At 65.8% G+C, this 54,921-nt stretch carries 58 protein-coding genes and 1 tRNA gene (2 of these 59 running past the window's edge); 23 read left to right on the top strand and 36 right to left on the bottom strand.

Translation table 11 applies throughout. The features are described from left to right. Together trhA and AC0L58_RS02065 are read right to left on the bottom strand one after the other, a co-directional pair. On the bottom strand, window positions 1-246 hold the 5' portion of the coding sequence (trhA, locus tag AC0L58_RS02070) for a PAQR family membrane homeostasis protein TrhA (RefSeq protein WP_473686186.1). 423 nt of this gene lie to the left of the window's left edge; the window shows 246 of its 669 coding nt (coding positions 1-246); it begins with the start codon at window positions 244-246; its stop codon lies off the left edge, out of view. 112 nt (window positions 247-358) lie between these two features. Further along, entirely contained in the window at window positions 359-796 is a 438-nt protein-coding gene (locus AC0L58_RS02065) for a hypothetical protein (RefSeq protein WP_473688528.1), read from the bottom strand. A gap of 411 nt (window positions 797-1,207) precedes the next feature. Here AC0L58_RS02065 and AC0L58_RS02060 point away from each other — a divergent pair, with 411 nt between their 5' ends. The 3 genes from AC0L58_RS02060 (at window position 1,208) to cls (ending at window position 4,011) form a co-directional block, all read left to right on the top strand. After that, window positions 1,208-1,711 (top strand): energy transducer TonB, encoded by a 504-nt coding sequence (locus AC0L58_RS02060; RefSeq protein WP_473686184.1) that lies wholly within the window; start codon window positions 1,208-1,210, stop codon window positions 1,709-1,711. A gap of 158 nt (window positions 1,712-1,869) precedes the next feature. Then, a complete protein-coding gene (locus AC0L58_RS02055) occupies window positions 1,870-2,448 on the top strand; it encodes a cysteine dioxygenase (RefSeq protein WP_473686182.1) in 579 nt (192 codons plus the stop codon). 171 nt (window positions 2,449-2,619) lie between these two features. After that, window positions 2,620-4,011, top strand: coding sequence for a cardiolipin synthase (cls, locus tag AC0L58_RS02050; protein WP_473688526.1), 1,392 nt, complete (start codon window positions 2,620-2,622; stop codon window positions 4,009-4,011). 77 nt (window positions 4,012-4,088) lie between these two features. Here cls and AC0L58_RS02045 read toward each other — a convergent pair whose 3' ends face one another. Then, window positions 4,089-4,478, bottom strand: coding sequence for a hypothetical protein (locus AC0L58_RS02045; RefSeq protein WP_473686180.1), 390 nt, complete (start codon window positions 4,476-4,478; stop codon window positions 4,089-4,091). Between the two features lie 91 nt (window positions 4,479-4,569). Between AC0L58_RS02045 and pncA the strand changes: the two genes are divergently transcribed. Beyond that, window positions 4,570-5,208, top strand: coding sequence for a bifunctional nicotinamidase/pyrazinamidase (gene pncA / locus AC0L58_RS02040; RefSeq protein WP_473686178.1), 639 nt, complete (start codon window positions 4,570-4,572; stop codon window positions 5,206-5,208). 136 nt (window positions 5,209-5,344) lie between these two features. On the opposite strand, the gene AC0L58_RS02035 is transcribed toward pncA, so the two are convergent. Next, window positions 5,345-5,533 (bottom strand): CPXCG motif-containing cysteine-rich protein, encoded by a 189-nt coding sequence (locus AC0L58_RS02035; protein WP_473686176.1) that lies wholly within the window; start codon window positions 5,531-5,533, stop codon window positions 5,345-5,347. Window positions 5,534-5,588: 55 nt separating this feature from the next. After that, window positions 5,589-6,047: a putative toxin-antitoxin system toxin component, PIN family gene (locus AC0L58_RS02030; protein WP_473686174.1), complete on the bottom strand. Its 459-nt coding sequence runs from the start codon at window positions 6,045-6,047 to the stop codon at window positions 5,589-5,591. 64 nt (window positions 6,048-6,111) lie between these two features. Between AC0L58_RS02030 and AC0L58_RS02025 the strand changes: the two genes are divergently transcribed. The 3 genes from AC0L58_RS02025 (at window position 6,112) to AC0L58_RS02015 (ending at window position 8,888) form a co-directional block, all read left to right on the top strand. Beyond that, window positions 6,112-6,390 (top strand): hypothetical protein, encoded by a 279-nt coding sequence (locus tag AC0L58_RS02025; protein ID WP_473686172.1) that lies wholly within the window; start codon window positions 6,112-6,114, stop codon window positions 6,388-6,390. 207 nt (window positions 6,391-6,597) lie between these two features. Next, complete coding sequence (locus AC0L58_RS02020; protein WP_473686170.1) at window positions 6,598-7,884, top strand: O-acetylhomoserine aminocarboxypropyltransferase/cysteine synthase family protein; 1,287 nt, start codon at window positions 6,598-6,600, stop codon at window positions 7,882-7,884. A gap of 170 nt (window positions 7,885-8,054) precedes the next feature. Continuing rightward, entirely contained in the window at window positions 8,055-8,888 is an 834-nt protein-coding gene (locus AC0L58_RS02015) for a DUF4377 domain-containing protein (protein WP_473686168.1), read from the top strand. Window positions 8,889-8,999: 111 nt separating this feature from the next. Here AC0L58_RS02015 and AC0L58_RS02010 read toward each other — a convergent pair whose 3' ends face one another. The 4 genes from AC0L58_RS02010 to AC0L58_RS01995 form a co-directional block, all read right to left on the bottom strand. Then, a complete protein-coding gene (locus AC0L58_RS02010; RefSeq protein ID WP_473686166.1) occupies window positions 9,000-9,245 on the bottom strand; it encodes a hypothetical protein in 246 nt (81 codons plus the stop codon). 125 nt (window positions 9,246-9,370) lie between these two features. Beyond that, window positions 9,371-10,087, bottom strand: coding sequence for an HAD family hydrolase (locus AC0L58_RS02005; protein WP_473686164.1), 717 nt, complete (start codon window positions 10,085-10,087; stop codon window positions 9,371-9,373). Between the two features lie 25 nt (window positions 10,088-10,112). Then, window positions 10,113-10,634: a DUF6630 family protein gene (locus tag AC0L58_RS02000; RefSeq protein ID WP_473686162.1), complete on the bottom strand. Its 522-nt coding sequence runs from the start codon at window positions 10,632-10,634 to the stop codon at window positions 10,113-10,115. A gap of 2 nt (window positions 10,635-10,636) precedes the next feature. Further along, complete coding sequence (locus AC0L58_RS01995) at window positions 10,637-11,011, bottom strand: YciI family protein (protein WP_473686160.1); 375 nt, start codon at window positions 11,009-11,011, stop codon at window positions 10,637-10,639. Window positions 11,012-11,073: 62 nt separating this feature from the next. Here AC0L58_RS01995 and tsaA point away from each other — a divergent pair, with 62 nt between their 5' ends. Further along, window positions 11,074-11,604 carry a tRNA (N6-threonylcarbamoyladenosine(37)-N6)-methyltransferase TrmO gene (gene tsaA / locus AC0L58_RS01990; protein ID WP_473686158.1) on the top strand — a complete coding sequence of 177 codons (531 nt, stop codon included), beginning with the start codon at window positions 11,074-11,076 and terminating at the stop codon, window positions 11,602-11,604. 23 nt (window positions 11,605-11,627) lie between these two features. On the opposite strand, the gene AC0L58_RS01985 is transcribed toward tsaA, so the two are convergent. From AC0L58_RS01985 to AC0L58_RS01955, 7 genes are all read right to left on the bottom strand, one after another. Next, on the bottom strand, window positions 11,628-13,400 hold the full coding sequence (locus AC0L58_RS01985) for a sensor domain-containing diguanylate cyclase (RefSeq protein ID WP_473686156.1): 1,773 nt from the start codon (window positions 13,398-13,400) through the stop codon (window positions 11,628-11,630). A gap of 114 nt (window positions 13,401-13,514) precedes the next feature. Then, window positions 13,515-13,664: a DUF3309 family protein gene (locus AC0L58_RS01980; protein WP_473686154.1), complete on the bottom strand. Its 150-nt coding sequence runs from the start codon at window positions 13,662-13,664 to the stop codon at window positions 13,515-13,517. Window positions 13,665-13,830: 166 nt separating this feature from the next. Continuing rightward, a complete protein-coding gene (locus AC0L58_RS01975; protein WP_473686152.1) occupies window positions 13,831-14,244 on the bottom strand; it encodes a YbaN family protein in 414 nt (137 codons plus the stop codon). A 128-nt stretch (window positions 14,245-14,372) separates the two neighbouring features. After that, window positions 14,373-16,544: a M3 family metallopeptidase gene (locus AC0L58_RS01970; protein ID WP_473688525.1), complete on the bottom strand. Its 2,172-nt coding sequence runs from the start codon at window positions 16,542-16,544 to the stop codon at window positions 14,373-14,375. Between the two features lie 161 nt (window positions 16,545-16,705). After that, window positions 16,706-18,337 carry a carboxylesterase/lipase family protein gene (locus AC0L58_RS01965; RefSeq protein WP_473686150.1) on the bottom strand — a complete coding sequence of 544 codons (1,632 nt, stop codon included), beginning with the start codon at window positions 18,335-18,337 and terminating at the stop codon, window positions 16,706-16,708. 160 nt (window positions 18,338-18,497) lie between these two features. Beyond that, the gene (locus AC0L58_RS01960) at window positions 18,498-19,088 is read right to left on the bottom strand and encodes a gamma-glutamylcyclotransferase (protein ID WP_473686148.1); all 591 of its coding nucleotides are present in this window, start codon (window positions 19,086-19,088) and stop codon (window positions 18,498-18,500) included. Window positions 19,089-19,371: 283 nt separating this feature from the next. Further along, window positions 19,372-19,881, bottom strand: coding sequence for a GFA family protein (locus tag AC0L58_RS01955; RefSeq protein ID WP_473686146.1), 510 nt, complete (start codon window positions 19,879-19,881; stop codon window positions 19,372-19,374). 52 nt (window positions 19,882-19,933) lie between these two features. On the opposite strand from AC0L58_RS01955, the gene AC0L58_RS01950 reads away from it, so the two are divergent. Next, window positions 19,934-21,166, top strand: coding sequence for an MFS transporter (locus AC0L58_RS01950; protein WP_473686144.1), 1,233 nt, complete (start codon window positions 19,934-19,936; stop codon window positions 21,164-21,166). 51 nt (window positions 21,167-21,217) lie between these two features. Here the strand turns inward: AC0L58_RS01950 and AC0L58_RS01945 are convergent, their stop codons facing one another. The 4 genes from AC0L58_RS01945 to AC0L58_RS01930 all read right to left on the bottom strand — a co-directional run bounded on the left by AC0L58_RS01945 (window position 21,218) and on the right by AC0L58_RS01930 (window position 26,406). Further along, a complete protein-coding gene (locus tag AC0L58_RS01945; protein WP_473686142.1) occupies window positions 21,218-22,141 on the bottom strand; it encodes a M14 family metallopeptidase in 924 nt (307 codons plus the stop codon). 10 nt (window positions 22,142-22,151) lie between these two features. Continuing rightward, complete coding sequence (locus AC0L58_RS01940) at window positions 22,152-22,766, bottom strand: OmpH/Skp family outer membrane protein (protein WP_473686140.1); 615 nt, start codon at window positions 22,764-22,766, stop codon at window positions 22,152-22,154. Between the two features lie 87 nt (window positions 22,767-22,853). After that, window positions 22,854-25,016 (bottom strand): beta-agarase, encoded by a 2,163-nt coding sequence (locus tag AC0L58_RS01935; RefSeq protein WP_473686138.1) that lies wholly within the window; start codon window positions 25,014-25,016, stop codon window positions 22,854-22,856. 55 nt (window positions 25,017-25,071) lie between these two features. Continuing rightward, window positions 25,072-26,406 (bottom strand): APC family permease, encoded by a 1,335-nt coding sequence (locus tag AC0L58_RS01930; protein ID WP_473686136.1) that lies wholly within the window; start codon window positions 26,404-26,406, stop codon window positions 25,072-25,074. 234 nt (window positions 26,407-26,640) lie between these two features. On the opposite strand from AC0L58_RS01930, the gene AC0L58_RS01925 reads away from it, so the two are divergent. The 5 genes from AC0L58_RS01925 (at window position 26,641) to dinB (ending at window position 30,321) form a co-directional block, all read left to right on the top strand. Further along, complete coding sequence (locus AC0L58_RS01925) at window positions 26,641-27,306, top strand: hypothetical protein (RefSeq protein ID WP_473686134.1); 666 nt, start codon at window positions 26,641-26,643, stop codon at window positions 27,304-27,306. Between the two features lie 9 nt (window positions 27,307-27,315). After that, window positions 27,316-27,813, top strand: coding sequence for an RNA polymerase sigma factor (locus tag AC0L58_RS01920; RefSeq protein WP_473686132.1), 498 nt, complete (start codon window positions 27,316-27,318; stop codon window positions 27,811-27,813). Next, window positions 27,806-28,183 (top strand): hypothetical protein, encoded by a 378-nt coding sequence (locus AC0L58_RS01915; RefSeq protein WP_473686130.1) that lies wholly within the window; start codon window positions 27,806-27,808, stop codon window positions 28,181-28,183. The genes AC0L58_RS01920 and AC0L58_RS01915 overlap by 8 nt, the downstream gene beginning before the upstream one ends. 50 nt (window positions 28,184-28,233) lie before the next feature. Beyond that, entirely contained in the window at window positions 28,234-29,118 is an 885-nt protein-coding gene (locus AC0L58_RS01910) for an ATP-grasp domain-containing protein (protein ID WP_473686128.1), read from the top strand. Window positions 29,119-29,211: 93 nt separating this feature from the next. Continuing rightward, window positions 29,212-30,321, top strand: a complete 1,110-nt coding sequence (gene dinB / locus AC0L58_RS01905) for a DNA polymerase IV (protein ID WP_473686126.1) — start codon at window positions 29,212-29,214, stop codon at window positions 30,319-30,321. 24 nt (window positions 30,322-30,345) lie between these two features. Here dinB and AC0L58_RS01900 read toward each other — a convergent pair whose 3' ends face one another. The 9 genes from AC0L58_RS01900 to AC0L58_RS01860 form a co-directional block, all read right to left on the bottom strand. Then, the gene (locus AC0L58_RS01900; protein ID WP_473686124.1) at window positions 30,346-31,638 is read right to left on the bottom strand and encodes a sensor histidine kinase; all 1,293 of its coding nucleotides are present in this window, start codon (window positions 31,636-31,638) and stop codon (window positions 30,346-30,348) included. 15 nt (window positions 31,639-31,653) lie between these two features. Further along, window positions 31,654-32,340: a response regulator transcription factor gene (locus tag AC0L58_RS01895; protein WP_473686122.1), complete on the bottom strand. Its 687-nt coding sequence runs from the start codon at window positions 32,338-32,340 to the stop codon at window positions 31,654-31,656. Window positions 32,341-32,678: 338 nt separating this feature from the next. Next, the gene (locus AC0L58_RS01890) at window positions 32,679-34,430 is read right to left on the bottom strand and encodes a TonB family protein (RefSeq protein ID WP_473686120.1); all 1,752 of its coding nucleotides are present in this window, start codon (window positions 34,428-34,430) and stop codon (window positions 32,679-32,681) included. Further along, complete coding sequence (locus tag AC0L58_RS01885) at window positions 34,430-34,825, bottom strand: BlaI/MecI/CopY family transcriptional regulator (protein ID WP_473686118.1); 396 nt, start codon at window positions 34,823-34,825, stop codon at window positions 34,430-34,432. The genes AC0L58_RS01890 and AC0L58_RS01885 overlap by 1 nt, the downstream gene beginning before the upstream one ends. A gap of 170 nt (window positions 34,826-34,995) precedes the next feature. Continuing rightward, entirely contained in the window at window positions 34,996-35,520 is a 525-nt protein-coding gene (locus tag AC0L58_RS01880) for a hypothetical protein (RefSeq protein WP_473686116.1), read from the bottom strand. Window positions 35,521-35,664: 144 nt separating this feature from the next. Continuing rightward, on the bottom strand, window positions 35,665-36,150 hold the full coding sequence (locus AC0L58_RS01875; protein WP_473686114.1) for a hypothetical protein: 486 nt from the start codon (window positions 36,148-36,150) through the stop codon (window positions 35,665-35,667). 127 nt (window positions 36,151-36,277) lie between these two features. Next, window positions 36,278-37,174 (bottom strand): 30S ribosomal protein S6--L-glutamate ligase, encoded by an 897-nt coding sequence (gene rimK, locus AC0L58_RS01870; protein WP_473686112.1) that lies wholly within the window; start codon window positions 37,172-37,174, stop codon window positions 36,278-36,280. Beyond that, on the bottom strand, window positions 37,171-37,653 hold the full coding sequence (locus AC0L58_RS01865; RefSeq protein ID WP_473686110.1) for an ATP-dependent zinc protease family protein: 483 nt from the start codon (window positions 37,651-37,653) through the stop codon (window positions 37,171-37,173). Before AC0L58_RS01865 ends, rimK begins: the two co-directional genes overlap by 4 nt. 37 nt (window positions 37,654-37,690) lie before the next feature. Further along, window positions 37,691-37,764 (bottom strand) — tRNA-Gly (locus tag AC0L58_RS01860). 447 nt (window positions 37,765-38,211) lie between these two features. On the opposite strand from AC0L58_RS01860, the gene AC0L58_RS01855 reads away from it, so the two are divergent. The 3 genes from AC0L58_RS01855 (at window position 38,212) to AC0L58_RS01845 (ending at window position 43,383) form a co-directional block, all read left to right on the top strand. After that, the gene (locus tag AC0L58_RS01855) at window positions 38,212-40,470 is read left to right on the top strand and encodes a DUF6600 domain-containing protein (protein ID WP_473686108.1); all 2,259 of its coding nucleotides are present in this window, start codon (window positions 38,212-38,214) and stop codon (window positions 40,468-40,470) included. Between the two features lie 96 nt (window positions 40,471-40,566). Next, the gene (gene trmB / locus AC0L58_RS01850; RefSeq protein ID WP_473686106.1) at window positions 40,567-41,271 is read left to right on the top strand and encodes a tRNA (guanosine(46)-N7)-methyltransferase TrmB; all 705 of its coding nucleotides are present in this window, start codon (window positions 40,567-40,569) and stop codon (window positions 41,269-41,271) included. Between the two features lie 270 nt (window positions 41,272-41,541). Next, entirely contained in the window at window positions 41,542-43,383 is a 1,842-nt protein-coding gene (locus AC0L58_RS01845) for an SLC13 family permease (RefSeq protein WP_473686104.1), read from the top strand. A gap of 35 nt (window positions 43,384-43,418) precedes the next feature. Here AC0L58_RS01845 and AC0L58_RS01840 read toward each other — a convergent pair whose 3' ends face one another. Further along, on the bottom strand, window positions 43,419-43,790 hold the full coding sequence (locus AC0L58_RS01840) for a Rieske (2Fe-2S) protein (protein ID WP_473686103.1): 372 nt from the start codon (window positions 43,788-43,790) through the stop codon (window positions 43,419-43,421). Window positions 43,791-43,888: 98 nt separating this feature from the next. On the opposite strand from AC0L58_RS01840, the gene AC0L58_RS01835 reads away from it, so the two are divergent. Further along, window positions 43,889-44,137 carry a hypothetical protein gene (locus AC0L58_RS01835; RefSeq protein WP_473686101.1) on the top strand — a complete coding sequence of 83 codons (249 nt, stop codon included), beginning with the start codon at window positions 43,889-43,891 and terminating at the stop codon, window positions 44,135-44,137. A gap of 151 nt (window positions 44,138-44,288) precedes the next feature. Next, window positions 44,289-45,245 (top strand): drug/metabolite exporter YedA, encoded by a 957-nt coding sequence (gene yedA, locus AC0L58_RS01830; RefSeq protein ID WP_473686099.1) that lies wholly within the window; start codon window positions 44,289-44,291, stop codon window positions 45,243-45,245. 218 nt (window positions 45,246-45,463) lie between these two features. Here the strand turns inward: yedA and AC0L58_RS01825 are convergent, their stop codons facing one another. The 4 genes from AC0L58_RS01825 to AC0L58_RS01810 form a co-directional block, all read right to left on the bottom strand. Further along, window positions 45,464-46,771, bottom strand: a complete 1,308-nt coding sequence (locus AC0L58_RS01825; protein WP_473686097.1) for an ABC transporter permease — start codon at window positions 46,769-46,771, stop codon at window positions 45,464-45,466. A gap of 12 nt (window positions 46,772-46,783) precedes the next feature. Continuing rightward, on the bottom strand, window positions 46,784-47,947 hold the full coding sequence (locus AC0L58_RS01820; protein WP_473686095.1) for an ABC transporter permease: 1,164 nt from the start codon (window positions 47,945-47,947) through the stop codon (window positions 46,784-46,786). 10 nt (window positions 47,948-47,957) lie between these two features. Then, complete coding sequence (locus tag AC0L58_RS01815; protein WP_473686093.1) at window positions 47,958-48,644, bottom strand: ABC transporter ATP-binding protein; 687 nt, start codon at window positions 48,642-48,644, stop codon at window positions 47,958-47,960. 158 nt (window positions 48,645-48,802) lie between these two features. Further along, window positions 48,803-50,044: an efflux RND transporter periplasmic adaptor subunit gene (locus AC0L58_RS01810; RefSeq protein WP_473686091.1), complete on the bottom strand. Its 1,242-nt coding sequence runs from the start codon at window positions 50,042-50,044 to the stop codon at window positions 48,803-48,805. A gap of 237 nt (window positions 50,045-50,281) precedes the next feature. Between AC0L58_RS01810 and AC0L58_RS01805 the strand changes: the two genes are divergently transcribed. From AC0L58_RS01805 to AC0L58_RS01790, 4 genes are all read left to right on the top strand, one after another. Then, window positions 50,282-50,968, top strand: a complete 687-nt coding sequence (locus AC0L58_RS01805) for a fumarylacetoacetate hydrolase family protein (RefSeq protein ID WP_473686089.1) — start codon at window positions 50,282-50,284, stop codon at window positions 50,966-50,968. Between the two features lie 79 nt (window positions 50,969-51,047). Further along, a complete protein-coding gene (mscL, locus tag AC0L58_RS01800; RefSeq protein ID WP_473686088.1) occupies window positions 51,048-51,461 on the top strand; it encodes a large-conductance mechanosensitive channel protein MscL in 414 nt (137 codons plus the stop codon). 102 nt (window positions 51,462-51,563) lie between these two features. Continuing rightward, entirely contained in the window at window positions 51,564-52,997 is a 1,434-nt protein-coding gene (locus AC0L58_RS01795; RefSeq protein ID WP_473686086.1) for a M20/M25/M40 family metallo-hydrolase, read from the top strand. A 60-nt stretch (window positions 52,998-53,057) separates the two neighbouring features. After that, entirely contained in the window at window positions 53,058-53,570 is a 513-nt protein-coding gene (locus AC0L58_RS01790; protein WP_473686084.1) for a DUF1697 domain-containing protein, read from the top strand. A 101-nt stretch (window positions 53,571-53,671) separates the two neighbouring features. Here the strand turns inward: AC0L58_RS01790 and AC0L58_RS01785 are convergent, their stop codons facing one another. Together AC0L58_RS01785 and AC0L58_RS01780 are read right to left on the bottom strand one after the other, a co-directional pair. Further along, the gene (locus AC0L58_RS01785; RefSeq protein WP_473686082.1) at window positions 53,672-53,893 is read right to left on the bottom strand and encodes a TonB-dependent receptor; all 222 of its coding nucleotides are present in this window, start codon (window positions 53,891-53,893) and stop codon (window positions 53,672-53,674) included. Between the two features lie 183 nt (window positions 53,894-54,076). Further along, window positions 54,077-54,921: the 3' portion of a universal stress protein gene (locus AC0L58_RS01780; RefSeq protein ID WP_473686080.1), read on the bottom strand. It continues 43 nt past the right edge of the window; 845 of the gene's 888 nt are visible here — the last part of the coding sequence; the start codon falls outside the window, past its right edge — the gene reads right to left on this strand; the stop codon is at window positions 54,077-54,079.

Raw genomic sequence — 54,921 nt, 5'->3', positions numbered from 1 at the left:
CGTCGGCTTGGCCGCCGCCGCGGAGATCGAGTGGTACAGCGTGGAGGCCGTATAGAGCAACACCAGCGACGCACCGAACACGGCGCAGGCAACCACCGCGAGCGCATTGCCGTTCAGCGCCGCGAACGCCACCAGCGTCGCCAGTCCGGCAATGCTGAGCACGATGCCGATGCCGTGGATGACGCTGCTGGCAAGCTCGTCGCCGAAGCTGTAGCGCGGGAGCACCGCGCTGGATGAGACGGACATCAACGTACTCCTGGCAGGGAAACACCGATAACGCTTTCCTCTGCCTTGGTGGCTGGGCAGACGCTTGCCCATGGCGGCGCAGCGTCACGCCGCCATGAAAACAATTGCGGCGTTACTGTTCGATGATGAACGCACCGAAGGCCACGCCAAGATTCCAGCCTTCACCCTTGCCGCTGAGCGCCAGCGAGACATTGCCCTTGGTCAGCACCTGCGCATCCGCCGAGCGCTGGGCTCCGGCATGCGCGACGGCATTGGCGTAGTGGCCGAGCACGTCGCGCACATTGCTGACACCGGTGAATTTGCCGATGCCGTTGGTGATCTTCGTTTTGCCGAAGGTCAGACCGCCACCCTTCGCGCGCAGCTTCACGTGCAGGCTCTGGCCGTTGCTGCATCGAACCGTACCGCTGCCGCTGGCGGTCTTGTAGAAAATCGACCAGCCAGCCAGGTTGAACGTCATCTTGCAGGAAATGTCGCCCGCATGCGCCGCCGACACCGGCATCAAACCCGCCGCAGCCAACACCAGCCATCCGCCCCATTTGCCCATGCGCATCGTCATCGCTCCCAACATGTCGGCTCGCTGCCGCGGCCCGATTGTCGCAGCAGTACCCCGCAGATGCACCATCTGGCGCGAAATCCGCAGCGATTGACGACCACCAGGTGCCGGGGAGCCAGCATATGGCCGTCCAGCCGTCCACTTGCGCAGCGGCGCCGCAAGGGCATAGGCTGCAATCGCGACAGCACGATCCCCCGGCGCAAGCCGCGTGACTGCCGCCACAACCCCACTGCTGTCAGGAGGTCGCCCATGTCGTCCGCTAGCCTGGCCCTTGCTCATCGCGCTCATCCCGAACCCGCCCGAATCGCTGCCCTCAGTGTCGCGATCGCCCTCAACCTTGCCGTGATCATGATTGCCACGCGGCCGGTTTCCCCGCCGCATTTCGGACTGTTCCATCCGCTTCAGCCGGTGGCCCATATTCGCCTGATCACCCCGCCGCCACTGCCAGTGGCGCCGCCACCGGTGGAACTCAAGCCTCTGCCCCAGGCGCCGACCACGCCGCAGGTCGTACCGCACCCCACGCCCATCAGCGCGCCGGTGAGCCTGTCCAATCCGGAAGGGCAGCTCGCCGCACCGTCGGCGAGCGACACCACGGTGCTGCCGTCCGGCCCCACCGCCACGATGACGACGGCACCGATCGAGGCCAGTCTCGCCTACCAGGTAAACCCGCTGAAGTACCCGATCGCGGCACTGCGCCAGCAACTGCAAGGCACGGTCGTATTGCGGGTGTTGGTGGATGAGACCGGCAAGCCGCTGCAGGTCAGCGTGGCGCAAGGCAGCGGCCACACCGTGCTGGACCGCAGCGCGCGTGAACAGGTGCTCGCCCACTGGCGCTTCCAGCCCGCCACCGTGAATGGCCACGCGGTGCGGGCCTGGGCCACGGTGCCGGTGACATTCGACCTGCGCGGCTGATCCGCGCACGCGTGACAGCCCGCCGGTGAATGCTGTCGGCGGGCTGTCTGTCGCCTTGCGCTGCAGCATCAAACACCCTCATGCCGGCGCCAGTGACTTACGCAGCCTTAACCATCGGCATGCTCCACTGGCGCCCTTTTCCCTTGCCGGAAAGTCGCATGGGCAAGCCCCGACACACATTGAAAACGCTGCGTGCGATCGCACTGGAGCAGGCCAATGTGGCGCAGCCCGATCTCGCCTCCATGGCACGCGATCTGGGGCAGGTCGTGCATCAGGACGGTGCCGCGCTGGCCGCACGCCTGACCCGGCTGCGTGGGCAGGGACGCGATCTCCAGCGCTGGCTGCTGGTTCAGCGGAACAAGCCGCCGCTTAGCGTCATGGTGATGGCATGGCCACCCAACCACCGCACCCCGGTGCATGACCATGCCGGCTTGTGGGGACTGGAACTGACCCTGGTCGGCGCCCTGGAAGTGCAGTCCTGGATGCGCGAGCCGGACTCCGGCAAGCTGCGTGAACTTGGCCGCGACTGGCTCGGGCCGGGCGATGGCACCTGGTTCGAAGGTGACCCCAACCACGTGCATCGCTGCCGCAACCTGTCGCAGCACGAAACCGCGCTCACGCTGCACGTCTACGGCGGCGCGCTGGATCGCTACCTCGCCTACGAGCAGGATGCGCCGTCAGGCATCTGGACCGCGCATGCCCGGCAACCTGCCGCGGCTGGCCGCCTCGGCATCTGACGCTTCCGAACCCAGGGCAGCACCGCGCACGGCGGGGCGGCAATGACATCGCCGCCGGCGCCGGCGCTATGCTGACACGCGTTCACGCGACCCGACATCCACTCGCTGTTCGCCGGTCCGCCCGCGGCCATGGAGCGAGATCAAGCCACCTTCGAGCCACCATGTAACGCGATGAATGCCACGGTACTGACCATCTGCATCGCTGCATTGCATCTGCTCGGGGTGCTCGCGGCCATGCATGCGGTGACCCATGCGCGCACGCCGCAGGGGGCGGTGGCCTGGACGCTGGGTCTGCTGTTGCTGCCTTACGTGACCTTGCTGCCTTATCTGTATCTGGGCTCCAGCCGATTTCTGGGCTACCACGTGGGACACCCGATATCGACTCCGCAGCCGGCTCCGGAATCGCTCGCCAACCTGGCCGTCGAGCCGGCATGCGGGCGCTATGCCGCGATCAGTGCGCTGCAGCAACGACCTTTTCGAGGCGGCCACCGGCTGCGCTTGCTGGTGGGCGGCGAAGCGGCGTTCGAATCCATGTTCACGGCCATGGCCGCAGCCGAGCAATGCCTGCTGGTCCAGTTTTTTGTCATTCATGACGATCAGCTGGGTCGGCGCCTGCAGCAGATGCTGCTGCAACGTGCCGCCGCAGGAGTGCGGGTGTGCGTCTTGTTCGACGGCGTGGGAAGCCACGCGTTGCCGCAGGGATACGTCGAGACCTTGCGCGCCGGCGGCGTGGAAATCCATCGCTTTGCCACCCATCGCTGGCGCAACCGCTTCCAGCTGAACTTCCGCAACCACCGCAAGATCGTGGTGGTCGATGGCACGCGCGGTTTCGTCGGCGGTCTCAACGTGGGCGATGAGTACCTGGGCCTGAAGCCGCCGCTGGCGCCATGGCGCGACACCATGCTGGAAGTGTGCGGGCCGGTCGTGGCCGACCTGCAGAAGATGTTTGCCGACGACTGGCGATGGATCACCGGCCAGTTGCTGCCGTTGCTGCCTTCGCCGCCAGGCGAGGGCAAGGCCAATGCTCTGGTGGTAGCTTCCGGCCCGGCCGACCGGATGGAGACCGGCTCGCTCTACTTCACCGCCGCGATCAACGCCGCAAGCAAACGGGTGTGGCTGAGCACGCCCTACTTCGTTCCCGACACCGCGGTGCGGTCGGCGCTGCAGCTGGCCGTGCTGCGGGGTGTCGACGTGCGCATCCTGATCCCCTCGCGGCCGGACCACCACACCGTTTTTCTGGCCTCGTCCCTGCACGCCCACCATGCGCAGCGCGCCGGCATTCAGGTCTATCGCTACCAGCCCGGCTTTCTGCATCAGAAAGCTCTTTTGATCGACCACGACTGTGCGGCCATCGGCAGCATGAATCTGGACAGCCGCTCATTCCGGCTCAACTTCGAGGCCGGCGTCATGGTGGTCGACGACAGTTTCGCACGCCAGATGGAGGCCATGCTTCTGGAAGATTTCTCGCACTCGCGCGCCGTGACTGCCCGCGAATATCACGACGCGCCGTACCTGCGCCGGGTGGCCATGCATGTGGCGCGACTGTTCGATCCGCTGCTTTGATGGTGCCGAGGGGCTTGCGTCCCGACCGTGCGAGGGCCCGATCAAGCAAGCGTGGGAAATCTGGGAGTCACGACGGGCTATGCGTGCGGCGGCCCTTTGCGGTCGACGCGATAGCCACCGCCGAGCACCCAGCCGAGATAGACGCCCAAGGCCACGCCGAGCAGCTCGCACAGCACGCGCATGCCAAGATGTTCCGGGTCGTGGATATCCGCCAGTACGGCGGTGAGCAGGGACGGCGACTGCAGGTTGCTGTAGTTGAGGTAGATCATGTCCCACAGATCGCCGCTGACGGTCAGCACGCTGGCCAACAGGAACGACCAACCGATCTTGTGCGCGTGGGACCAGCCATGCCGGTGTCCCAGCCGGTGCAGCAGCAGAAACAGCAGCAGCGCGACCACCAACGAAATGGCTCCGGCCTCAAGGCCGCCGACGATACCGCTACCCATCCACGACTGATCGTAGTGCACTGTGCTCTCCCCCGAGAGTTCGCGACGAATCGCGCGGCGTGACGAGCTCCCGCTAGACTGCCGCTTCCCGTCACCCTTCGGACCAGTCTGCATGAGTCACCGCGCTTCCGCCACCTCCGCCCTGGTTCTCGTCGATGTCCAGCCCGACTTCATGCCCGGCGGCGCGCTGGCCTGCCACCAGGGCGACGGGATCATCGAAGGCATCAATCAGTTGTTGCGCCAACGTCGGTTCCGCCATGTGGTGGCCACCCAGGACTGGCATCCGGGCGGGCACGTCTCGTTCGCCAGCTCCCATCCGGGACACGCGCCGTTCGAGCAGATCGACCTGTACGGCCACCCGCAGACCTTGTGGCCGGATCATTGCGTGCAGGGCACGCCGGGCGCGCAACTGCATCCGGACATCGACTGGTCGGCGCTCGATGCGGTGATCCGAAAGGGCAGCGACCCGGCAGTCGACTCCTACAGCGGCTTTCGCGAAAACCACGACCCGCATGGCGATCGCCCGGCGACGGGATTGGCCGGCTGGCTGCGCGAGCGTGGCGTGCTGGAGGTATTCGTGTGCGGGCTGGCGCGCGACGTATGCGTGCTGTGGACGGCGCAGGATGCGATGACGCTGGGCTTTCGCGCCCACCTGCTGTGGGATCTGACGCGCCCCGTCACGCCGGCCAGCGATGCGGCGACCCGCGCCACGCTGCAAGCGCAAGGCATCGGCGTCACCGGAGCCCTGTAGGAGCGCACCCTGTGCGCGATGGCTTTTAGTGGATTCGGGATGACCAGACGTTCGTCTGTTGAAAACCGGGATTCGGGATTTGCAAGAGCCAAGAGCATCGCGCACAGGGTGCGCTCCTACAAAAAGCAGGTCGCGCTCAGGCGTCGTTCTCGCCGGAGGCGCGCACCTGTGCCTCGCCATCCGCGTCGATCTCCACGCTCAGCGTGATCGGCCGGCAGCACACCTGGCAATCCTCGATGTATTGCTGGCTGGGAATCGACGCGTCGATCAGGATCTCGATCGATTCGCCGCAATATGGGCAGTTGATGATGCAGGGGCTGAGCATGGTGATGCCTCGGTCGGGAACGGCAGCGCCCAGCATATCGCCCCTGCCACGAACGTCAGCTGCGGCGCCGCGACCACGCCTGCGGCAGGCCGATCCAGAACAGTCCCTCGCGCGCGCAGCGCGGCGCCAGCTTCAGCAGTTCATTGTCCTTGCTGACCAGCCAGCGTGCGCCGGAGGCCTGGGCCAGTTCCAGAAACATCTGGTCGTCCGGATCGGCGCAGCGGGGCAGCCGCATATGGGCGGCCGGCGTCGCCAATTCGTCGGGAAGTTGCTGAACCAGGGCGTCGAACGCCGCCTCGACCGCCGGCCGCGCCTGGTCGCTGACCGGCACCTGCGGGTACCCGAGCACGCGCAGCCACTCGGCGCGGCAATCGGCGCGGGTCACGGCCTGGATGACACCCTCGCGCATCGCCACATGCAGGGCGGCGGACTGGGGGTCGTTGAACAGGAACAGGTCCAGGCACACATTGGTGTCGAGTACGACACGAGGTACGGGCAGGCAATCGGCAGGCATGGCCCATGATGAAGCAATCGACGCGCGCGATACACTGCGCACTTTCCGATCGAAGATGACGACCATGGCCGAACGCGCATTCGACGACTATCTCGCACGCTCGGGCGCCACGCTCGAGGGTTCGCGCTACGCGGCATGGCTGGCCATCACCCCGCGCAGACACGGGTTTCCGACCTACTACGCGATCTGCGAGAACCGCAGTTTCCGCGACAAGTCCGTCGCCGAGGCGGCCGCAGCCAAGGCACTGCAAGACATGCTCGGACTGGAAGAAGACGGCACCCCGATATTCGCCGAGGGCTACACCGGCTTCGACGATGACCAGGCCACCGACACCAGTGCCTGAGCCCGGTTGACGCGACCAAGCGCGGCTTCCGTCACCGCGGCGCCACCGGGTGGAATCGTCAATCCATTCCATTTGGACGTCTTTACGTCTTTACGCCTGAACGATGATGCATTACCGTGCATGTGTCGCGGAGATGCGACGTGTGGCTTGCCGACACCCGTGGATCGAGCCGCAGCCACCTTGTAGCCACCCGTCGCAGGATCATCCATGAAGATCGAGACACTCGCCGTCCACGCGGGCTACACGCCCGACCCCACCACGCGTTCTTCCGCCGTGCCGATCTACCAGACGGTGGCCTATGCCTTCGACAACGCCCAGCACGGCGCCGACCTGTTCGACCTGAAGGTGCCGGGCAACATCTACACGCGCATCATGAACCCGACCCAGGACGTGCTGGAGCAGCGCGTTGCCGCGCTGGAAGGCGGCATCGGTGCGCTGGCGCTGGCCTCGGGCATGGCCGCGGTGACCTACGCGATCCAGACCATCGCCGAGGCCGGCGACAACATCGTCTCGGCAGCCACCGTCTACGGCGGCACCTACAACCTGTTCGCGCACACCTTTCCACAACAGGGCCTGGAGGTGCGTTTTGCCGATGCGCGTCGTCCGGAGACGTTCGCCCCGCTGATCGACGCCCGCACCAAGGCGATTTTCTGCGAATCGATCGGCAACCCGCTGGGCAACGTGACGGACTTCGGCGCACTCGCCGCGATCGCCCACGAACACGGCATTCCGCTGATCGTGGACAACACGGTGCCGAGCCCTTACCTGTGCCGACCGATCGAGCACGGTGCCGACATCGTGGTGCAGGCCCTGACCAAGTACCTGGGTGGCCACGGCAACAGCATCGGCGGTGCCATCATCGACAGCGGCAAGTTTCCGTGGGCGGAGCACAAGCAGCGTTTCCGCCGGTTGAACGAGCCGGACGTGTCCTACCACGGCGTGGTCTACACCGAGGCGCTGGGTCCGGCCGCCTATATCGGCCGCGCACGGGTGGTGCCGCTGCGCAACACCGGCGCGGCGATCTCGCCGATGAACGCGTTCCTGATCCTGCAGGGCATGAGCACGCTGGGTTTGCGCATGGAGCGCATCTGCGACAACGCGCTGGCGATCGCGAAGTTCCTGCAGGGCCACGCCAAGGTGGCCTGGGTGAAATACGCCGGTCTGGCCGATCATCCCGATCATGCGCTGGTACGGAAATACATGGGCGGCCGGGCCTCGGGCATCCTCTCCTTCGGCGTGCGCAGCAACAGCGGCGACGAACCCCGCGCGGCCGGCGCCCGGGTGCTGGACCAGCTGAAACTGTTCACCCGGCTGGTCAACATCGGCGACACCAAGTCGTTGGCCACACATCCCGCCTCGACCACGCACCGGCAACTGGATGCCGCCGAGCTTGCCGCCGCCGGAGTCAGTGAGGACATGTTGCGGCTGTCGATCGGCATCGAGCACATTGACGATCTGCTCGCCGATCTCGATCAGGCGCTGGCTGCCGTGTAGGCCGTGCAAGCCGGGCCGACTCGACCACCCTGACCCTGGCCGGGCACGAACCAGCGCGGATTCGCCTTGTGGCGACATCACGGGTTAGGCTGCTCCCTCCCCGGGGATGGCCTGGTGCCGGCGTTTTCGGTGCCATTCGTTGCCCTGCCGTGAGTCGAAGGAGAATGTCGATGAACCGTCGCCTGTTGTTGTCCTTGCTGCCATTGGCCATCGCCGCGTGCTCACCGACGCCACCAGCCCCGTCGACTGATGCCGCGCCCCCGTCGGCAGCCAGCAGCACGAACCAGACCAGGGCTGCGGCGCCAGAGCAGAACGTCGTGCTCGGCCAGTACCACTGGAAGCTCACCGAGGCCACCGACAAGTCCGGTCATCGTATCGATGCCTTGTTCGCCCGCGCGGACAAGCCGCTGCAACTGGATTTCAGCGAGGGGCGCCTCAGCGTCAGCAACGCCTGCAACCGCCTCGGCGGAAGCTATCAGGTCGAGAACGGAACGCTGAAAGTGGGCCCGATGGTGCATACCATGATGGCCTGTCCCGACCCGGCGGTGATGGCGCTGGATGGCGCCATCGACAAACGCCTGCACGATGGCCCGACGCTGACCTTGCACACCGATGGCGACACGCCACGGCTCACGCTGGTCGCGGGGAATGGCGACAGCTTGCAGTTCAACGGCCAGCCCACGGCGGAGACGAGCTACGGCGGCAAGGGTGAGACGGAGTTTCTCGAGGTCGCCGCGGAAACCGTGCCCTGCAACCATCCGTTGATGCCGAACAAGCAATGCCTGAAGGTGCGCGAACGCCACTACGACGCGCAGGGTCTCAAGGCCGGCACGCCGGGCGAATGGCAGCCGCTGAACGGGGAGATCGAGGGCTATACGCATCAACCGGGCGTACGCAACGTGTTGCGCGTGAAGCGCTACACGATCAAGAACCCGCCCGCGGATGCGTCATCCGTCGCCTATGTGCTGGACATGGTGGTCGAATCGGAGACCGCGAAGCCCTGACGTTTTGGGCGGTTTGCTGACTGAGGTGGCGACCGAGAGGTGCAAGAGCGCCCCCATCCGCCTGCGGCACCTTCCCCCGCGCCGCGGGGGAAGGGAACAGCGGTCAAGGCTTCAGGAGCAGCTGCCGCAGCAGGTGCTGCCACCGCTGACGTGGATCTGGCGCGGCTCCGACACGCGGCTGGCTTCATAGCCTGCATTGCCGAGGACGCCGACGATCTGGTCGGATGTCATCTGTGCCGTCACCTTGATCTGCCCTGCCACCGCATCGAGATCGACCCGGGCGTTGGCATCATGGGCGCGCAACGCGGCGGCGAGGTTGGCGGTGTCGGCAGCTAGATCCTTGACGTGAAACAACATCGGGTAATTCTCCGGAGCAAGAGGGCGGGCAAGGTGTTTGCCTGGCGGCGGATGCTGCCAACGGGCGATCATCGCCGCAGTGCGACCTGTCAGCCCTGATCCTGGTCAAGCCGGAGCCAGACGTCTCAGCGCCGCGACTGCGCATCCAGTTGCGCCACCGCCGCGGGGATCGCCGCGGGCGCCTCCACCGTGAGCATGCGCTGCTCGTCCTGGGCGAGGCCGTTCTCCAGTTCGTGCGCCCAGGTCACGTGGTAAGGCATATGGATGCCCCAGCCACCCAGCCGCAATACCGGCTCCATGTCCGAGCGCAGCGAATTGCCGACCATCGCGAATTGCGCCGGTGGCAGGTCGAACTCGGTCAGCACTCGCTGGTAGGTGGCGGCATTCTTCTCCGACACGATCTCGATCCGGCCGAACAGATCGGCCAGGCCGCTCTCGGCGACTTTCTTCTCCTGGTGGGACAGGTCGCCCTTGGTGATCAGCACGACCTGATGGTTCGCCGCCACCGCCTCGACGGCCGCGCGGATGCCCGGCAGAAGCTCCACGGGATGCTGCAGCACGCTCTTGCCCAGTTCGACCAGGCGATGAATGTCGGCGGCGCTGATCCGGCTGTCGCTGATGGCGATCGCCGTCTCCACCATCGACAGCGCCATGCCCTTGGCGCCATAGCCGAATACCTCGAGGTTGCGCTGCTCGGTGGCCAGCATGGCGTCGGCCACCCGCTGGTCGCCCAGATCGACATAGCCCGCCATGATGGCCGCAAAGGCGTCGTTGGCCTCGCGGTAATAGCCTTCGCTGTGCCACAGCGTGTCGTCGCCATCGAAGCCGATCAATTGCAGCATGCCCGCCCCTTTTTCATCCAGCGCATCAACCCGCGTCGCAAGCCAGGCGCAAGTTGACCTCAAGCGCGCCGGCCAACTCGCGCATCAGTTCGTTGTCGCGCGTCAGGGTGATCCAGCCTGCATGCGCATCGTTGTCGGTTTCGCAGGTCCACAGGGTGTAACCCGCCTCGGCAAGCCGATCGTAGGCGATGCCGAGCAGACTGCCGGCATCGGCATCGTCGAACCAGTCCTCGTCGTCGACATCGCCGCCCCAATCGATCGACAGGTTCCAGCGCGCGCTGAGCTCTTCGAGCGCCTGCACCAGCGTGCGCAGATCGTCCTCGGCCACCATGAAACCGGAGCGCCAGTCGATCACGCGCGAGACCAGCTCGAGCGGTTCGGCCTCATCGCCTTCCGCCACCGCTTCGCGGTAGTCCGTGAACTGCAGCAACGCGGTGTCCTCGTCGCCGGGATTGATCAGCAGCAGCAGTTGCCACACCCGGGCCTCGATCGAATCGTCCTCGTCGTCGAAGTCGGGATCGTCCTCGAAATCATCGTCATCGCGCATGCTCACGCACCCACCCGCTGGCGCACCAGCTTCATGTCGCGCACGGGGCGAATCTCGATGGCACCCGTGCGTGCCCACGGAAATGACGAGGCGATGCGCACCGCCTCGTCCATGTCGGCCGCCTCGATCAGGTTGAAACCGCCAAGATATTCCTTGGTTTCGGCGAACGGACCGTCGACCACGCTGGTGCGGCCCTCGCGCACCCGCACGGTGCGCGCGGCGGCCGGCGCCTCCAGCTGCTGCGAATCGAGCAACTGCCCCTGCGCGCGCAAGCTGTCGGCCTTGGCGAAACAGCCCCGCATGCGGCTGTCGAACTCGCCTTCGGGCAAGGCCTCCAGCAGGCTGTCGTCGCAGTAGATCATCACGAGGTATTTCATGGCGTTCTCGGCGGGAAGGATCCAGGCAGCCGGCGCGCGGCCGGGCAAGCGATAATGCCTCAATGAGCCTCCCGCACGATACCTCCAGCGTCCTGACCTGCCAGCCGATTGCCTTCGTGCGCTCGCCCTATGCACGTCGCATCGACGCGCCACACCAATCCACCGTGGTGGCCGGCACCGAGACGCTGGCAGCCGCCGAGGCAAGGATCGAGTTCGTGCCGGACTTCCCGCCGGCAGCCTATCGCGACCTGGCCGGCGTCGAGCGGATCTGGCTGGTGTTCGCGTTCCATCGCAGCGAAGGCTGGAAGGCCGAGGTGCGACCGCCGCGTGGCGGTGGCAAGCGCAGCGTGCTGGCGACGCGTTCGCCGCACCGTCCGAACGCCATCGGGCTGTCGGCGGTGGAACTGGTCGCGGTGGGCGATGGCGTGCTGCAGGTGCGCGGGGTGGACCTGCTCGACGGCACCCCGATCCTCGACATCAAGCCGTATGTGCCGTACGCCGACGCGTTTCCCGACTCACGGGCCGGCTGGATCGACCAGGTCGACGCCACGCAGGGGCGTCACTCCGCGCCGGGGCCACGCAAACCGCGTTGAACGGTCCTGCACCGTTCCGCCCTTCAACGGGGCCGTGGCGGCCGCCCTTCGCGCGCCTTGTACAAACGCCGATCGGCCTCGGCCAGACCGGATTCCAGTGATGCACCGGGCTCCACCGTGACCGAACCCATGGTGAACCCGATCGGTGCCGTGGACCGATCCGCGTCCAGCCGCGCCACGATGCTGTCGGTCAGGCTGCTCTCGGCGTTGCGCAAAAGCACCAGGAACTCGTCGCCACCCAGCCGTATCACCGCATCCTGCGGCCGCACGTGGTCGCGCAGGAATTGCGCCATCGTCATCAGCACCTCGTCGCCGCGCTGGTGACCATAGGTGTCGTTGACGTGCTTGAAGTGGTCAAGATCGAACACGATGCAGCCCCAGCGCTCGTCGTGCGGCGCCGCCGTCAGGTCGGCCAGGTAGCGGCGGTTGTAGCAGCCGGTGAGCGGGTCATGGATCGACCATTCACGCAGTTTGCGCTCCTGCCGGAAGCGCTCGGTGACGTCCTGCGCGTGGCCCAGCACGTAAGGCTCGTCCGCCTCGTCGTCCAGCACGTTGTGGTACTGCCAGATGTGCTCGCTGCCGTCCTTGGCGATCAGTTCGATGACGCCGGCGTCGCTGTCCTTGCGCATGACGCGCAACAGATATTCGTGGAAGCGCGGTTGCAACTCGGGCCGGATGAAGTCGGTCAACGGTCGGCCGATCATCTCGCCGACCGAATAGCCCAGTGACTTGGCCGCGGCGGGGTTGACCGACAGCAACACGCCCTCATGGTCGTGCGTGCATATCAATCCCAGGCTGTACTGGAACAGTTTGCGGTAGCGTCGGTCGCTGGCTTCCAGTGCGGCGACCACGCGCCTGCGCAAGGTCACGTCCTGGAACGCGCCACTGACGCGCCATGCATGCCCATCTTCGGCATAGTCCACCCGGCCGACGGCGCGAACATGGATCTTGCGGCCCTTGGCAGTGACCAATGGCAGCTGCAGATCCCAACTCTCGCCCGTGGCAATCGCCTTTTCCACGGCCTCCTGAATCACGGGCCTGGCGCCCGGTTCGTAGAAGGCCAGCGCCTCTTCCAGGGTTGGCTGATGGCCGACCTCGACTTCGTGGATCCTGCAGGTCTCGGCGGACCAGCTGAGCCGCTGGGTATCCAGGTCAAGCTCCCAAGCGCCCACGCCGGCCAGCCGGCCGGCGCGCTCCAGCATCGTCTCGCTGGCGTGAAGCTTGCGCCGCAGGTCCTGCGCCGCCTCGACCTGCTGGCGCAACGCCGCCGCCTCGCGTTCCTGCGCCGCATGTTCGCTGATCGCGTAGCGGCGCAACTCCAGCGCCCCTGCGGCAGCACGGGCAAGCTGCTTGAGCACGCGGCGCTGCCGGTCATCCAGCTCTCCCGGCACGCGGTCGATCACGCACAGGGTGCCCATGCGCATGCCGTCCTGAAGCGTGATGGGCGCACCGGCATAGAAGCGGATGTACGGCTCCCCGGTGACCAGTGGATTGTCGGCGAAGCGCGCGTCCGCTTGCGCGTCAGCCACCTCCATCAGGCCGGAACCGAGGATGGCATGCGCGCAGAACGCGCTGTCGCGCGGCGTCTCGTTGACCCCCGGCAAGCCGTGGTTGGACTTGAACCACTGCCGATCCGCGTCGACCAGGCTGATCAGGGCAATCGACCGCCCCGTGGCCGCGGCTGCCGCCTTGGTCAAGGCATCGAACAGCGGCTCCACGTCGCTGTCGAGCACGGCCAGCGCACGCAAGGTCGCCAGGCGCAACTCCTCGTCAGCAGGAAGGGCGGCAGCAGGCATGGTAGGCAGCACCGGGCAGACAGGTCAGCAACAGCATCGCCGATACCCTACCAGCCTGTCCGTGAACCTGATAGCCAGGCCCACGGCTTGCGCCGTGTTTGATGCCCCAGTGGTTTACAACCGACCGAGCAACCACAGAATGATCAGGATGATCACGATCACCCCGAGGATGCCGCTGGGGCCGTAGCCCCATGAACGCGAATAGCCCCACGTGGGCAGGCCGCCGATGAGCGCCAGGATCAGCACGATAATCAGGATGGTCATCAACATGGATCGTCCTCCGGGTGGTCGCCCCGGCCAGGGCGATAGACGCATCGTGCCTGCCCAACCTGTGGTCGGCGCGTGATGAAACCTGCAATGCGCCCTTCACTCCCACCGGCCGATCTTTCGAAGATGCCCGTACCCGCCGAATCGGCCGCCATGACGCCATTCAGCGCGCGTCGTCCCGTGCCACCGGCAGCCGCACGATAACCAGCAACAGCATCGCCGCCACGCCGGTCATCGCCCATGGCAGCCACGCGTGCTCGCGCACCCACCAGACCGTGACACCCATCGACAGCGTGACCAGGCCCAGTGCCGCCCACCGTGCGCGGCGCGACACGGTGCGCTCACGCTCCCAGCGTGCGATGGCCGGCCCCAGCTTCGGTCGCGACAGCAGCCAGCGGTGCCAGCGCGGCGAGGCGCGCGACCAGCACGCCGCGGTCACCAGCAGAAACGGCACCGTCGGCACCAGCGGCAGCACGATGCCGATCAAGCCCACCAGCAGGGACAGCGCGCCGACACTGATCAACAACCAGCGCAGGATGCGGCTGCGACGTTCCGGGTTGATGGCGGGTACGGACATCGAAAGCGTGCCGACAGTAACGAGGGACAGCAACGACTCTAGCGCATGCTGGCCGCTTCGCCGTTCACCAGAAGAAAGACCGCCCGGATTGCTCCGGACGGTCTTGTGGTCTCGCATGGAGGTACCAATCAGTCGACGTTGCCATCCAGCCCGCGCCGCTTCAGCAGCGGCTCGATTTCCGGCTCGTGGCCGGCAAAGTCGCGGAACAGCTGCAGCGCATCCTTGCTGCCGCCGCGCGACAGCAGGGTCGAACGGAAGCGGTCGCCGTTGGCACGGGTCAGGCCGCCGTGGGCCTTGATCCAGTCCACCGTGTTCGCATCCAGCACCTCCGACCAGATGTAGGCGTAGTAGCCCGCCGAGTAACCGCCCATGATGTGGCTGAAATACGGCGTGCGGTAGCGCGGCGGCACCATCGCGTAGTCGGTGCCGTTGGCCTTCAGCGCAGCAGCCTCGAACGCCATCACGCCGGCAGCCTCGGGGATCTTGTCTGCAGTCACCTGGTGCCAGCTCTGGTCGAGCATCGCCGAGCCGAGATACTCGGTGGTGGCAAAGCCCTGGTTGAACTTCGAGCTGGCCAGCACCTTGTCCAGCAGTGCCTGCGGCATCGCTGCGCCGGTCTGGTAGTGCTTCGCGTAATGGGCCAGCACGCTCGGCCAGTCGGCCCACATCTCGTTCACTTGCGACGGGAACTCGACGAAGTCGCGCGGCACGCTGGTACCGCTGAAGTACGGGTATTTCACGTTCGAGAACATGCCGTGCAGCGCATGGCCGAACTCGTGGAACATCGTGGTCACCTCGTCCCAGGTCAGCAGGGTCGGTCCGCTGGTCGGCTTGGTGATGTTCAGATGGTTGGCCACGACCGGCAGGTTGCCGGTGAGATCGGATTGCTGCACGTAGGAATTCATCCATGCGCCGCCGCGCTTGGACGGACGTGCGTACATGTCGGCGAGGAAGATCGCCAGCTGCTTGCCGTCGGCGTCGTACACGTCATAAACCAGCACGTCGGGGTTGTACACCGGCAGGTCGGTACGCTGCTTGAAGCTGAGGCCGTAGAGCTGACCGGCGGCGTAGAACACGCCGTTTTCCAGCACGTTCTTCATCTCGAAGTAGGGCTTCAGCTGACTCTCGTCGAAGTTGTATTTTTCGGCACGCACCTTTTCCGTGTAGTAGGCCCAGTCCCACGGCTGCAGTTGGAACGTCGGCTCGCCCTTCGCCGCCTGCTGCTTGTCGATCATCGCCTGCAGCGCCGCGCCTTCACGCTTCGCGTTGGCCACTGCCGGCGGCGCCAGCTTGCCCAGCATCGCGTTGACCGCCTCGGGAGTCTTCGCAGTCTCGTCGGCCAGCACGTAGGCGGCCCAGGTCGGATAGCCGAGCATCTTCGCCTTCTCCGCGCGCAGCTTCATCACCTGCGACACGATGGCGGTGTTGTCATACGCGTTGCCGCGGCTGCCGCGTGCAATCGAGGCCTTGAACAGACGCTCGCGCAGCGCACGGTTCTCCAGCTGCGCCAGGGGCGGCTGGCCGGTGGTGTTGAGCAGGGCGATGACGTACTTGCCATCCATGCCCTTGGCCTTGGCGGCGGCTGCGGCAGCGCCGATCTGCGCGTCGGTGAGGCCGGCCAGCTCGGCCTTGCTGTCAACCACCAGCGCCGAGTCGTTCACCTCGGCCAGCACGTTCTGGCTGAACTTCGTGCCGAGCTTGGCCAGCTCGCCGTTGATCTCCTTCAGGTGCGCCTTGTCCGCGTCGGACAGCTTGGCGCCCGCACGCACGAAGTCGGTGTGGTAGCGCTCGATCAGGCGTACGCCTTCGGCATCCAGGCCCAGACTGCTGCGCGTGTCGTACAGCTTCTGGACCCGCGCGAACAACGCCGGGTTCAGCATGATCGCGTCGCGATGTGCCGACAGCTTGGGCGCGTATTCGGCCTGGATCGCCTTGCGCGCGTCGCTGTTTTCCACGCCGACGAGGCTGAAGAACACGGTCGAGGTGCGCTTGAGGATCTGGCCGGATTGCTCCAGCGCGATGATGGTGTTGTCGAACGTCGGCGCTGCGGCGCGCTGCGCGATGGCGTCGACTTCCTTGAGCTGCTCGGCCATGCCACGGTCGAAGCCCGGCGCGAAGTCGGCGTCCTTGATCCGGTCGAAGGCAGGGTAATGCAGCGGCAGCGTGCTTTCGGCAAAGAACGGGTTGCCGGTGGCATCGGCCGCTACCGCATGAGCCTGTGCCGCGCTGCGGCCGGACTCGTGCTTGTCCGTACCCGTATCGGCAAACGCCGCGACGGAACTGGATAACGCAATGGTCATCGCCAGAGTGAGAGAGGGTTTCATCGACAAGGACTCGTCATGGGGGAACCCCGATCCTACCCAATGCGCGGCCCGAGCACCCATGACTAAAGCCATGGAACGACATGGATCCTGTCAACTGACCAGGACCGTGCCGCCGCAGCCGCCCGCGTTTCTACCGCCTAGAACGGGTCGGCATGGCTCTTGAAGTACTGCTGCAGGAAAGCCTGTCGCGCCGCGCCGTGGTCGACCTCGGCATGCGTATGCGCCGTGATCACCTGGCGCAGGATGCCACCGTCGGATTCACGCACGGCAGGCCAGTGTGGCAGCCCTGCTCTGTTCGGGTTGCCGGTCTTGATGAACTGCGCGAAATAACCCTCCATCGTGGCCGAAGCTCGCCGGTCGGCGTCAGTCCAGGCGTAAACCTCGTTGCCGGCCAGGTTGCCCAGCGCATATTCGATCTCTGCGCTGTGCACCGCGCCGGCGTCCGGTTGTTCGCCCGGCGCCGGATGTCGTTTGGCCGGACGCGGTTGCGCGAAGTAGTAGAAATAGACCGGCGCATCGCTGTGTCGGCGCTGCAGGTCCATCCAGCGCCAGGTGCTGTGGGCGATGAACATGTCTCCGGCCAGCGCCGTACCCGATTGCTTCACCTGTGACTCGCTGGCCCCCGGGTACAACGCCAGCACGCGGTCGGCCTGCGCGCCGAACAACCGCTGCAACGCGGCGCCATAGTTTGCCGGCGTCGGCGGCCGATCCTTGAGAAGGGCGGTATAGAAGCCCTCCTGTGAATTGGAACCCAGCAGCAACGGCACCTGCGCCTGCTGCCCTTTGGCCATGGTCTTTGCCGGCGGTTCGTGCAGGAACCAGCCGTCCACAGCGACATTGGCATCGCTGTGCTGGTCGCGCGTGGCCTGCAGCAATTTCGCGGCGGGCAGCGCTCGCAGCGCACGCAGCGAATCGGCACCCAACGCGCGCGCGAATGCCTCGCCGTGCTGTTCCATCTCCGGCAGCGGCAGCGGCGCGATCGGCGCGATCAGGGCACCGCTTTCGCCGATCGCCCGCGCGAACAGGCCGCGCGACAACGGCGAGGTCATCAGCGCGCTCACCGCGATCGAGCCGGCCGATTCACCGGCAATCGTGACCTGCGCCGGATCGCCGCCAAACCGGGCGATATTGGCCTGCACCCAGCGTAGCGCCGCCACCTGGTCGAGCAGGCCGTAGTTGCCCGCGGCATGGTGGGGCGACTCGTCGGCGAGTGCCGGCAAGGCGAAAAAGCCGAACACGCCAAGGCGGTAGTTGACGGTGACGGTGACGATCCCCTTGCTGGCCAGGCTGGCGCCGTCGTAGCGCTTCTCCGAGCCGTCGCCGGCGACGAAGCCACCGCCGAAAAAGTACACCAGCACCGGCAACTTGCCGCTGGCATGGGCAGGCTTCCAGACGTTGAGGTAGAGGCAGTCCTCGCTCATGCCGCGCGAGCGGAACACCATGTCGCCGAACAGCGGCAACTGCATGCAGCGCGGCCCGAACTGCGTCGTCGGGCGCACGCCGCTCCAGGCCCTGGTCGGCTGGGGTGGCTGCCAGCGGAGCTCACCCAGCGGCGGCGCGGCGTACGGGATGCCTTTGAACTCATCCAGCATGATGCCGTTCACCGGCGCCTGCCTGCCTTCGACCCAGCCCTCGGCCAACTGCACGCGCGGTGGCGGGGGTGCCTTCAATGCGTGCGCCGCCGGGGCAGTGAACACCAGCAGCACGGCAAACGCCGTGGCCAGGTGGCGCATGTTCCGGAACGGGCGTGAGGCAGGCAGCTCTGACATGGCGGCATCCACGAGAAAACCGTCCTGCAGCGTAGAGCATCCGGGTGCAAACGGTCACGCGACGATGGTCCGGCGCGCGAACCGATATTTCGCCGCAGCGGGCGGCGGGCAGAGCCCGCCCTACGGCGTGGCAGGGTGGGCTCTGCCCGCCGGAATCGGGTCAGTGCCCGCTGCGGCTTTGCTCCTGGTCGAGCAGGGCGACCAGGTGGCGCTCGATATCGAACACGTGCGGATCATCGGCATCAAGCTCGCGCAGCGCGGCGGCGAGCTGCAACAGGTAGTCGCGGTTTGGCCCGCTGGGGCCGGAGGATGCCGCGATATGGCGCGCGATCTCTGCCTCGGACGCCGGCCCGAGGAACGCCTCGTTCTCCGCCGTGGCAATGTACACGAGTCCTTCGCGCTGCTGGTCGTCGTCGAACTGAAGTTCGGTGGCCACTCGCAGGTAGCCATTTTTCTCGCGCACATCCAGCTGCGCGAACACGGCCGGCTCGATCAGGTAGGCCATGCCGACGCAGACTGCATCGGGCTCGGGAACAAGCGTGACGACGCGCCCCGGCGCTTGCGGCGTGCCGCGATGATCATGCGACCCCTGCCAGAAGCGCCGCGCCCAATGCCGGATTCTTGCCGGGCGCCGTTCGATGTACGGGAAGTCCACCTTGTAGATAAGCGAGCCATAGCCGAACAACCACACCTGGGTGTGGTCGGCAAAACGGTCCATGCGGCGGTTGGCGTCGACGGTATTTGCTGACATCTTTCGGGGCAGGAAGGAGAATTTCCGGTGACGTCCGTATCCTACCCGGAGCGTCGACGCGCCGAAGCTTGGCGTGCGCGTTCAGGCTCGCCAACCCCCACGACGGCAGTCACATTCCATTAACAAACCGTCGAGTACATTAATCACATGTCGTGAGACATCTTTCCCACCGTGTGGCGAGGCTCCCCCTCCTCCTCCACACATGCACAGATGGACCCCGAACCCGCAGACTCCCCTCTGCGGGTTTCTTTTTGCGCAGTCGTTCATGCAGGCCGCGGGCGGATCACGTCGGCAGCTGAGCGAACTGCGGCAGCTCGTCGGTGATATCGAACCACGGAGCCTTCGACGCGCAATAAATGTGCACGCCGGGCCGACGCGTCGGCACGTCGTCGAGAATGCCCAGGCGAACGACACACTTGTCCCGCCGGGTCTTGCGCGAGAACAGACTGGAGCCGCAGCGACTGCAGAACGCCAGTTCGGTCTCGTCGGACTTGCGATAACGGCTGACCACGTCGGCGCCAGCGGTGATCGCCAACGCATCGGCGTCGACCATGCCTCCGGTCGCAAAGGCAGAGCCAGTCCATTTGCGGCATTCCGAACAGTGGCAGTAACCGAGAAAGGTGAAATCGTCTGGGACTTCGATGCTGACCTGTCCACACAGGCAGGTGCCCTTGAGCTGCTTCATCTCGACCTCGCCGCGTTGCAGAAAGTTGTCATTGTAGTCCGCGGCCGGGCGAGCCCAAGGCAGGCGGCGCCGGCGTTGCGGGACATGGACGCCTGCCGGACTTTTCATTTAGCCTTGCGCGCCAATGTCTCTGCGCGGCCCCCAATTCGCCCATCGCGCTGTGCCGATCGTCTTGGCGGCGGTGGTCATCGACGTCATCGGATTCGGCATCGTGATGCCGGTGCTGCCCGCGCTGATCACGCGCCTGGGCGACATCGATCTGCCGGCGGCGACACGCATCGCCGGCTGGATGCTGGCGGCGTTCGCCGTGGCGCAGTTCTTCGCCGGCCCTGTGCTCGGCCAGCTCGGCGACCGTTTCGGCCGCCGAGCCGTGCTGATTGCCGCGATGATCGGCTTCTGCCTCGACTACCTGCTGATGGCAGTTGCCCCGACACTGGCGTGGTTGTTCGCGGGCCGCGTCATCGCCGGCATCACCGGCGCCACCTTCGGCCCTGCCGCGGCGGTAATCGCCGACGTCACGCCGCCGGCGCGGCGTGCCTCCGCGTTCGGCATGCTCGGCGCCGCCTTCGGTGTGGGTTTCATCATCGGCCCGGCCCTGGGTGGCATGGTGGCATCGTTCGGTGTACGGGCGCCGTTCGTGCTGGCCGCCGCGCTGGCCGCGATCAATGCCGCGTCGATGGCCTGGTTGCTGCCCGAAACGCTGACGCCCTCCCATCGCCGCCCGTTCCAGTGGCGCGAGGCGCACGTCATCGGTGCGTTCCGACCCTTGTTCCGTGCCGGCCCGGCCGCGCCCTTGCTGCTGGCCTGGTTCCTGTGGCAGCTTGGCGGCATGGTTTATCCGTCCGTATGGGCGTTCTGGGCGGCGATCCGCTTCGGTTGGGATGCAACGGCGATTGGCTGGAGTCTGGCCTGGGTCGGCCTGCTCACCATTATCGTGCAGCTGGGTTTCACCGGTCGCATGGTCGAACGCATCGGCGAGCGGCGCACCGCGATGGTGGGTCTCGCCTGCGCCGCGGCCTGCATGCTCGCGTATGCCTTCGCCACCCGCGGCTGGCAGGTCTACGCATTCTTCCTGGTAGGTGCGCTGGGCGCGTTTGCCTACCCGGCACTGAACGGCATCCTGTCGCGAATGATGGATGCGACGCGACAAGGCGCGCTGCAAGGCGGCATCGGCAGCATGAATGCGGTGGCGGCGATGCTGGGTCCGCTGATCGCCGCGCAATCGCTGGCGCTGGGCACGCGTCACGGCTTCGATGGCGCCGCCTTCGTCGTTGCCGCCGTACTCATGACGTCGGCGCTGGCCATCATCGCCTGGTTCGTACCGCGTACATGGAATGCGGACCGTGCCGACGATCCCGTTGCATCCGCAAACCACGTCGCACAAACCGATTGACGAACAAACCGCCGGGCAGAACGCGGTGCTACCGATCGACTGTGGCCAACCTCAAGCCGGATTGGCCAGCGCGAAGTCGATCGCCGCGCATACTGCCGCCGCCTGGGCGGCGTTGCATTGCTCGGGCGTGGCGCGCGGGCTGTCGGGATAGACCTCGGTGGTGGTGCGGTAGCGGGCACGCGTGATGCCGGCGCAAAGACCGAGTTCTTCCAGCGCGTAGCGAATCACACCGGACCCGAACACCGGCGAGCCGATGATCTGGCCGTGCTTGTCGGCCGGTGCGATGTGGGTGACCCGGGCCACCGCGTCGATGATCGCCTGTTGAAACGCCGGCTGCGGATGCACGCTGTCGTCGACCAGGTAGAAGCCGTCGGGAATCTCGCCCGGGTGGTACATCAAGCCGTCCCGCGCAGCCAGCGCCGGACGGAACTCCGACTCGTCGCTGTCGGTGGTTTCATGCAGGTCGATGTGCACCAGTGCACGCTCGCGGATCGGCGCGACCAGGCGCATCAATGCCGCCGACTCCTGGGCCGGACTGTTTTCGTGAAAGGACCGGTTCGGGTCGAGTGCGTCGGCGTTCCAGCGATGGATTCGTTCGTAGCCCCAGGGGCTCACGCACGGCACCATGAGCAGGTTCACGCGATCGGCATAGCCGGCCGCGTGCAAGTCCGCAAACTGCAGGGCTCCGTGCACGCCGCTGGTCTCGTAACCGTGCACGCCCCCGGTCATCAGCACCACCGGGAGTTCGTCACGCCAGTTGCGGCTTTTCACCGCGAACAGCGGGTAGTTGCCGGAGGCGTATTCGAGCTGGCCGTATGGCGACACGTCGAACTGCGCGCGCAGACTCTCGATCCGGCGCAGCACGTCCGTCTCGTAGCTGCGCTGCACGTGCTGGCGCGCGCGCCATGCGGCGACTTCCGCGTCGCCCCAGGGCTTTCCCGGCGTACCGATCGGGTAGGCAAGCTGCGAAGTCATGCGAAAGCGCTTACTTGCCCGAACCGTTGCCTGCCGCGTTGTTGGCCGGCAGGGGTTCCAGATTGAAGCTGATGGTGGTGAACTTCTTGTCCAGGCCTTCCACCACGTCCTTGGTCAAATCGTTCTCCATGTTGCCGCCCAGCGCCACGTCGCGGTTCAGCAGAAGCCCGCAACGATGGCTCTTGTAGGCGGCAGCGACGATCGGCTGGGCATCTTCGCCAATCTGCTGCATGACCTTGGAGCGCGTGAGCTGGATGCGGTCGTTCTGCTCGCTGGCCTGGGTCTGGAAGGTCTGCATGCGCTGCTGCAGTCCCGCGCCCTGCTGCTTGCGCTGCGCTTCGGTCAGGCTTGCCGCCTTCTCCTGGAAGCTCTTGATGTCGGCGTCCAGCGGCTTGCGCTGGGCCGCCAACTGGTTACGCGCCTGTTCGGCCAGCTGGCCCAGCCGTTCGCTGGCCGCCTGGCCGATCTTGGACTGGGCAAACACGGCTTCACGCGAGAGCATGCACACGCCAGCCACGGGGCTGCCACCGAGCTCATTGGCGGCGCGTGCGGGCGCCGCAGGCAGCACCGACAGGCCGGCAGCAACGATCAGGGAAGCGGTAAGCGAGGAGCGGAGCAGATTCATGTAGGGCAATCCCGAGTTTTGAAGGACACAAGTTCCATCGACCACACGATGGCTACGTGGTTCCCCAGCATAACCGATGGCGGAATCTCAGCGGTGTGAAGGTTGGACTTGGCCGGCGGGACTGGGCCGTGTCACCTGCCGGTTCACCGCGCGTACGGCGTCGACGAATCCGCCGAACGGGATATCGGTGATTCCCACCAGGCCGATGTGGCTGTTTTCGCCGTCGAGCAGGCGCCCGGTCACCGGCTGGTCGGCATACTGGAACCAGTGCACGCCGACGATCTGCGGATCCGCCGCCGCCGCGGTGACGAAACGCGCATACGCCGGGCCGCGTTGAGCCTCGCCGGCCACCGACACCACACCACGGCCGAAGGGTCCGCGATCGGCCGAACCGACCTGGAACTCGCTGATCAGGACCGGCTGGTCGAACCTGGCCATCGCCGCGGCATCGAAGCCGTGCTGCGGCAGGTCGGCGTAGACGTTGAAGCTGACCACATCGCAGTACTCCGCGCACGCGGCCACCGCTTCGGGTGTATTCACCGCGAAGCGACCGCCGAGGAAAAGATGGTGCGGATCGTCATGCCGGATCGCCGCGGCCACCACGCTGAAGTAGGTGTCGGCGTAGCGACGCAGCCACGTGCTGTAGTCGCGCGCGATCGCCGGATGCGCCTCGTTCGGCAGCGGTGCGCGAAAGCCAGTGGCGTTCAACGCATCCCACGAAGTGAGCGCCATCCCCCACGACGCGGCGAGTGTTTCCGGCGAGACGTATTTCTTCCTCAGGGTCGCGATGAAGGCCTGTTTGGCCGGGCTCGCCGCGTTGCCTGCCAGGGTGCCGAGTGCCAGCCCCCAGCGCCCCTGCGGTCCGGTACCGGCCCAGGCCAGCTCGTTGTCGGCAAAGTAGCCAAGCAGATACGGATCGTCGCGCACGCCGGCACTCGCCTTCGCCACCGCGGTGCGGGTGGCCTGCACAAAGCGCGGGTCGAACGGATCGGGCATGCGGCCCCAGTAGTCGTAGCCGCTGGCCACGTTGGCGTAGTCCCCGGCGATATTGATCGAGCGCGTATACGGCAGCCGGTGCGCCTGACCCAGGGCGGCATCACTCCAGTTGCCGAGGGTGTTGAAGCCCCACGCCTGCAGGCGGTCCAGCGTGCGGCGGCGCCATGCGGCCAGCCAGTCTTCGCCATCGATGCGATACAGATTGGCCGCGTAGAAATCGAACCAGCGGCCATGGTTGTCAGCGATGCCCGCGCTGGCGCCCTGCTCCGCGCGGCGGCTGTCGCCCTCGCCGTAGAACGCCGACCACGGGCCGCGATCCGGCGGCAGCTCACGGAACATGAACTGGCGACCCTGCACGTAACTGCGCCCGCCATCGGAGGTCACCGCATTGACGCCCAGCGAGAGGAATGCGTGACCGTCCGGCGTGACCAGATGCCAGCGGCCGTCCAGCTTCTGCTTGTGGAACCAGCCGGTTTTGCTCAGCCCCTGGACATCCAGACGTCCGCCGTAGGCATCCGTGCCCGGCGCCTCTCGCCCAGGCAACCTGCCCTTGTCGGCGGCTCGCAGCGCCGCGTCGCTGGCGACTTTCTCCGGCCAGTTGGCGCGCGTGAACTGGCCGTAACGATCAACGAGGTCGGCATAGGCGCTATGCACCGTAGCCGCGCCAACAACGACGTCAACCTGCCCGAACAGCAAGGTCTGCGCCGCCTGCGGAGAAGGCACCTCCAACCTGACCGCGCGAACCTCATGCCGATCCAGCGCGCCCTCGACCGTGGTCGCCAGCAAAGTGAGCCGGCCATCATCGTCGAATGGCATCGGCGGCCCCACCTGCATGCCCTGCGCCCGTGGTGAGGTGGCGTGCAGTGGAATCACCAGCGTCTGCGCAGGCCCGGCCGGAAGACCGACGCCAGCCAGCAGGTGCTGGCCGTCAGTTCCGTCGACTGCAACGCGTAACGTCACCGGCCACGGCATGCCGTTCTGCACCCGAATGCGCAACTCGCCCCGATCGGACCAGTTCCACGCGCCAGCCGCCGGTTTCAGCACGAGTTGTGGATGGGCAACCGGCTGGAACACGTAACGCCGCTGCGCCACGCCATCGCTGGCGTGTTCGACGCCGCCGGTTCGCTGCACGTGATCGAGGCTGATCTGACCGACAGATGCTTCACTGGCCAGGTCCGGCAAGGCAGGCGCATCCGCCGCCTGGCAACCACCCAGCAGACCAAACCACAGCCAGAACGGCAGCAGGCGCTTCATCGACAGCATGTTCCCTGCGGAAAAAGCCATTATGGGCGCGCCGCGTGAATGGCCGTTAGCGCATGCGCCAGCGCATCCAGCGTTGCCAGCCGTAATACACCGGCACACCCAGCGCGATGATCACCAGGCTCATGCCGGCGTCGCCTGGTGCGTTGATCGCGCTGGCCACGATCACGCCGAACACGGTAATCACGAAGATCAGCGGCAGCAGCGGATAGAACGGCACCCGATACGGCGCCGGCTCGTCGATGAAATGCTTGCGATACCAGAACAGCGTGCCGATGCCGAACACATGGCCCAGCCACTCGCCCACCGTGGTGTAGTTCAGCAGCTGACCGAAAGTACCGGAAAGGGTCAGCACCACGGCCCAGGCGCCCAGCAAGGCCAGCGCCACCTGCGGTGCCCGCGTGCGTGCATCCACGCGCCCGGCCGCGCGGAAAAAAACGCCGTCGGCACCCATCGTCTGCATCACGCGGGCACCACCGGCGATCGCGATGCTGCAGTAGCCGAAGGTGGAGCAGGCGATGCCGACCGCGATCACGGTCGCGCCACGCTCGCCGAACAGCAGGCGCATCAGATCCGCCGCCGGTGCCGTGCTGCCCGCCAGGCCGGCATGGCCGAGCCCGGCAAGATAAGCGTAGTTCGCCAGCAGGTAGCAGATGACCACGCCCGCCATACCCATGCCCAGCGCACGCGGCAAGGTGCGCTGCGGATTGCGTACCTCGCCGGCGAGATCGTTGAGGTAGTGGAAGCCGCCATAGGAAAACAGCACCGGCAACAGCGCGCCGGCAAAGGCCCAGGTCGACGCCGGTTTGGCCGGCTTGCCGATCAGCGCCAGTCCGAGATGCTCATGCGCCAGCACCAGGCCGGTGATCACCAGCAGCGCGACCGCCAGCAGCTTCAGCACGGTGAACACGTTCTGCAGCCAGGCGCCGGCGCGGATACCGAACAGATTGATGCCCACGATGAACACGATCGCGCCCACCGCGACCGGTTTCACGTACGCGGTTCCCGCGATGCCGAGCGCCGTGCACAGATATTCGGCAAACATCGTGGCCACCGCGGCCACGCTGCCGGGGTAGTTGATCAAGGCCATGGTCCAGCCGAACAGGAACGCCGGCAGCAGACCGAACGCCTCGCGCAGGTACACGTAGATGCCACCAGCTTGCGGCCGCCGCGCGCCCAGCTCGGCATAGCAGAGCACGCCGGCCAGGGTCAGTCCGCCGCCGATCGCCCACAACAACAGCAGCTCCAGCGACGAGGAGGTATGCCGCGCCACGGTGGAGGGCGTGAGGAAGATGCCCGCGCCGATCACGCCGCCGATGACGATCATCGCGGCGTCCCAGCTGTTCAGGCGTCGGGCGTAGGCATTGGCAGGTTCGGTCAGCACGGCGGCTACCTTGCCATTACGGACGGTACTTCCACCAGTCCCACCGGTGAGGGTGGCGGCCAATGAAGAAAATCTGCGCTGGCGTGTATATATCCTTGGAAGGCGGCCATCCGGTCGCCGCGAGGGAATCTCATGAAGCACACACTTCGACTGATCGTGGCCGCGGTTCTGTTGCTGGCGCTTTCAGCGTGCCACGCGCCGACCGGCAACCATGCCGACCAGGCCTCGGCGCCGATGGAGCTGAAAATCTATGCCGTGCCGCCAGAAAAAACCATGCCGTTGGCCGGGTCGCTGGGCAACGCACTGGGGAACGCAGCCAACATCACCAGCCCCGCGCCAGGCAAATTGCTGGTCTACGCACCGCGTGATGCGCAGACGTCGATCGGCGAGGCCATCGCCAGCCTCGGCAAATCGGCGGAAAGCGAGCCGGCTTCCGCGCAAATCGAGCTGCACTTCTGGGTTGTTGACGCCCAAACTGGCTCCGGCACCGATGATGCCGCGTTGAAGCCGCTGATGACTGCGTTGGACAGTGTGCGAAAGAACATAGGGCCGCTGCACTTCCAACTGGATCAGGCAGCGGCGGCAATGACCTCGGTGGGACCACTGGGAACCATCCAGACGGCTGCCGACGGCGTCTATTCACGCGACTTCCGCTTTAAAGTCATCGCCACCCACGACAAAACCATCCAGTTGTCGCTGGGCTACAACGATAGAGGTCAGGGCGGCCTTGCCGAGCTCGACACCCAGCTCGGTATCACGTCCGGTCAGTACGTGGTGCTGGCGCAAGCTCCCGGCGCCTGTGCCCCTGCCTTGCCGGGAAAAGCTGCGCCACCGTGCCCGCAGAAGCCCGCACTCCGCCTGCTCATCGTCCGCGCGGACATCTTGACCCCGCGCACTTGAGCCAGGCGCATGACGCTGCGCCAGGAAGCGCTGTACGCCAGCTACCAACGGCTGGAACGGCCGCTTTACAACGTGCTGTACCGCCAGCTTTGGCAGGCCGAGGATTGCCAGGACGTGATCCACGATGCGTTCGTGCGGGTGTGGGCGAGGCGCGACAACATCGACGAAGCCACACTGGAGGCGCTGGTCTGGACCACAGCGCTCAACCTGGCGAAAAACCGGCTGCGCTGGCGCATGCTGCGGCGACACGGCGATGTGGATGATGCATCGCTGAATCTGGCGGACGAGACGCGCCCGCAAGACTTCCTCGCCATGCGGCAGCTTCACCAGGCCTTGCGGCAGCTGCCGCGCGCCTCGCAACAAATCCTGCTGCTGTCCGAATTCAGCGGCATGCGTGGGGACGAGATCGCAGCGGTACTGGGTATTCCGGTCGGCACCGTGGCCTCGCGCAAACACCAGGCCATGGCGCGATTGAAGACTCTGATGGGAGCAACCGACGATGCATGACTCCAACCGACTGTTCACCGACTTGCAGCCGCCAGCCGGCGGATTGCAGCGCCTGCAACGGAGCCTGGCGCGCAGCCACGCCGACAGCAACCGACGCCGTCTGCGTCTTGCGTTCGGCGGTGCTCTCGCAGTGTCGCTGCTGATGTTGGGAACGCTGTTGCCGGGAATTATTTCGCAGCAACAACAGACCCGCGAACTGCGCTCGGCCCTGCGCGCGGCGATGGCGACCCCGGCGAACGGTATTCAGGTCACCGGTGGCGCGGCGATCGAGCTCTCCAGCGAAAACCCCGAAGTACGCCTCTATCTGGTGCAATCCTCCTTGGCGAGCGCTCCCTCCGCGCACGCCGACGCGACACACAATCAACCGTGATCGCGATCACCGGCGAAGGCCCGCCGCTCCGAGACTCCTGAGGTATCGTCATGTCAGCCCATCCTGCCAGTCGCCGGATTGCCTTTGCCACATCCGCGGACTATCCGGCGATCCAGTCGGACGACGCGCACCTGGCCGCGACGCTGCAACGCCTCGGCGTCGAGCCCGTGTCGTGCATCTGGAACGACGCGGCCGTCGACTGGTCAGCCTTCGACGCCGTGCTGATCCGCACCATCTGGGATTACTTCAAGCACCACCGCGCGTTCATGGCATGGCTCGACCGCCTCGACGCGTCGGGTGTACCCACCATCAACGACAGCCGCTTGCTGCGCTGGAACAGTGACAAGCGCTATCTGCTTGATCTCGCACGCCATGACATCCCGATCATCCCGACCCGTCTGGCCGGCACCAGCGAACTGGCCGAGACGCTGGCGTCGATGCCGGCGCAGCAGGTCGTGATCAAACCGACGATCAGCGGAAGTGCCTGGCAGACGCTTTGCGGTCGCGTCGGCGAAGCCAGCCTCACCGCAGCACTCGGCGGTTTGCCGATCGGGTCGCAGTACCTCGTGCAGCCGTTCGTCCCGGAGATCGTCAGTGCGGGCGAATGGTCGCTGCTGTACTTCGGCGGCACCTTCAGTCATGCCGTGTTGAAGCGCCCCGCCGCCGGCGACTACCGCGTGCAGAGTGAGTACGGCGGCAGCGTGGAGCCGGCCGAACCGGAAGCCGCCACACGGGCAGCCGCCGAAAAGGCGCTGAACGTGGTGGCGGCGATGGGCCACGGCGATATCGCCTATGCGCGTGTCGATGGAGTGATTTGCGCCGGTCGCTTCCTGATCATGGAGCTGGAGCTGATCGAGCCCTTCCTGTTTCTGGCCGGACAACCGCTGACGGCCGAACACTTCGCCCGACAGTTGGCTGCACGGATCGATGCTTGACACCACACCCGAAGCTGGCTCGACCACGTCGGCACGCTATCGGGTGACTGGCCAACCCGAGTCCGACAGGCCCTTGGCTCTAGAATCGGTGCAATGGCTTTCCCGGTAGTCCAAGTGTCCGCCACACCCCGCAAGATCCTGCATATCGACATGGATGCGTTCTACGCGTCGGTGGAGCAGCGCGACGATCCATCGCTGCGCGGCAAGCCCGTGGCGGTGGCCTGGCGCGGTGCACGCTCGGTGGTGTGCGCGGCCAGCTATGAGGCGCGCGTGTTCGGCGTGCGCTCGGCGATGCCGGCGATCAGCGCCGAGCGGCTGTGTCCGCAACTTGTTTTCGTGCCGCCGGATTTCGTGCGCTACAAGGCGGTGTCGCGGCAGATCCGCGAGATCTTCGCCCGCCACACCGACCTGATCGAGCCGCTGTCGCTGGACGAGGCCTACCTCGACGTGACCGCACTGAGGTCTGGCCTGCCCTCGGCCACTGCCACCGCCGAAGCGATTCGCGCCGCGATTCGCGAGGAAACCGCGCTGACCGCTTCGGCCGGCGTGGCACCGAACAAGTTTCTGGCCAAGATCGCCTCGGACTGGAACAAGCCCGATGGCTTGTGCGTCATTCGTCCGCGCCAGGTCGAGGCATTTCTCACACCCTTGCCGGTAGGCCGCCTGCCCGGCGTGGGCAAGGTGATGGAGGCCAAGCTCGCCGCGCTGGGCATCGCCACCGTCGGCGCACTGCGTACCTGCTCGGCGGCGCTGCTGGAGCAGCGCTTCGGCCGCTGGGGCCGACGTTTGCACGAACTGGCCCACGGGATCGACGAGCATCCGGTGCAACCGGAACGTCCGACCCTGCAGATCTCGGCCGAGGACACCTTCGAGCACGACCTGAAGCTCGACGAACTGGAACCCCATATCCGCCGGCTCGCCGACAAGGCCTGGGCCGGCTATCAGCGCGAACGGGAGCGCGTCGCGCGTACCGTGGTGCTGAAACTCAAGACCACCGACTTCCGCACCTTGACCCGCAGCCTGACGCCACCGACGCACCCGACCTCGGCCAACGAGCTGGCTGCCATCGCATGCGCCCTGCGCGAGCGGGTCGAGCGACCGGCAGACAGCCGCTACCGCCTGGTCGGCGTGGGACTGGCCGGCTTCGTCGACCGCGACAGCTATCAGGCACAGGCGGATCTATTCGACTCGCCAGCGGGTTGATTCGCGTCGGCGCGCGGCCGATTCTCAGGTGAAGACGATGCTGGCGATCGCACCGTTCGTGTCGCTGCGCGGGCGCATCGAGACATCCCAGCCGTACAGTTCGCACAGCCGGCGCACGATCGCCAGACCAAGGCCGGCACCGCTGCCGCCCACGCCTTCGCCACGCACGCCGCGCTGGAACAGGCGTTCGGCATCTTCGGGCTTGATCCCCGGGCCGGTGTCGATCACCTCGATCCGACCGTCGCCGACCTCGACCCGCACGCTGCCTTCGAGCGTGTACTTGATCGCGTTGCCGATCAGGTTGGTCAGCGCCACCGACAGCACCGAGGCCGGCGCATTGACGCTGACCGGCTCACGCACCTCCAGCTCGATCGTCAACGGCTTGCCGCGCATTTGCGGGCGCTGACTCTCGATCACGTCGGTGGCGACCTTGGCGACCTCGGTGGTCTCGCCGCGCGTGGGACCGCGCCGCTCGGCACGCGACAGCAACAGCAGCGCCTCGATCAGTTCCGTCGCCTGCCGCGAGGCACGCTCGATCCGCTTCAGCCGCTCGCTGAGCTTCTCGGTCAGATCGGGTGAGCCCTGCAACAGTTCGGTGGTGCTGGCGATCACCGCCAGCGGCGTGCGCAGCTCGTGGCTGACGTCGGAGTTGAACTCGCGATCGCGCTCGACCATCGCCGTGAGCCGGGCCGAATATTCGTCCAGTGCATGCGCCAGCTCACCGACCTCGTCGTCGGCAAAATGAGGCGCCAGCGGCTCGGCCTTGCCGGCCTTGCGGAAATCGCGCAAGCGTTGGGCGAGGTCGCTCACCGGCTTGAGCACCTTGCGCGAGAGCCACAAACCGATTGCCAGCGAAAGCAGGCCGAACAGGAATACGGCAGCGATGACGCTGATCAGCAATTGCTGCTTGCCGAGTTCCTCGCGTGTTACGTCGTACCGGACAAAGCTGATGATGTGGTGCTCGCGGTAAACCGCCAGTTTGTAGTGATGCAGTTTACCATCCGCGCCTGGCTCGACGATGTCGTGGACGCCGTTTGCATTGGCCAGGTTCTGCCACGTCAGCGGCGCCTTGTACAACGTACGATCGCTCTTGGTCATGCCCGTGATCAATTGCGAACCGGGACCGGGAGCGTCCGGATGCTCCTGGGCGAACCGGTTGGCATGCTTGGCGTCGTCAAGCAGGCTTGCGTTGACCAACTGGTCTTCAACCTTGGCACGGATGTTCAATGCGGCCACGGCGAACAGCGCACTCAGGCTGAAGCCGAACAGCGCGAATGAAACGACCAGGCGAAATCTCAGCTTGCGTCTTGACCGCATCAGGCGTGCGCCGCATCAGGCTTGAATTGCATCCGGCTCGACCATGCGATAGCCAATACCGTGGCGAGTGTGGATCAGAGGCTTCTCGAACGGCTTGTCGATGGCGGCGCGCAGCCCGTGGATGTGCACGCGCAGCGAATCGCTGTCGGGCAGCTCCTCGCCCCACACGCGCTGCTCCAGATCCTGCCGTGTGACCACCGACGGGCTGGCCTCCATCAGCGCCTGCAACAGCTTCAGGCCGATCGGGTTGAGCTGGATCGACTTGCCCTCGCGGTTCACGGTCAACGTGTCGAGGTTGTAGGTGAGATCGGCCACCTTCAACACGCGGCTCTGCGGGCCCTTGCCGCGGCGCGCCAGCACTTCCAGCCGCGCGGCCAGCTCCTGCAACGCGAACGGCTTGGTCATGTAGTCGTCGGCGCCGGACTCGAAGCCGGTGAGCTTCTGTTCCAATGCGTCGCGGGCGGTCAGCATCAGGATCGGCGTCTGCTTGTGCGCCTCGTGACGCAGCTTGCGCGCCACCTCCAGGCCGTCCATGCCGGGCAGGGTCAGGTCCAGCACGATCACGTCGAAATCGTGCACCACGGCCAAGTGCAGGCCGGTCACGCCATCACCGGCGAAATCGACCACGTTGCCCCGGTCTTCCAGATAATCGCCGATGTTGGTCGCGATATCGCTATTGTCTTCGATCACCAGTACACGCATGCGTCACTCCTTGCGCAGCCAGCGCACAGCCGGCCCAGGTCGTCAGCTTATCAAGGCTGGGTGGAGCCGGCGCGAATGCCGCGCCAAAAATCCGAACGGGGTGTTTCCGAGACAAGAAAAAGGGCCCGGATGCACGACTCGCCGTCGCCCACCAGAGCCCGAACCATTGCCCCGACACCGTCATCTGCAAACACCCGGCTCTCAACCCGGGTGCCTCACAACGACAACATCGCGTGCTTTATAGGCGGTCGATGGTTACGGTGAAGTTAATCGACGTACCAGGACGGTAAAAGCTCGCATCTGCCCTTGCGCAGCAGGCTCCACGCCATGGGGCGCGGTCACGGCTGCGAGCGCAGCGCCCGACCGGACACGACGCCAAACCCCAACGGATCGGCGTCGCGGCAAATATGCGTTCCGGTCACCACGCGGCAGGCCCCACGGCCGGACTCACCGTAATTACCTTGTGCTCGGCCACGTGTCCTTTGGGCATGGCTGCCACTCCTGCTGAACGCCACAACCTGCCGGTACGTGGCCGCTGGCGCTGCATCGGAGGGCAACGCAAATCGCCACCCACTCACGGCATCGAGGGCGGCCTGGTTGAAAATCCGGGCAGGCGTCGCGTCAAGGACATGCGGATGCAGCACGCGCCCATCGGCGCTCAGGCCAAACTCGATCACCACACGCCCTTCGATGCCGTCAGCCCATGCCGCGGGGGGATAAACAGGCTCCCGTATGTGCACGGCGGTTGGAGCATCGGCCACGGCAGGAGGCGACAGCGGGGCAAGCTGCAGGTCAGCGAAAATGGCCGGCAACGGATCGCGCGCGGTCGGCACGGGACGGGAGACCGGCAACGGCGCCAAGTGCTGCAACAAGTGGGCGCGTGCACTGGCTCCCGGGTCGACTACGGTAACCGGACGATCCTCGGAAATCGGCGCTATCCGCGTCGTGGCGCCGCCCAGAGCCGGTTCCAGGTTCGCCACCGCCGGCCGCCACGCCGCACCCGCTGCAGGAAGCGGCAGGCGCAACAACTGCGATGCCATCGCGGTCTCGATCCGGACCGCCGCCTGGCTCAGGCCCTCCTCGATCACTTCGTGGTTTCGTTGCATGTGCAGGGAAACCATCACCGTCGCGACGGCGACGAACAACGCCATGAAGGCAATCGGCATGCGGGCGCGCGCCGTGGCAGCCCGCTCCGGCACGATCACGACTTGCACGCGGTCAAGCAACGCGCCGCCATTGGCCGCCAACAGCATCGAGGTCTGGCGCTCGCGCAACTCACCCAGTTCAGCGAGCACGCCGACGAATTCGTGGCGACTGCCACCGGTGACGGAAAGCGCCACGGCATCGCAACATATCTCGCGCTCGTTGCGCACCTCACGCGACACCCAATGCACGACGGGGTGGTAGAACAGCAGCGTTTCCAGGATGAGCTGGAACAGGTTGGCCAGCGGGTCCCAGCGCCGCAGATGGGCCAGCTCGTGGGCAAGGATCAGCTCGATCTGACTGGTCGAGAAATTGCATACGACGGCGACGGGCAACAGGATCACCGGCTTGATCCAGCCGATGACCACCGGCGCGGCCACGAGCTTGCTGCACAGCACGTCGATGGGCCGCTCCAGGCCCAGACGCTGTGCCATGACGCCGATGCGCGCCTTCCACTGTGGCACCAGTTCCGCCGCCCGGACCAGAACCTTCAAGCGGCGCCACTGCCGCCACGCACGAAACGACAACAGGAAAATACCGCCGAGCCAGGCCAGGACGAACCACGGCAGCAGGGCATTCAGCGTGGCACTCGACAACCAGTGTGCCGGGCTGACGGCAGCCGGCGAGGCGCCCGTCACCAGCACCGCAGCGGTCTCGACGACCTGTCCCGAGGCCGCAACATCGAGCAGCCGCCACAGGGTAATCGGCAGGCACATGGCAAACCCGAACAGGGTTGCCATGCCTAGCCAGTAACGCGCGGCTCCGCGTGGAAGCAACTGCCGCAGCAACGCATACATGGCACCGAGCAAGACACCTTGCCAGACAAAATGCAGCAACGCCCAGCCGATCAGCTGGGCGCCTGACAACAACTGCTGCCACAGGTCCATCAGCGGGACTCCTGGTCGAGTTTGTTCAGAAGCTCGCGAATCTGGCTCAACTCCTCCCGACTCGCCCGCCGGCTACCCAGGGCATGCATGACCAACTGCGATGGCGACCCCTCGAACACCCGCTGCAGCATGTCCTGCACGAATTTCTTCTGGGTGCCTTCCTTGCCGATGGCCGCGCGATACACGTGCGCACGCTGTGAATCGTCACGCTTCACCAGGCCTTTTGCATGCATGACCTGCAGGAGTTTCAGCGCGGTGGTGTAGCCGATGCCAGCCTCATGGTTCAATACCTCGTACACGTCGCGGACCGTGCACGCCTCGCGGGCCCACAGAATATGCAGTATCTGCAACTCCGCTTCGGTGGGCCGGGGTATCTTGGTTGGCTGATTCTTCATCGCGTCGTTCCGCGTCGAGCCGGTGGCAGTGTATTGCAATGGCGCAGGCGTGTCCCGATCAGACGCGGGGGGAGAGGCTGCCCGTGCGTCATTGCGCGCCACCCTCGGCAGCATTCGTGCAAGACCCGAGTCGATCACGCCCCGTTGGCGGACGAACTGCCCTGCGCTCGTCAACCGCCATTGGAAGTCGCGCCGGCATTGGTCTTTCCGGGGAAGCTGTTCCTGGCGTTCTGCACACGACGGAAGTCGATCATGACGTCCTTGGTGGCGCGTCGCTCCGCCTCCATCGCGCCGTACGTACGGCAGGTGGTTCGCGGGATGTGTGAACCCAGCGGCGGCCTCGATTCGCAGATCAGTCGCTTGTTGTCCCGTCGGGTGAGAATGGCATTGACCATTTCCTGACGGTTGAACAGGTCGATCTTGGCCATCGGGTCCATCTGCGCAACCGTGCCGTAGCGATCCAGTACCGACTGCATGTAGGCCAGACCGCGGTTCACCTCGGCCGCTTCCTGCTTGTCGATGTAACCGTAACGACCACCGGGCTGCATCTCCTGCTGGACTGCTTGCACCACGATGGCAAACGTATCCTTGTTGTCCGCCCTGACGATGGTCTCCGTCTTGACCGCAAACGCCTGTCCCACCGGCAACAGGGCCGATAACGCCAGCGCGGCGATTTTCCACGTGTTCAATTTCATCGTTCACTCCTTCCTGTTCGGCCGGATGTGTCGGAGAACACATCCGTTCGCACGGCACGCTGTCGGAGTGCAGGCATCAATCGCCGGAGCAGACGGGGCACGTCCTCCCCGGCAGGTGAACCATCATCGGGCCGGCAGCTGCCCTCAGTTGCCGCCCCTCACGTTCTGCACGCGGCGGAAGTTGATCAGTTCGTCCTTCGTATTGCGTCGCTCGGCTTCGATCGCGCCATACGTACGGCAGGTGGTTCGCGGGATGTGCGAGCCCACCGGCGCCACCGATTGGCAAATCAGGCGCTTGTTGTCCCGTCGGGTCAGGATGGCGTTGACGGCTTCCTGATGGTTGAACAGATCAACCTTAGCTTTCGGGTCCATCTGGGCGACTGTGCCGTAACGGTCCAGCACCGATTGCATGTAGGCCAGTTCGCTATTCACCTGAGCGGCCTCTTTCTTGTCGATGTAGCCATAACGACCACCGGGCTGCATCTCCTGCCGGATCGCCTGCACCACGATGGCAAACGTCTCCTTGTTCTCCGCCTTGACGATGGTCTCCGTCTTGGCCGCGAATGCCTGCCCCAGTGGCAACAGGGCCAGCAGCGCCAGTGCGCCGATTTTCCACATGCTCAACTTCATTCTTCACTCCCTCCTGATCAGCTGCCCCGGCACGGGGAAAATGACAAACGTCTCGACCTGCCGGCGATCTTAGGCCGGCTTCGGAAGTCGTGTCAACGAAAAGGTTCGTACTAAACTTGCCGTACGCTCAAGTCGCCGCTTTGCCGCGCTGCGGCAACTGCTTCTGCAGCAGGTCGACGATGCTGCCCGCCACATCCACGCCGGTGGCCGCCTCGATGCCTTCCAGGCCCGGCGAGGCGTTGACCTCCAGCAGCAGCGGGCCGCGGTTGGAGCGCAGCAGGTCGACGCCGGCGACGCCCAAGCCGAGTGCTGCCGCCGCGCGCACGGCAATGCGCTTTTCTTCGGCATTCAACGCCACCGCCACGGCGCTGCCACCACGGTGCAGGTTGGCGCGAAACTCGCCCGGGCTGGCGCTGCGTTGCATCGCCGCCACCACCTTCTTGCCGACCACGAAGCAGCGAATGTCACTGCCATTGGCCTCGGCGATGAATTCCTGCACCAGGAAGTTGGCGTAGAGCCCGCGGAATGCCTCGATCACGCTTTGCGACGCGCTGCGTTTTTCGGCCAGCACCACGCCGGTGCCCTGGCTGCCCTCGTTGAGCTTGATCACGTGCGGCGGATCGCCGAGCAGGGCCAGCACGTCGGCCGTGTCGTCCGGATTGTCGCCGAAGACGGTGACCGGCATCGCGATGCCCTGGCCGGCGAGTATCTGCAGGCAACGCAGTTTGTCGCGCGCCCGCAGCACCGCGTCGGACGGGTTCGGCGTGTAGACGCCCATCATCTCCAGCTGGCGCAACACCGCGGTGCCGTAGAACGTGGTCGAGGTGCCGATGCGCGGAATCACCGCATCGAGATCGCGCAACGGCTTGCCGTTGTAACGGATCGCCACCGCGCCCGGCGCGATCCGCACGTAGCAGCGCAGCGGGTCGAGCACGCGCACCACGTGACCGCGTTCGCGGGCGGCCTCGACCAGGCGCTTGGTCGAATACAGACGGGTATTGCGCGAAAGGATGGCAATCTTCATTCGGAACTCATGTGGTCCGCGCCACTGGCTCGCAGCGAGGGGCGCGGTTGGGTGTAGGAACGTGCCGGATCGACGATGAAACGGCCGCTCAGCGCGGTGCGGCCGAGCAGCATCGGGAACAGCATATGCCGACGGTCAGTGAGGTTGATGTCGACGTCGAAACGAATGCCGGCGAGTTGTATCTCGCTGCGGATGAACCAGCGCTCGGTACGCCGCCCGCCGGTGTCGGTCACCGCACGTCGATCCAGCGCCCGCGCCTCGCAATGCACCAGCCTGGGCACGCGCCGGCCCGGATGCAGGGAGAAGCGCAACCAGATCACGCCGTCGCGCCGGAAGGGTTCGATCGTGTCGACATGCAGCGAACTGCTGCGGGCGCCGGTATCGAGCTTGGCCTTGAGCATCCCCAGGCCCAGCTGCGGCAAGGCCAGCCGCTCGCGCCAGCCGAGGGTCACCAGCGTTGCGCCGATCGGATCCGCCATGGGTTCGTCTCAGCTCGAAAATCGCGGATCGGGAGAGTGGAGCGGGTGAAGGGAATCGAACCCTCGTCAGTAGCTTGGGAAGCTACAGCTCTACCATTGAGCTACACCCGCGAAGGCATTCGTGAATGGTAACCCGGGATTCGCGCGGTGGGAACTGGCGCCAGCGTGGCATGCCGCCGGTCTAAGCGCCCCCATCCGCCCTTCGGGCACCTTCCCCCGTGAACGGAGGAAGGGACAACTACAAATGCTTTGACACATTGCGCGTGAAACGGCCTTCCTCCGCACAGCGGGGGAAGGTGCCCGAAGGGCGGATGGGGGCAAGCTCTTCCCGATGAAGCCGAGTACGCGGCGCTGCCGAGTCGATACGTGATCAGCGTTGTCCCCAATCGCGGCTGAACCGTGCATGGCGCCCAGCTGAACCGGTGGCCGTGCCGGGGCGCAGAACTAAGGCGCAGCTAACCTTTCCCATGCGCATAATCGAATCACGACTTGGCCATGCGGCCGGATGAACACGAAACATCGCGGCGCAACCAACATCCTGATTCAGGGGGAACCATCATGCGGACGCTCACCAAACTGCTTGCCTCACTGCGACAACACGGCGCCGCACTCGCCATCGTGCTGCTGTGCGCCAGCACCGGCCTGGTGCACGCGCAGACGACATCGGGCGGCGACAGTGCCGACCCGCCCAGCCGGGTGGCGCGTCTCTCCTACCTGGCCGGCGACCTCGGCCTGCTGCCGGCCGGCGCCACCGACTGGAGCGACGCCAGCATCAACCGCCCGCTCACCACCGGCGATCGCCTGTCCAGCGGCGACGACGCGCGCGCCGAGCTGGAATTCGGTGGCGCCACACTGCGGCTGGACCATCGCACCGATCTGGGCTTGCTCAACCTCGACGAACAACTGGCGCAGATCGAGCTGACCCAGGGCAGCTTGAACCTGAGCGTGCGTCATCTGGATGACGGCCAGAGTTACGAAATCGACACGCCGACCGTGGCGCTGGTGATCGACCAGCCCGGACGTTTCCGGGTGGACATCGATGGTGACGCGACGCGGGTCACCGCGTTCGAAGGCAAGGCCATCGTGTATGGGGAGAACAATGCCCAGCGCGAGGTCTTTGCCGGCCGCAGCTACCGTTTCGTCGACTCCAGCCTGGCCGCCGTCGCGATCAGCGACATCGGTGGCGGCGACAATTTCGACGCGTGGGTCGATCAGCGCGACCAGCGCTACGCGCAGTCACGCAGCAGCGAGTACGTGTCACCCGACGTGGTCGGCTACCAGGACCTGGATCAGTACGGCGAATGGCAGGACAGCAGCGACTACGGTGCGGTCTGGTATCCCAACAACGTGGAGGTCGGCTGGGCGCCCTATCGCGACGGCCACTGGGCGTATATCGCGCCGTGGGGCTGGACCTGGGTCGATGCCACGCCGTGGGGCTACGCGCCCTATCACTACGGCCGCTGGGCGCATACGCATCGCGGCTGGGGCTGGATCCCCGGGCCACGCTACGCGCGGCCGATCTACGCGCCGGCACTGGTCGCCTTTGTCGGTGGCGGCGGCTTTTCGGTGAGCATCAGCAGCGGCCCGATCGGCTGGTTCCCGCTTGGTCCGGGCGAGGTCTACAACCCGTGGTATCGCTCCAGCCGCGACTACTACCGGCGTGTCAACGTCACCAATATCCGGGTGACCCGCACCTTCACCAACGTCATCATCAACAACCGCATCAACAACCACTACGGCCACTATCGCAACAACCAGCCGCTGCGGGAGCACTACGTCAACCGATACGCGCCGCGCGGGTTCACCGCGATTTCGGGCCGGGAGTTTGCCGCCGGCGCGCGGGTGCAGCGCCACCTGGTCAAGGTCGATTCGCGCAATCTGGAAAGCGCACGGGTCATGCCGCGCGGCGTCGACGTTCGACCGGCCCCGCAGCGCCGGCCGGCCGAGCGCAGCGAACACGTGCGGCGACTCCCGCTTGATGGCTTCCGCCGCGAAGTCGTTGCACACCGCGCACCACCCGCAATGGCCGAGCGTCGCATCCGTGGCGCCAACGATCGGATCGGGTCGCAAGCCGCCGTCGTTCCGGTGTCGCATGTGCGTGTACTTGGTTCCAACGACAATGCCCGCGACGACCGGCGGCAGGCTACTGCCGCGCGCATGAACGCAGAGCGCGAACGCGCGCAAGCTCCGCGCGGCACGGCGGTACTTCCCAAGGCACGGGTGATCGAACGCCGCGGCGCCGTGAACGAGATCAGCGCGAACGAACCACCGGCACGGACCGAGCTTCGCTCGGCACGCTTCGCCCATCCACAGGGTCGTCACCAGGCTGAGGAGCGCCAGGCCATGCCCCGACCCGGCGTGAGCTACATTTCCAGCGCGCGGCAGGACAGTCATCAGCGGGTTTCACGCACCGCGCTGCCCGAGGTGCCACATATCGAATCCGCCGCGCGCAGCGAGCGTCCGACCGCGATCCGTGGGGAACGACTGCCAGCCGAGCCGATCAACCAGACTCGTCCGAACTCGTTCGAGCGGCGCCCTGCCGAGCCGCGTTTCGAGCGCGCCGAAGTCGCCCGGCCTGCCTACGTGCGTGAGCAGGCCCGCCCGCAAGCGATCCCGCGTGAATCACCGCGACCCATCGCGCAGCAGCCACGCTTCCAGTCGCCACGGGTCGAGCAACCGCACTATCAACCGCCACAACAAGTCCAACCGCAGCGAGCGGCAGCGCCACGCGTGGAGGCACCGCGGCCCCAGCGCAGTACGCCGCACAAGGACCGGGACCCCGAGCCGCGACGGCAGCAAGTCGGGCAGCGACAGTAAGACTGCGGTAGAGTCTGCCCGCTTCCGGCAGCATGCGTCGACGTGATGCGTGCTGCCGGTCTCCGCCCCCGCCGACGCCTGCCCCCGGAACACCGCATGACCGCTGCTGACCACGACACCGCGCCAGAGCGCCTGCGCCGAATCCGCAGCTTCGTGCTGCGCGAAGGCCGCATGACCCCGGCGCAACAGCGCGCCTTCGATACGCTATGGTCACGCTACGGCCTCGATTACCACGGCACCACCTGCAATCTCGACGCCAGCTTCGGTCGCTCGGCGCCACGCGTGCTCGAGATCGGCTTCGGCAACGGCGAAGCGCTGGCCTGGGCCAGCGAGCACGATCTTGAACGCGACTTCATCGGCGTGGAAGTGCACGGCCCGGGCGTCGGCCGCCTGATGAACGCGTTGGCCGCGCGCGAGGCCAGCAATGTACGCATTTACAAACACGACGCGGTCGAAGTGCTCGAGCACGAGATCGCGCCGGCTTCGCTGGCCGAAGTGCGCATCTGGTTTCCCGATCCCTGGCACAAGAAGCGCCACCACAAGCGGCGCCTGATACAGCCCGAATTCGTTGCCTTGCTCACCTCGCGGGTAGCGCCAAACGGGCTGCTGCACCTGGCGACGGACTGGCAGGGTTACGCCGAGCACATGCTGGAAGTGATGGAGGCGGCGCCCGGCTGGCGCAATCAACTCGGTGCCGGTCAGTACGCCGAGAAGCCCGAGTGGCGCATCGAAACGCATTTCGAGCGGCGTGGGCTCAAGCTGGGGCATGGGGTTTGGGATTTGTTGTACCGAAAGGCTTGACCGCTCCCCAACCCTCCCCTACTGCGCAGAGGAGGGAGCACGACCCGGCAGCTTTGCATCCACGGCGAGTAGCCAGACAGCTTTTCTCCCTCCCCTGCTTGCAGGGGAGGGTCGGGGTGGGGTCAGGCTCTTGCCTGCTGGCCAACCGTTCACCAGTCGGCGTGCTGACGCGCTTATACTCGTTGCCACACGGGGACAAGTCGGCAGCAGCGTGAGGCCTCCACTGCAAAACTGGATTCACCATCGATCACCCGGCTGGGACGTCGGCTGATGGGACTGTCGCTCAGCCCCGAAATGATCATGGTGCTCGGCCTGCTCGGCTTCACCATGCTGATGCTGGTGCTGGAGTGGATCCGCGCCGACATGGTGGCGCTGCTGGTGGTGGTGACCATCGGCCTGACCGGCTTGCTGCCCTCCGACCGCGTGTTCAACGGCTTCGCCGGCAACGCGGTGATCGCGATCATCGCCATCATGATCATGGGCGAAGGGCTGGACCGCGCGGGCGTGCTCAGCCACACCGCACGCTTCGTGATGCGCATGGCCAGCGGCGTGGAGTCGCGCCTGGGCATGGTGATCAACCTGGTCGCCAGCTTCTTCAGCGCGGTGATCCCGAGTCAGGCGCTGGCCGCGCTGATGATCCCGGTCAGCAGCCGACTGGCGGCGCGCACCGGTGTGCCGATCTCGCGGCTGCTGCTGCCGATGGCGTTCTGCATCCTCACCGCCACCAACACCACGCTGATCGCCAACTCACCGTTGATCGTGCTGAACGATCTGATCGCCAGTGCCAACGCCAACCTGCCCCCCGGCGCGCACACGATCCCGAAATTCGGTTTGTTCAGCGTTACCCCGGTGGGCCTCGCGCTGGCCGTGGTCGGCGTGGCGTATTTCTATTTCTTCGGCCGCAAGTTGCTGCCCGGGCATGAGGACCAGCGACTGAAGGTCACCCCGGGGCGAACCGAGAGCTATTTCGCCGAGACCTACGGCATCGGCGGCGAAACCGCTGAACTCACCGTCACGGCGGAAAGTCCGCTGGTCGGCATGAGCATCGGCGAGGCCGAAGCCCTGCACGAGGCACCGCTGATCCTGGCGATCAAGAGCGGCAACGATTCGCGCATGGCGCCGCCGGCCGATCACGTGATCTGGGTCGGCTCGATCCTCGGCGTGCTGGGCCCGCGTGAGCAGCTGAACCAGTTTGCCAACAACCAGCTGTGCCGGCTGTCGACGCGCATGCGCCAACTGGGCGAGCTGTTCAACCCGACCCGCGCCGGCATCTCCGAAGTGGTGATCCCGCCGGTGTCGCGGTTCATCAAGCACACCGTGGCCGAGCTGCGCCTGCGCAAGCGCTTCGGCATCTCGGTGCTGGCGGTCAACCGCGGCGACCAGGTCTTCCGCGACGACGTGCGCCAGGTGAGCCTGCGCGCGGGCGACACCGTGGTGCTGCACAGCAACTGGCATGACCTGGCGATGGCGGCCGAAGACAAGGACCTGGTCGTCGTCACCGACATCCCCAAGGAACAGCAACGCCCCGGCAAGATCTGGCAGGCGGTGGGCTTCTTTCTGATGGCGCAGGGTTTGGCGCTGTTCACCAATCTCGACCTGTCACTGTCAATGATGACCGGCGCGATCGCGATGCTGCTGACCGGCGTGCTCAACATGGACGAGGCGTTCAAGGCGATCAACTGGAAGACGATCTTCGTGATCGCCTGCCTGATCCCGCTGGGCTGGTCGATGGATGCCACCGGCACGGCCGCATGGATCGCCCAGGAAGTGCTGGTGCACCTGGGCGGAGCCGCACCGTGGGTGCTGCAACTGTGCCTGGCCGTACTGACCTTGCTGTTCTCGCAGGTAATGTCGAACGTGGGCGCCACCGTGATGATGGTGCCGATCGCGATCAGCGTGGCGATCGCCACCGGCGGCAACCCGTCGGCCTATGCGCTGATCGTCGCCGTGTCGTCGTCCAACACCTTCCTGCTCAGCTCCGGCCACCCCGCGCTGATGATGGTGACCGGCCCCGGCGGTTACCGTGGCAAGGATTTCCTGCGCATCGGCGCGCCACTGACCCTGCTGGTGCTGGTGGTCACGTTGATCGTGGTGAATCTGATGTTTCGGTGAGGTGCCCGGAATCGGAAATCGGGAGTCGGGAATAGTCAAGACTGGCCGGCGGGCTCCAGGCAGACCGCGTCGTCGATCACCCGAACCGCCACCGGCAACAGGTGTTGCCCGCGGCAGGGCCCGCCGATGCACAGGCCATCTCCCTGGTTGAACACGGCGCCATGCACGGCGCAGATCAGGGTGTCGTTCTTCAGCAGGAATTTGCCGGGCGCATAGTCCAGGCGATTGCCGGCGTGCGGGCAGATATTGCGATAGCCGCGCACCTGCTCGCCCTGGCGCAGCAGGATCACGCTTTCCTCGCCATCGGCCAGGGTCGCGTCGACGGCGGTAGCTCCGCCGTCAGGTATCTGCGCCAGCGGACAGAGTGCCTGCTGCTGCGACGATTCGACCGGGCTGACTGTATCCATCGGCACTTGCCTCGCGGGACGTTAGGCCCCATCGTGTCACTGTAAGTTGTTGATTTTACCACACGGATTTTTAACACATGCGACTTTTCGTGCATTCCATGCGTCGTCCCCGCCACCCCGTGGCGCGCTTCCTTTCGCTGGTACTGGGCCTGGCCGTGATCGGCGTATTGCTGGTTTTCGGCCTGGTGGTGGCTGGTGTATTGCTGGTCGGCGGCGTGATCCTGCTGGCGATCCGCCAATGGAAGCAGGGCCATGCGACAGCAAAGCCGGCGCCGCACGCGCCGCAGCCGAAGGTGCTGGAGGGCGAGTTCGAAGTGATTCGGCAAGGGCGCCCCGTCACCCATTGATCAGTTTGCAGGAGCGCACCGAAGTGCGCGATGCACTGGCCGTTGCCGCAGCTTTGCAAGCCGGGCTGCGCCCGCCGTTCGCGCACAGGGTGCGCTCCTACATGCGCTCGCCTTCGCGGATAATGCGCTGTCCCCACCTCGGTTCACCCCCATGCCCGCATTCTCCGACGACGGCGCCACCCCGTCGCGCCACTTGGCTGATCCACGCCTGCTGATCCCCCTGGGCCTGCTCACGCTGTACATAATCTGGGGCTCGACCTACCTGGGTATCCGCTTCGCGCTGGAGAGCTATCCCCCGTTTCTGCTTGCCGGCATTCGCTTTCTGGGTGCCGGCATCGCCTTGTACGGCTTCCTGCGCTGGCGCGGCCTGGCCCCGCCCACGCCGCTGCAATGGCGCAACGCCGCGTTCACCGGCTTGCTGCTGTTGGGCATGGGCAACGGGCTGGTCTGCTTTGCCGAGGAACGGGTCAGCTCCGGCATCGCCGCGGTGGCAGTGGCGAGCATGCCGCTGTTTGCCGCGTTGTTCACCGGCATGTACGGGCAATGGCCGAACCGGCGCGAGAGCGCCGGTCTGGCGATCGGTTTCGCCGGCGTGATCGTGCTGAACCTGGGCAGCAGCCTGTCCGGTTCGCGGCTGGGCGCGCTGGCATTGCTGACCGCGGCCATGTGCTGGGCCTTCGGCTCGGCCTGGAGCCGTCGCCGCGACATGCCGGCCGGCCCGATGAACACCGCCGCGCAGATGTTGTGCGCCAGCGTCGCCTTGCTGCTGTTCGGCTTTCTCTACGGCGAACGTCTGCCCTCACACCCCAGCACCCACGCCACGCTGGCACTGATCTACCTGGCGGTATTCGGCTCGATCATCGCCTTCAGCGCCTACCTGTACGTGCTCAAGCACGCCCGCCCCGCGCTCGCCACCAGCTACGCCTACGTGAACCCGCCGGTAGCCGTGTTGCTGGGCATCCTGTTGGCCGGCGAACATCTGGGTCCGTTCGACCTGGCCGGCATGGCCGTGATCCTGCTCGGGGTGATGGTGATCACGCTGGGACGCGCGCGCGGCACCAGCGCACCCTCGTCAGCGCGGCTGCGCTTTGGTGGCGGCGCGCGCTGAGATCACTGGTGTCGGCGTTGACGGTGGTGACCGTTCGTTGATCGTCGCGCGGAGGGAGGCGGCGGGCAGAGCCCGCCCTACGAACCTCGCTGCGCTTTGCCACGACGATGGTGCATACGCCATCAGCATCAACGGCCGGGATCAACGATACCGCGCGGCGGCCATTTCCGTAGGGCGGGCTCCGCCCGCCGAAGCCACGAAGGCACGGCCCGACCTCCTCATGACTCGCGCAGCGCCGTCGTCACCGGCAAACGTGCCGCGCGCACGGCCGGAAACAGGCCGCCGATGAAACCGATCGCCAGCGCCCACTTCAGGCCTTCCCACAGCAGTTGCGGCGAAACCTGGAAGCGGAACACGATCTGGGTCAGCCCGCTCAGCGTCGAGGCGGTGTAGCCGTTGAATACCAACCACACGATCAGCGCACCGAGCACGCCACCGAGCAGCGCCAGCAGCATGGTTTCCAGCATCACCGAGACCACCACCGGAACACTGCGGAAGCCGATGGCGCGCAGGGTGGCAATCTCCCTGGCGCGCCCTGCCACCGCGGCGAACATGCAGTTGAGCGCGCCGAAGATGGCGCCGATGGCCATGATGATGCCCACGGTCAGGCCGACAATGCGGATCACCTTGGCCAAGCCCGCGGACTGGTTGGCGAAATAGTCGCTGGTGGTGCTGGCTTCGACCTTCAGCTTCGGATCGGACGCCAGCGCCGCATGGAAACGATCGAATGCAGCGGAGCCGGTGAGCTTGACCAGCACCGATTCGGCGCTGTTGCCGCGGCGATAGGCTGACGCCACCGTCTGACGGTCACCCCACAACTCGGAATCGTAGGCGTCGCCGGAGGCGAACACGCCCACCACCTTCCACGACTCCCTGCCCAGCTTCACCTCGTCGCCGATGGCCATGCCCGCAAATTGCCGCGCCGCGCCCTGGCCCACGGTCAACTCGCGCAGACCGGGCTTGAACTTGCGTCCCTTGATGATTTTCAGGTCAGGGCGCAATGCCCAGGCTTCATCGTCGATGCCGCGCAGCTGCGCGTTGGCATCCTCGTCCGAACCCTTCTGCTTGACGCTGGCAGCTACTACCAGTTCCGCCGACGCGATCGGCTTGCCACTGGCATCGCGCGCGATGCCGGGCGCCTGTTCGATTGCGAGCACATCGTCGTGCGTCAACACCGATGCCGATTCTGCCGCTGCCCCGCCGCGCAGCACGATCGCGGTGTCGCTGCGGCCACCGCTCTCCAGCGTCGCGGTGAGTCCCTCGCCCATCGCCAACAGCGCCACCAGCACGGCGACCACACCCGCGATGCCGATGACGATGACCGACGAAGAACCCGCGCGCTGCCTGATCGTGCTGACTCCCACAGCGGTCACCGACGCGGCCTGCCGACCGCTGCGCGACAGCACCAGCCACGCGGCCAGCACCAGCACCAGCGCAATGGCGCCAAACCATGGCAACCAGGTCCACCCGTACACGGCGAGGATCACCAGCACCACCAGTCCCAGATTGAACAGAAATTTCTTCATGGCGAGCTCCTGTCAGCGGCCGCTGAGTGCGTCGACGATGTTGAGGCGCATCGCACGCCACGCGGGTATCCAGCCGACGATCAGTCCGATCATCAGCATCAGCGCGACACCCAGCCCCCAGGTGCCCGCACTGACGCCGCGCACCGGAATCATGCCGCCGCTGGCGGCGCCGATGCCCGGCACGATCGCCGACACCAGCGCCAGTCCGATCACGCCGCCAAGCAGCAGCAACAGCACGCTCTCGGCCAGCACCATTGCCTGCACGCTGCGACTGGAAAAGCCGATCGTCTTCAACACCGCCAGCTCCGAGGTGCGCTCGCGCACGGCCTGCATCATGGTGTTGCCGGTCAGCAGCAGCAACGTGAAGAACACCGCGCCCATGATCGACACCACGATCAGGCCGATATTCACCAGTTGCTTGATGAACGAGGCCTGGAATGCCTGCTCGGTTTGCGCCTTGGTCTCATGATCGGAATTGGCTGAAATGGCGTCGATCGTCTTGGCCACCGCGTCGGCATGCGCCGGGTTGGCCACCTTGACGACATACCAGTGCACCGTGCCCGAGCCGAAGGCATTGTTCTCGTCGAAATACTTCCAGTGGAACAGCAGCAACTGCTCGCGGCCGGCCGCCGCCTCGGTCTTCGCATGGAAGATACCGGTGATGTCGAACGTCCAGGTGTTGCCGCCGGATGCCCTGGACGGAAAGATGGTCGACTGCAGCGGAATCCTGTCGCCGACCTTCCAGCCGTATTTCTTCGCCAGCGCCGCGCCGACGATCGCGCCGGTGCGGGTACGGTCCCACGCCGCGCGCTGCGCCGCCGGCAACACGATTTCCGGGTACAGCTCGATGTAGTTGGGGCTCACCGCGAAACTGATGACCTGGTTGCGCGGGTCCTGGTAGACGCCGCCGAACCAGTTCGCCGAAGCCACCTCGCCCACCCCCGACACCGCCGCGATGCGCGCGCCCAGACTCTCGGGCAACGGTTGCTGCATCGACATGCGCGAGTTGACGATCAGCCGCCCGGCGCCATCGACACTGTCCCCGGCGGTGAACGCCATGCGCACCGAGTTGAGCAGGCCGAACAACAGGAACGCGGCGATGATCGACACCAGGGTGAGAAACGTGCGGGTCTTGCGCCGGAACAGCGCAGCCCAGATCAGGTGGAGATATTTCATGATGACCTCCTCACGCCGTGGCCTGTTCGACCAGGGTGCCCTTGTCCAGGTGCAGCGTATGCGTGGCGTACTCGGCGGCCTTGGGATCGTGCGTCACCATCACGATGGTCTTGCCGTGCTCGCGGTTGAGCTGCTGCAGCAGGCCAAGTACCTCCTCCGCCGATTGCCGATCCAGGTCGCCGGTTGGCTCGTCGCACACCAGCAAGGTCGGGTCGGACACGATCGCGCGGGCGATCGCCACGCGCTGCTGCTGGCCGCCGGAGAGCTCGCCCGGCTTGTGACTGGCGCGATCGGCCAGCCCCACCAGCTGCAGCGCAATCGACGCATTCTTCTTGCGTTGCGCCGCCGACAGTTTCGTCAGCAACAAGGGCAGTTCCACATTGCGCTGCGCCGACAGCATCGGCATCAGGTTGTAGAACTGGAAGATGAAGCCGACGTTCGACGCGCGCCACTTGGCCAGCGCCCCACCACTCATCTGGTCGATGCGTTGCCCTCCCACGCTGATACTGCCGGCCGTGGGCGTATCAAGCCCGCCGATCAGGTTGAGCAAGGTCGTCTTGCCCGAACCGGACGGACCCATCAGGGCGAGAAAATCACCCTCCCCAATGGCGAGGTTGACGTGATGCAGCACCTCGACCTTCTGCTTGCCGCGCTCGTAGGTCTTGGCGAGGTTCTGGATATCGATGAGGGCGCCCATGGCAGTTCTCCGTGGAATGGTTGCTGAGGTCGTGGGGCAGGGTTGTGTTCGGTGTTCGGTGTTCGGTGTTCGGTGTTCGGTGTTCGGTGTTCGGTGTTCGGTGTTCGGATGAGCATCGCCCGCCAGCGGGCTTTCACGACTTCAAGAAAGTGGCGGATTCAGGGTTCTTTTGTCTTGACGGGTGAACCATCGTGCAGGGCGGCCGGCGGCGTGGTCACGACACTGTCGCCCGAATTCACGCCGCCCGGCAGCAGGCGCAGTTCGCCATAGGTTTGCGCCGCCGGATTCACGCGTCGGAGCTGCGCCTTGCCCTCTTCAACCACGAACACCACGCTGTGTCCGTCGCGTTGCACGATGGCGTTGGCCGGCACCAGCACGCCTTTGGGCGCCTGGGCGGCGCTTCCGCGTTTGGCCTGCTGTTCCAGGAACGAGACGCGCACCCCCATCTCCGGCACGATCCGCGCATCCTTCTTCTCCAGCGCGACGCGCACCTTGATGGTGGCCTTGCCGCGATCGGCGGTGGGCACGATCGCGATGACGTGGGCGGGAATCTTCCAATCCGGATAGGCATCCAGCACCGCTTCGGCCGGCATGTCCGGCTGGACCCGGCCGATGTAGGCCTCGTTGACGTCGACATCCACTTCCAGCGAATCCATGTCGACGATGGTGCCCACGCCGGTGCGGGTGAAGCCACCGCCGGCGGACAACGGCGAGATGATCTCGCCGACCTGCGCATCCTTGGTGGTGACCACGCCGCTGAACGGCGCACGCACCACGGTGTAATCAAAATTGACCTTCGCCTGCACTGCCTGCGCCTCGGCGGCAGCCGCCTGCTTCTGCTGCGCCGCCAACTGTGCGCGGGTCGTGTCGACCAGTGTGCGCGCCTGCTCCGCCGACTGTTTCGACACCAGCCCCTGCTTTGCCAGCGACTGCAGCCGAGCCGAGTCGTTCCGGTTCTGCGCCAGCTGCGCCCGGTATTGCGCCACCAGCGCCTGCGCCGCGGCAGCCTGCGCCCTGGCCGTTTGCAGCGCAGCCTTGTATGCGCTGTCGTCCAGCCGCGCCAAAACCTGGCCCTTGCTGACGTGATCGCCTTCCTCGATCAGCACCGCAGTCAGCGTGCCGGTGATCTGCGCCGATACCGTCGCCTGGCGCCGCGCGGTGACGTAGCCGGTGGCCTGCAACACGGCGCCGGCATCGCTGTCCGCACTGATCGACACCGCCTGCGCCACTTGCACCGACAGCGCGCGATGACCCAGCCAGAACCAGCCCGTGCCGCCGAGCAGCAACAGCACGACCACCAGCGCACCAAGCACCCAAGGCCAGCGCGCACGGCCGTTCCCGTGGTCTTCGCGCTGATGGCGTTCAATACGCAGCTGCTTCAACAAGTCGGCGTTGCTCACTCCCACTCCCTGCCCGGCTGGGCCGGTGATTCGATGGGTGCAGAGTGACGCACTGGCGAGCACCGATTCAAGGCACGACATCAGCTATCGGTCGTGACAGATGTCATCCGGTGCCTGGGGAAACCGGCGGGCAGAGCCCGCCCTACAGCGACGCATCCGTCACGGTACGAGAATCGTAGGGCGGGCTCCGCCCGCCGGCCTCCCTGCAAGCGCCGCCGGTTTGCTACGCTTCGCGCCATGAGCCTTGTCATTCCCGCGCCCGCCACTCCCTCCCTGCCCATCATCGGCAGCGACCAGCGCTTTCCGATTCGCCGGGTGTTCTGCATCGGCCGCAACTACGCCGAGCATGCGCGCGAGATGGGGGCAAGCGTGGACAAGGCGGCACCGATGTTTTTCTGCAAGCCGGCCGATGCGGTGGTCAGCGACGGTGCGGATGTGCCCTACCCGTCGGCCACCAGCGACCTGCATCACGAAGTCGAGATGGTGGTGGCACTGGGCGCGGGCGGGCGTGACATCGAGGTCGAGCAAGCGGCTGCGCTGGTGTGGGGCTACGGCGTGGGCCTGGACCTGACCCGACGCGACCTGCAGGCACAAGCCAAGGCCAAGGGTCACCCGTGGGACGTGGCCAAGGCATTCGACCATTCGGCGCCGATCTCGGCGCTGCACCCGGCGGCGACGGCAGCGATCAGCGCGGACACCGAACTGCGCCTGCAGGTCAACGGCGAGTTGCGTCAGCAGACCCGTCTGGGCGAGATGGTGCACGACGTGCCGCAGATCATCGCCGCCCTGTCGCGCCTGTTCGAACTGAAGCCCGGCGACCTGATATTCACCGGCACCCCCGCCGGCGTGGCGGCGCTGCAACGTGGCGACCGCATCCATGCCGAACTGGTGGGCGTCGCCGAGCTGGTTTCACGCATCGTCTGACCCCGGGCCATGGCTGTGCGCGGCGTCCATGCTGCGCTAGAGTTCCAGGGCCATTTGGCGCAACCCTGGGGAGAACAGCATGGGCATGATGCAGGAATTCAAGGCGTTCGCGATGCGCGGCAACGTGATGGACATGGCGGTCGGCATCGTCATCGGCGGCGCATTCGGCAAGATTGTCAGTTCACTGGTCAGCGACGTGATCATGCCGCCGATCGGCTGGCTTACCGGCGGCATCGACTTCTCCAAGCTCAAATGGGTGATCAAGCCGGCGGACAATACCGATCCGGCTCACAAGATCGCCGAAGTTGCGATCAACTACGGCGCCTTCATCAATACCATCATCACCTTCATCATCATCGCCTTCGCCATCTTCATGGTGATCAAGGCGATGAACCGGATACACAGGAAAGAGGAAGCGGCACCCGCTGCACCGCCGGCTGAGGTGGCGCTGTTGACGGAGATCCGGGATTTGCTGAAGGAGAAGAAGTTGTAAGAGCGGTGTTCGGTGTTCGGAATTGTGCTTGATCGTGACTTCTGGTCCGTGTGCGCGGGTGGCGCGGCGTCATAATCGGGGTTTCGATTGCGGAGGTTTCCGATGCGTCGCATGACCCTTGTTGCACTGGCTGTCGGTTCCCTGTTTGCCTGCGGCGCCGCGGCTGCGGCCACCTCGATTCCGGCCACGGCGGTGCGCACCGCCGAACAGCTGCGCGACCGGGCGATGCACGATGACACGGCGTACCGGATCGTCAGCTCACTCACCACGGAAGTGGGACCGCGCATGGCCGGCAGCGAAGCCGACCTGCGCGCACGCGAGTGGGCCGTGGCGAAGTTCAAGGCGCTGGGGTTCGACAAGGTCTATACCGAACCGGTGACGTTTCCGCTGTGGCAGCGACGCAGCGAGAGCGGTGCCATCGTGTCGCCGTTCCCGCAGCGGCTGGTGTTGACCGCGCTCGGCTATTCGCCGGGCACGCCAAAAGGCGGGCTGTCTGCGCAAGTGGTGAAGTTCGACAGCCTCGACGCACTGAAGGCAGCCGATCCGGCCAGCGTCAAGGGCAAGATCGTCTACGTCGATTACCGGATGCAGCGCGAAAAGGATGGCCATGGCTACGGCATGGGTTCGGCCGTGCGCACGGCCGGGCCGCCGATCGCCGCGGCCAAGGGCGCCGCCGCGTATTTGCTGCGTTCGGCCGGCACGGATGCGCACCAGCGTATCGCGCATACCGGCGTCACCGGTTTTCGCCCGGGCGAGAAGTCGATCCCCGCCGCCGCGCTGTCCCATCCCGATGCCGACCAGCTCAGTCGCGTACTCGCCCATGGCAAGCCGGTGACGGTCAAGCTCGACCTGGACTGCGGCATCGTCGGCGAGTACACCGGCGCCAACGTGGTCGGTGAAATCACCGGACGCAAGTATCCCGACCAGGTGGTCGCGATCGGCGGCCATCTCGATTCGTGGGATCCCGGCACCGGCGCGATCGACGATGGCGCCGGCGTGGCCATCGCCATGGCCGCCGCCAAGCTGATCCACGACCTGCCGCAGCGGCCCGATCGCACCATCCGCGTGATCGCGTTCGCCAACGAGGAAATGGGTCTGTGGGGTGGTCGCGCCTACGCCGAGAAACACGGGGGCGAGGTGGCGAAGTTCCAGCTCGGCTCGGAATCGGACTTCGGTGCCGGACCGGTGTGGCGCATGAGCGCCAGCGTGAAGCCTTCCGCACGCGGCGCCATCGGGCAGATCGCAAGCGTGCTGGCACCGATTGGGGTTGCCTACGACGCCAAGCTCCCGGGTGGCGGCGGTCCCGACCTGTCGCAAATGCATGCCAAGGGCATGGCTGCCCTGTCATTGACCCAGGACGGCACCCACTACTTCGATTGGCACCACACCGCCAACGACACGCTGGACAAGATCGATCCGAAGGAGCTGGCGCAGAACGTCGCGGTCTACGCGGCCTTCTCCTACATGGCAGCCCAGGCTGATGGTGATTTCGGCTCCGCCCCCGGGGCGTTTGCCGACGACGGCGCCGGGGAATAAGCACGCGCTTCGGGTACGCGCGGATCAAGACACGGCCGGGACGATCGGAGCGACACGACGATGACCCACTATGTAGCGCTGCTTCGCGCAGTCAACGTCGGCGGCACCGGCAAGCTGCCGATGAGCGAACTCAAGGCCATGTGCGAAGCGATCGGCTTCGCCCATGTGCGTACCTGGATAGCCAGTGGCAATGTGCTCTTCACCAGCGCGTTGGGCGAAACCGCGGTGAAGAAGAAGCTGGAAGAGAAGTTGCGCGACTATGCCGGCAAGCCGGTCGGGGTGCTGATACGTACGGCGACCGAGATGGCCCAGGTGCTGGCGGACAACCCCTTTCCCGAAGCACCGGGCAATCGCGTGGTGGCGATCTATCTCGACGAGGCGCCGCCCGCCGACGCATTGGATGACATCAAGAACCGAAAGTTGGAGAAACTGGCCCTGGGCAAACGCGAGATCTACGTGCATTACGGCGAGGGCATGGCCGACTCGCGTCTCACGATCCCGACGGCAAAGGCCGGCACTGCACGTAACATCAACACCATCGCAAAACTGGCTGAGCTTTCCGCCGTTCGCTGATTTGGCGTCACCTCATGCCACGAAGTCGAATGATTCCAGAATCCCTGTGCGGGCCCCCAATTGGCTTGCAAAGCCAGGGAACCCGACCCCACAACGCGGGCTCAACGCGACCGTGTCCACGTCGATTCGATGTCACGCTTTACCGCTTGCTCCAGTCCATCCGCGTGCATGTCCTGCATGCCATGCACGCAGCCATGCCGGATACCGGCGAAGTCGCCGTCATGACGGAATGTCACCGACCAGTGCACGCGGCCAGCACTGGGCAGCTGGTAGTCACCTTCGTAGGCAAACCCGTTGCTCGTCGTGCCGGAAATATCAGCCATGGCAGAAACCCTCGTGCGTGATCGCCGCCCCAGCATAGGCCCTTGTCACCCATAAAGGCTGATCGCCCGGATTCGACGTCTGAGCGTTTGCTACCACGGGCCGCTTGCCTGGTCAGGCGGGCCACACAGCATCACGGGTTTCATCTGAAGCGGGTTTCGTTGCTCAGCTGCGCAAACGGCCTGCTACAGGCTGTCCACCATCGCGCCGCGATGCGCCAAGACGGCACAGGGCGCACTGCGCAGCACGCGCTCGGTGGTGCTGCCCAGCAGCATCCGGCTCAGACCGGACAGACCCTCCGTTCCCATCACGATCAGATCAGCACCCTGCTCGTTCGCGCAGCGCACGATCTCGCGGTCGGCGCGTCCGATCAGGACCAGACTTTGTGTTGCGGCCTGCGGCAAGCCGGCACTGTCCACGAGTTTGTCCAGCGACTCCGCAGCACGCTCGCGCCATGCCTCGACCGGTCCACGCATGCTGATGTAAGGCACACTCTTCGGCGGCTCGACCACATGCAGCACGACCAGGTTCGCGTCCTGCGCCCGCGCCATCACGGAGGCCTGCTGCAGCGCCGAAACCGAGCTTTCGGAAAAATCCACCGGCGCCAGCACCTGTCGGTAGCCCTCCGCGTGCAACGGGTGTTCCGGGCCGATCACCAGCACGGATACTGGTGACTCGCGCAGGACCTCGGCCGTCACGCTGCCCAGAAACATGCGGCCGATGTCGTTGCGCGTCTGCGAACCCATCACGATCAGGTCGATGTCGTGCTGCCTGCAGTACTCCAGGATCGTCGGCGCCTCGTCGAGCCCCTGGACGAGTTCGCTGATCACCGGCGGCTGAATGTGCTGCACGGCCTTGTCCAGATCCTTCCGCGACAGATCGGCGATGACCTTCTCGACGTCCACGATGACCGGTATCGCAGCCCAGCCGTACTTGCTCCGGCTCAACACCTGCACATGCAGCACATGCAGCTCCGCCCCGCTGCGGGAGGCAATGGCGGCCGCCTGAGCCAACGCACGATCGCATACCG

It is taken from the genome of Rhodanobacter sp. G2-10 (assembly GCF_055809185.1).
This window is presented reverse-complemented; position numbering and strand designations above follow the sequence as displayed.

What these genes read in the sequence shown, in the direction of transcription:
- AC0L58_RS02065 (WP_473688528.1), bottom strand. Translation starts at nt 796, where the DNA reads ATGCGCATGGGCAAATGGGGCGGATGGCTGGTGTTGGCTGCGGCGGGT.
- AC0L58_RS02055 (WP_473686182.1), top strand. Translation starts at nt 1,870, where the DNA reads ATGGGCAAGCCCCGACACACATTGAAAACGCTGCGTGCGATCGCACTG.
- cls (WP_473688526.1), top strand. Translation starts at nt 2,620, where the DNA reads ATGAATGCCACGGTACTGACCATCTGCATCGCTGCATTGCATCTGCTC.
- pncA (WP_473686178.1), top strand. Translation starts at nt 4,570, where the DNA reads ATGAGTCACCGCGCTTCCGCCACCTCCGCCCTGGTTCTCGTCGATGTC.
- AC0L58_RS02035 (WP_473686176.1), bottom strand. Translation starts at nt 5,533, where the DNA reads ATGCTCAGCCCCTGCATCATCAACTGCCCATATTGCGGCGAATCGATC.
- AC0L58_RS02030 (WP_473686174.1), bottom strand. Translation starts at nt 6,047, where the DNA reads ATGCCTGCCGATTGCCTGCCCGTACCTCGTGTCGTACTCGACACCAAT.
- AC0L58_RS02025 (WP_473686172.1), top strand. Translation starts at nt 6,112, where the DNA reads ATGGCCGAACGCGCATTCGACGACTATCTCGCACGCTCGGGCGCCACG.
- AC0L58_RS02020 (WP_473686170.1), top strand. Translation starts at nt 6,598, where the DNA reads ATGAAGATCGAGACACTCGCCGTCCACGCGGGCTACACGCCCGACCCC.
- AC0L58_RS02015 (WP_473686168.1), top strand. Translation starts at nt 8,055, where the DNA reads ATGAACCGTCGCCTGTTGTTGTCCTTGCTGCCATTGGCCATCGCCGCG.
- AC0L58_RS02010 (WP_473686166.1), bottom strand. Translation starts at nt 9,245, where the DNA reads ATGTTGTTTCACGTCAAGGATCTAGCTGCCGACACCGCCAACCTCGCC.
- AC0L58_RS02005 (WP_473686164.1), bottom strand. Translation starts at nt 10,087, where the DNA reads ATGCTGCAATTGATCGGCTTCGATGGCGACGACACGCTGTGGCACAGC.
- AC0L58_RS02000 (WP_473686162.1), bottom strand. Translation starts at nt 10,634, where the DNA reads ATGCGCGATGACGATGATTTCGAGGACGATCCCGACTTCGACGACGAG.
- AC0L58_RS01995 (WP_473686160.1), bottom strand. Translation starts at nt 11,011, where the DNA reads ATGAAATACCTCGTGATGATCTACTGCGACGACAGCCTGCTGGAGGCC.
- tsaA (WP_473686158.1), top strand. Translation starts at nt 11,074, where the DNA reads ATGAGCCTCCCGCACGATACCTCCAGCGTCCTGACCTGCCAGCCGATT.
- AC0L58_RS01985 (WP_473686156.1), bottom strand. Translation starts at nt 13,400, where the DNA reads ATGCCTGCTGCCGCCCTTCCTGCTGACGAGGAGTTGCGCCTGGCGACC.
- AC0L58_RS01980 (WP_473686154.1), bottom strand. Translation starts at nt 13,664, where the DNA reads ATGACCATCCTGATTATCGTGCTGATCCTGGCGCTCATCGGCGGCCTG.
- AC0L58_RS01975 (WP_473686152.1), bottom strand. Translation starts at nt 14,244, where the DNA reads ATGTCCGTACCCGCCATCAACCCGGAACGTCGCAGCCGCATCCTGCGC.
- AC0L58_RS01970 (WP_473688525.1), bottom strand. Translation starts at nt 16,544, where the DNA reads ATGACCATTGCGTTATCCAGTTCCGTCGCGGCGTTTGCCGATACGGGT.
- AC0L58_RS01965 (WP_473686150.1), bottom strand. Translation starts at nt 18,337, where the DNA reads ATGTCAGAGCTGCCTGCCTCACGCCCGTTCCGGAACATGCGCCACCTG.
- AC0L58_RS01960 (WP_473686148.1), bottom strand. Translation starts at nt 19,088, where the DNA reads ATGTCAGCAAATACCGTCGACGCCAACCGCCGCATGGACCGTTTTGCC.
- AC0L58_RS01955 (WP_473686146.1), bottom strand. Translation starts at nt 19,881, where the DNA reads ATGAAAAGTCCGGCAGGCGTCCATGTCCCGCAACGCCGGCGCCGCCTG.
- AC0L58_RS01945 (WP_473686142.1), bottom strand. Translation starts at nt 22,141, where the DNA reads ATGACTTCGCAGCTTGCCTACCCGATCGGTACGCCGGGAAAGCCCTGG.
- AC0L58_RS01940 (WP_473686140.1), bottom strand. Translation starts at nt 22,766, where the DNA reads ATGAATCTGCTCCGCTCCTCGCTTACCGCTTCCCTGATCGTTGCTGCC.
- AC0L58_RS01935 (WP_473686138.1), bottom strand. Translation starts at nt 25,016, where the DNA reads ATGAAGCGCCTGCTGCCGTTCTGGCTGTGGTTTGGTCTGCTGGGTGGT.
- AC0L58_RS01925 (WP_473686134.1), top strand. Translation starts at nt 26,641, where the DNA reads ATGGAGCTGAAAATCTATGCCGTGCCGCCAGAAAAAACCATGCCGTTG.
- AC0L58_RS01920 (WP_473686132.1), top strand. Translation starts at nt 27,316, where the DNA reads ATGACGCTGCGCCAGGAAGCGCTGTACGCCAGCTACCAACGGCTGGAA.
- AC0L58_RS01915 (WP_473686130.1), top strand. Translation starts at nt 27,806, where the DNA reads ATGCATGACTCCAACCGACTGTTCACCGACTTGCAGCCGCCAGCCGGC.
- AC0L58_RS01910 (WP_473686128.1), top strand. Translation starts at nt 28,234, where the DNA reads ATGTCAGCCCATCCTGCCAGTCGCCGGATTGCCTTTGCCACATCCGCG.
- dinB (WP_473686126.1), top strand. Translation starts at nt 29,212, where the DNA reads ATGGCTTTCCCGGTAGTCCAAGTGTCCGCCACACCCCGCAAGATCCTG.
- AC0L58_RS01900 (WP_473686124.1), bottom strand. Translation starts at nt 31,638, where the DNA reads ATGCGGTCAAGACGCAAGCTGAGATTTCGCCTGGTCGTTTCATTCGCG.
- AC0L58_RS01895 (WP_473686122.1), bottom strand. Translation starts at nt 32,340, where the DNA reads ATGCGTGTACTGGTGATCGAAGACAATAGCGATATCGCGACCAACATC.
- AC0L58_RS01890 (WP_473686120.1), bottom strand. Translation starts at nt 34,430, where the DNA reads ATGGACCTGTGGCAGCAGTTGTTGTCAGGCGCCCAGCTGATCGGCTGG.
- AC0L58_RS01885 (WP_473686118.1), bottom strand. Translation starts at nt 34,825, where the DNA reads ATGAAGAATCAGCCAACCAAGATACCCCGGCCCACCGAAGCGGAGTTG.
- AC0L58_RS01880 (WP_473686116.1), bottom strand. Translation starts at nt 35,520, where the DNA reads ATGAAATTGAACACGTGGAAAATCGCCGCGCTGGCGTTATCGGCCCTG.
- AC0L58_RS01875 (WP_473686114.1), bottom strand. Translation starts at nt 36,150, where the DNA reads ATGAAGTTGAGCATGTGGAAAATCGGCGCACTGGCGCTGCTGGCCCTG.
- rimK (WP_473686112.1), bottom strand. Translation starts at nt 37,174, where the DNA reads ATGAAGATTGCCATCCTTTCGCGCAATACCCGTCTGTATTCGACCAAG.
- AC0L58_RS01865 (WP_473686110.1), bottom strand. Translation starts at nt 37,653, where the DNA reads ATGGCGGATCCGATCGGCGCAACGCTGGTGACCCTCGGCTGGCGCGAG.
- AC0L58_RS01855 (WP_473686108.1), top strand. Translation starts at nt 38,212, where the DNA reads ATGCGGACGCTCACCAAACTGCTTGCCTCACTGCGACAACACGGCGCC.
- trmB (WP_473686106.1), top strand. Translation starts at nt 40,567, where the DNA reads ATGACCGCTGCTGACCACGACACCGCGCCAGAGCGCCTGCGCCGAATC.
- AC0L58_RS01845 (WP_473686104.1), top strand. Translation starts at nt 41,542, where the DNA reads ATGGGACTGTCGCTCAGCCCCGAAATGATCATGGTGCTCGGCCTGCTC.
- AC0L58_RS01840 (WP_473686103.1), bottom strand. Translation starts at nt 43,790, where the DNA reads ATGGATACAGTCAGCCCGGTCGAATCGTCGCAGCAGCAGGCACTCTGT.
- AC0L58_RS01835 (WP_473686101.1), top strand. Translation starts at nt 43,889, where the DNA reads ATGCGTCGTCCCCGCCACCCCGTGGCGCGCTTCCTTTCGCTGGTACTG.
- yedA (WP_473686099.1), top strand. Translation starts at nt 44,289, where the DNA reads ATGCCCGCATTCTCCGACGACGGCGCCACCCCGTCGCGCCACTTGGCT.
- AC0L58_RS01825 (WP_473686097.1), bottom strand. Translation starts at nt 46,771, where the DNA reads ATGAAGAAATTTCTGTTCAATCTGGGACTGGTGGTGCTGGTGATCCTC.
- AC0L58_RS01820 (WP_473686095.1), bottom strand. Translation starts at nt 47,947, where the DNA reads ATGAAATATCTCCACCTGATCTGGGCTGCGCTGTTCCGGCGCAAGACC.
- AC0L58_RS01815 (WP_473686093.1), bottom strand. Translation starts at nt 48,644, where the DNA reads ATGGGCGCCCTCATCGATATCCAGAACCTCGCCAAGACCTACGAGCGC.
- AC0L58_RS01805 (WP_473686089.1), top strand. Translation starts at nt 50,282, where the DNA reads ATGAGCCTTGTCATTCCCGCGCCCGCCACTCCCTCCCTGCCCATCATC.
- mscL (WP_473686088.1), top strand. Translation starts at nt 51,048, where the DNA reads ATGGGCATGATGCAGGAATTCAAGGCGTTCGCGATGCGCGGCAACGTG.
- AC0L58_RS01795 (WP_473686086.1), top strand. Translation starts at nt 51,564, where the DNA reads ATGCGTCGCATGACCCTTGTTGCACTGGCTGTCGGTTCCCTGTTTGCC.
- AC0L58_RS01790 (WP_473686084.1), top strand. Translation starts at nt 53,058, where the DNA reads ATGACCCACTATGTAGCGCTGCTTCGCGCAGTCAACGTCGGCGGCACC.
- AC0L58_RS01785 (WP_473686082.1), bottom strand. Translation starts at nt 53,893, where the DNA reads ATGGCTGATATTTCCGGCACGACGAGCAACGGGTTTGCCTACGAAGGT.